Consider the following 56,282-nt stretch of genomic DNA (forward strand, 5'->3'; position numbering starts at 1 on the left):
AGCGCTACGGCGCCGGGGAATCGGCGCGGTCGATCAAGTCCGACCCGCGCTTTATCGAAACCCGCGAGCATGTGCTTGCCAAGGTGTTCTCCCAACGCAGCGCCACTCGACCCCAGGAGCGCGCATGAGCAGCTACGAAATTCCAGCCACGGTCCGTGACACGACGACCCAGCCCAAGGCCAGCGGTTTGAGACCCCACCTGAGTACGCGCTGGATCAGCGGCTTGACCCTGATCGCACTGCTGGCGGTCTGGTGGGCCGTCACCGCCAGCGGCCTGATCGAACCGCTGTTCCTGCCCTCGCCGTCTGCCGTGCTGCAAAAAGGTTGGCTGCTGGCGACCAGCGGCTACATGGACTCGACCCTCTGGCAGCACCTGGCCGCCAGCCTTGAACGCATCGGCCTGGGCCTGTTGTTCGCGGTGCTGACGGCAGTGCCGGTGGGCATTGCCATTGGCGCCAACCGCATCGCTCGCGGCGTGCTCGACCCGTTGATCGAGTTCTACCGGCCAATTCCGCCGTTGGCGTACTTGCCGTTGATCGTGATCTGGTGCGGCATCGGCGAGTTGTCGAAGGTCCTGCTGATCTACCTGGCGATCTTCGCCCCGATTGCCATCGCCACCGCCACCGGTGTGCGCACTGTCGACCGGGCCAAGCTACGCGCTGCGCAATCGTTGGGCGCCACCCGGGCCCAGTTGATTCGCCACGTGATCGTGCCCAGTGCCTTGCCGGACATCCTCACCGGCATTCGCATTGGCCTGGGCGTGGGTTGGTCGACGCTGGTGGCCGCCGAACTGATCGCCGCCACCAGCGGCCTGGGGTTCATGGTGCAGTCAGCGGCGCAGTTCCTGGTTACCGACGTGGTGGTGCTGGGAATCCTGGTGATCGCACTGATCGCTTTCGCCATGGAAATGGGCCTGCGCGCCCTGCAACGCAAACTGGTGCCGTGGCACGGCCAGGCCCATTGATACCCAATGACCACGCCGACCCTTCGGCGCCCAGACCGAGAACATTGCGATGAACCGCCCAACCATTACGCCATTGAGCACTGCCCTCGGCGCTCAGATCAGTGGGATCGATATCAGCCAGCCGCTGAGCCAGGAACATCGCACAACCATTGAGCAGGCCCTGCTCACGCATCAGGTGTTGTTCTTTCGCGACCAGCCGATCGACCCAACGCAACAAGCGCGTTTCGCCGCGTATTTTGGCGACCTGCACATTCACCCGATCTACCCCAACGTACCGGAGCAGCCCGAAGTATTGGTGCTCGACACTGCCGTCACCGATGTGCGCGACAACGCCGTGTGGCACACCGACGTGACCTTTCTCCCGACGCCGGCCATGGGCGCGGTGCTCAGCGCCAAACTGCTGCCGGCATTTGGCGGCGATACGTTATGGGCCAGTGGCATCGCGGCTTATGAAGCCTTGTCGGCGCCGTTGAAGCGCTTGCTGGAAGGCCTGACAGCGACCCATGATTTCACCCGGTCCTTTCCCTTGGAACGGTTTGGCAACACCGCCGAAGACCTGGCGCGCTGGGAAGAGGCACGGCGAAAAAACCCACCGCTGTCCCATCCGGTGATCCGCACTCATCCGGAGAGCGGGCGACGGTCGCTGTTCGTCAATGAAGGCTTCACGACACGGATCAACGAGCTGTCGGAAACCGAAAGCGAGGTGATCCTGAAACTGCTCTTCGCCCACTCCACCCGCCCGGAGTTCACCCTGCGCTGGCGCTGGCAGGTCAACGACGTGGCGTTCTGGGACAACCGCGTCACCCAGCACTTTGCCGTGGATGACTACCGCCCCGCCCGCCGAGTGATGCACCGGGCGACGGTGTTGGGGGATGTGCCGTTTTTTCGCTGAACGCACCACTTACCTGTGGCGAGGGAGCTTGCTCCCTCGCCACAGGGGGTTGTGTTATTCCGCCGACGAAGGCTTTTCCCAAAGATTGATTCCGCCTTCCTGGGCAAACCGATCGATCTCGGCCAGCTCTTCAGCACTAAAGGTCAGGTTCTTCAGCGCCCCGACGTTCTCGATGATCTGCTCCGGGCGGCTGGCGCCAATCAGGGCGGAGGTGACTCGTGGATCGCGCAGGGTCCAGGCCAGGGCCATTTGTGCCAGGCTTTGGCCACGTCGCTGGGCGATTTCATTGAGGGCGCGCACGTGGGCGATGTTCTCCTCCGATAAATGCGCAGCCTGCAACGAGCCACCACCCGGACGATTGACCCGTGCGTCCGCTGGAATGCCCTTCAGGTATTTGTCAGTCAGCAGCCCTTGGGCCAGCGGAGTGAAGGCGATCACACCAGTGCCCAGTTCCTCCGTGGCGTCCAGCAGGTCTTTCTCCACCCAGCGGTTGAGCAGGTTGTAGGCCGGCTGGTGGATCAGCAGCGGGACTTTCCACTCTTTGAGCAACGCTGCCATTTCCCGGGTCTTCACCCCGGAATACGAGGAAATGCCGATGTACAACGCCTTGCCCTGCTGTACGGCAGTGGCCAATGCGCTGGCGGTTTCCTCCAGTGGGGTGTCGGGGTCGAAACGGTGGGAATAGAAGATATCCACATAGTCGAGCCCCAGGCGTTGCAGGCTCTGGTCGAGGCTGGCGAGCACGTATTTGCGCGAGCCACCGCCCTGGCCGTAGGGGCCCGGCCACATGTCCCAACCGGCCTTGCTGGAGATGATCAACTCATCGCGGTACTGCTGGAAATCTTCGCGCAGCAACCGGCCGAAATTGATCTCGGCGCTGCCGTAGGGCGGGCCGTAGTTGTTGGCCAGGTCGAAGTGGTTGATGCCCAGGTCGAATGCCGTGCGCAACAAGGCACGCAGGGTGTCGATGGGCGTGCTGTCGCCAAAGTTGTGCCACAACCCCAGCGACAACGCCGGCAGCACCAGCCCGCTGCGACCGACGCGGCGGTAAGGAATGGACTCGTAGCGGTTTTGCGCAGCGGTGTAGGTCATCGAAAAGGCTCTCTGTTCGGACGGCGGGTGACAGACGCTAACATTTCACAGACGCCTCGGTCAGGCTGAAAGTTCGCGCAAGGCCGCCGCCGCCAGAAAACCCGAACGCGAGCTATAACGCTGGTCCCGTCGCACGGTTTGGTCGATGCGCTCAAGCAATTGCTCGGGCAGCGTGGCGTTGAACCGCACTGACTTTCCGAAATAGGGCGTGACATCAAACTCAACCACCCCCCATATCCCCCCGGCGTATTGCGGATCGTCGAGATGATCGTCGATTTCATGGATCTGCGGCAGCGGTTCGCCGTCGGCTATCAAGCCTTCATAGTGCAACGAGAGCGCCTCTTTCACATTTTCGAATGCCTGGCTCACAGTACTGCCTGCGGAGAAACAACCCGGTACATCCGGGACCGTCACTCCGTAGTCGGAATCGGCATCCTTGTGCAGAACGACCGGAAATTTCATGTGGACGAATCCTTCCTTCAGATCCAGCAACCGCAGCAACCGGTCTGATAACAATGCATCCCCATCGGGGATTTCGTAATCGGTCATGGGCTTCATTTCAGGCCCGCCTGTTTCAATATGCTATTGATCGTGCCTCTGGGCAGATCGGCGTCAGGGTGCTTGATCGTCACCCTTCCAGCCTTGATGGCATGCTTGTACGGATGATGGCTACCCTTGACTGCCACCAGATACCAACCGTCCTCTTCGATCTTCCTGATCATTTCCCGACTTCGCATCACCTTTGCCTTATTCACAACTCTGCCGGAAAACTCTAGCTGCGAAAAAGACCCAGATACACACAATACACACCCAGAAAAATATTAGTTCAACTCTCCAACCCATGCACCGCCCTCACCACTCGGTCATCGCGCCTGCGCAAACACCTCCGCCACCCAATCCACGAACACGCGGACCCGTGGCGACATGTGTCGGTTGTGGGGATAGAGCACCGACACCGGCATGGACGGTGGCGGGGTGGCGGTGAGGACTTCCTGGATCAGCCCTTGCCGGATCGGTTCTTCCATTCGGTAATGCGGACATTGGATCAAGCCCATGCCGGCGATGGCCGAGGCGGCGTAGATTTCGGCACCGGACACCGACAACGTCCCCCCGATCGCTACCTCCTTGAGTTCGCCATCGACCATGAACTCAAACGGATAGAGTTTGGCGGTGGTCCGCGAGACGTAATTCACCGCCCGGTGATGTTTCAGGTCATCGAGGCTCTTCGGCTCGCCGTACTGGCGCAGGTAACCGGGGCTGGCACAGGTGATCTGCCGGAGATTGGCGACACGTCGGCCGATCAATGACGAATCCGCCAGCGTACCGGAGCGCAGCACGCAATCGACGCCCTCGGCAATCAGGTCGACGAAACGATCCGCCTCGCTGATGAACAGTTCTATTTCAGGGTAGCGAGCCATGAACTGTGGTAACGCCGGAATCACGAAGTACCGGGCCTGGGTGCCATGCAAGTCCACCCTCAGCTTGCCTTTGGGCGCCACACCGCGAAACGCCAGTTCGGCCTCTTCAAGTTCAGCCAGCAATTGCACGCAGCGCGGGTAGTAGGCTTCGCCGTCGAGGGTCGGGCGCACCTTGCGGGTGCTGCGCTCCAACAAACGAACACCCAGCCAGGCTTCGAATTGATTGAGCGTATGGGTCAGCGTGGCCCGGGGCATATTCAAGTCTTCAGCGGCCAGGGTGAAGCTGCTGCGCTCGTATATGCGGACAAACACTCTCATCGCCTTGACCTGGTCCATCTGAATCCTGCCCGCCGATTGTTGGAAGATATTGAATAGTCAAGGCAACTCTCGTGCATTTATCGCCAAGAGTAAACATGTGAATCTGGCTCCAACGAATCACAACGCCTCAACAGCAAAGGAACCCTTCACATGACTGTTCAAAATTCGAAAGTTGCCATCGTGACCGGCGCCTCTCGCGGCATCGGAGCAGAGATTGCCAAGCAACTGGCCAGCGAAGGTTTCGCCGTCGCCATCAACTACGCCAACAGCGCCACCGAAGCCTCGAAACTGGTGGTGCAATTGCGTCAGGCTGGCCATCAGGCCATAGCGATCAAGGCGGACGTGTCGTCTGCCGCCGATGTCCGGCGGATGTTCGATGAAACCGAAGCGCAGCTGGGCAAGGTCGATGTGTTGATCAACAACGCCGGCATCCTCCAGGTCATGCCCCTGGCACAGCACAGCGACGAGCTGTTCGAGCAGACGTTCGCCATCAACACCCGTGGCACCTTCAACACCCTGCGCGAGGCCGCGACCCGTTTGAATGACGGTGGCCGGATCGTGAATTTTTCCAGCAGCACCGTGGGCCTGAACCTGCCCGGCTACTCGGTGTACATCGCCAGCAAGGCCGCAGTGGAATCCCTGACCCAGGTGTTCGCCAAGGAACTGCGCGGTCGGCAGATCACGGTCAATGCCGTGGCCCCCGGCCCCGTCGCCACCGAGCTGTTCATGCACGGCAAGAGCGAAGAACAGGTGCAGCACTACGCCAAGATGCCGCCCTTGGAGCGCCTCGGCCAGCCGCAGGACATCGCCCGCATCATCACCTTCCTGGTGGGTCCGGACGCCGGGTGGGTGAACGGGCAGATCCTGCGGGCCAACGGCGGGCTCGTCTGAGGCTCAGGCCGATCAGCGCACCAAATGCAGGAACTGCAGGTGCCGCTCGTACTGGTCGAGGATGTCGTTGATGACTTGCTCCTTGGTGTAGCCCACCAGGTCGTAATCCTGGCTGCCTTCGCTCAAGTGCACTTCGGCACGGTAGTAACGACGGTTGTTGAGCTCCTTCGACCCCATGCCGCCGCGGGCGAAGGACGGCGTGAAGTAGCCGCGCATCTGCACCTGGTAGATGAACGGATGCTGCTCGCCGTGGCCGATCTCCAGGCTGACGTTGTCATTGACCGGATCGGGCTGGGTCACCACCGTCAGGCCCTTTTCGACGAACACTGCGGTCACTTCTTCAATGGCCGGGCGCACCGTGGTGTCGAGGAAACGGTACACCTCATCACGGGACGGAAAATGCACCGCCTGGCTCAAGCGCTGGCGCCAGCCGCCCGTACCCCGGCGCGAGCCCGACACCGGCGCCAGGGAATGCAATTGCGCGATCTGCTTCTGGGACTCCAGGTAGAACGCCTTGTGCAGGCCCCACATCATCAGCAGCAGAATCAACGAGAACGGCAAGGACGTCAGCACCACCGCCGACTTCAAGGCGTCGATGCTGCCGGAGAACAGCAACGCGCTGGTCACCAGGGCAGTCATCGCGCCCCAGAACACCCGCAACCACTTCGGCCCGTCCTCGTCGGGGTTGCCGCCCTTGGCCGACAACGTCGACAGCACCACGGTGCCCGAGTCGGCGGACGTGACGAAGAACACGAAGCTGATGAACACCGTGACCGCGATGACGGTCTTGCTCCAGGGATAGGTTTCCAGCAGCAGGTAAAGGCTCATCGATGGGTTTTCCAGGGCGGACATGCCCAGGGCACTCATGCCATGGTTCAGCACCTGGTCGATGGCGCTGTTGCCGAAGATCGACATCCACGCCAGGGTGAAACCCAGGGGAATCAGCAGCACGCCAAACACGAATTCGCGGATGGTGCGGCCACGGGAAATCCGTGCGATGAACAGCCCCACGAACGGCGACCACGCGATCCACCAGGCCCAGTAGAACACCGTCCAGCCGCCCAGCCAGTCGCTGGGTTTGTCGTAGGCGTACAGATCGAAACTCTTCATCGGCAAGGCGCCGAGGTAATCGCCGATGTTCTGGATCAACGTATTGAGCAAATGCTGGGTGGGCCCGGCGAACAGCACGAACAACAACAAGGCGCAGGCCAGCAGCATGTTGATGTCGGACATGACCCGCACGCCTTTGTCGACACCGGCCACGGCGACGATGATCGCTGCGCCCATCATCAGCACGATCAGGCCGACCTGGATCCATTGGGTATGGGCGATGCCGAACAGGTAATCGAGCCCCGAATTGAGGTGCAACACACCAAAACCCATGTCCGCGCCGAGGCCGAACACCGTGGCGATAATGCCGAAGCCGTCCACGGCGTAGCCGATGGGGCCGTTGATGCGCTTGCCAATCAGCGGGTACAACGCCGAGCGCAGGGCCAGCGGCAAATTGTGCCGGTAGGCAAAATACGCCAGGGCCATGCCGACGAACGCGAAGACGCCCCAGCCGTGCAGGCCCCAGTGCAAGAACAGGATCTGCATGGCCTGGCGCGCCGCCTCGGCGGTACCAGCCTCGCCCTGGGGCGGCTGCACCATGTGGGTCAGCGGCTCGGACACGCAGAAGAAAAACAGTGTGATGCTGATGCCGGCGGCGAACAGCATGCCGGCCCAGGACAGATAACTGAATTCGGGCTCGTCGTGGTCGGCACCGAGCTTGATCTTGCCGTAGCCGGACAAGGCGGTGACCACCACGAAGACCAGATACAGCGTCATCGCGAGCATGTAGTACCAGCCGACCGTATTGGCCGCCCAGTTCTGCGCGGCCAGCAGCCAGGCGCCGGCCTGTGCGGGCATGGCAATCACCACCAGGCCGAACAGCAGGATGAAGGTCGCGGCGAAGTAAAAGACCGGCGGGTTCATGCGGACCAGGCCGCTGGGTGGCAGGGACGAAGCACTCATGGGCGAGGGCCCCCGGGCAGAGAAACAGCGAGGGTCGAAAACGGACTCGGCAAAAGCAAGCCTCCTTATTGTGAGCGGGCAGCAAACCGACGGTTTAACTTGAATGAACGTTCAAGTTAAACATGAATAGGCAGCTAAGGACTAATCGCAGGGCTCAACGGCGCGTTTCCTACGCAGGCCAGTGGGAGGATAGACGCTGCTTGGTGTGTATTCGTTCAGTGTTCAACAGACACCACACAAACCCTGTGGGAGCGAGCAGGCTCGCTCCCACAGGGTTTGGGGTGTTCATAAATCATGTGTCACTCCCTGTCCGTCGCCGGTTTACTTCCAAACAAATGATTGCCGGTTGCCCCTGAATATCCGCGTGCCTATAGTCCAGACATCTCCTACAACCAGTACGGACCCATGATCAAAGAACAGCTGTCTCGCTTTAACCGTCTCGACCTGCTCGGCCATCCGACACCGCTGGAAAAACTCGACCGCCTCTCCACCTGGCTCGGCCGGGACATCTATATCAAGCGTGACGACCTGACGCCCCTGGCCATGGGCGGCAACAAACTGCGCAAGCTCGAATACCTGGCCGCCGATGCCATCGCCCAAGGCGCCGATACCCTCATCACCGCCGGGGCGATCCAGTCCAACCATGTACGCCAGACCGCCGCCCTCGCCGCGAAACTGGGCCTGGGCTGCGTGGCCTTGCTGGAAAACCCCATCGGCACCGAAGACAGCAATTACCTGGGCAACGGCAACCGGCTGCTGTTGGAATTGTTCGACGCCAAGGTCGAGCTGGTGGACAACCTGGACAACGCCGATGAGCAGCTACAGGCCCTCGCCGGGCGCCTGCGCAGCAACGGGAAAAAGCCCTATCTGGTGCCGATTGGCGGTTCGAACGCCTTGGGCGCGCTGGGGTATGTGCGCGCCGGCCTGGAACTGGCCGAGCAGATCAAGGACACCGGGATTGAATTCGCCGCCGTGGTACTGGCCTCGGGCAGTGCCGGGACCCACAGCGGCCTGGCACTGGCGTTGAGCGAAAGCCTGCCGGCACTACCGGTCATTGGCGTCACCGTTTCCCGCAGCGAGGAGGATCAGTTTCCGAAGGTCCAGGGCCTGGCCGAGCGTACGGCAGCGTTGCTCGAAGTCGACCTTCCGGAAGCGTTCAAAGTGATCCTGTGGGACGAATATTTCGCCCCCCGCTACGGCGAACCCAACGCCGGGACACTGGCGGCGGTCAAGCTGCTGGCCAGCCAGGAAGGGCTGCTGCTCGATCCGGTCTACACCGGCAAGGCCATGGCCGGCCTGCTCGACGGCATGGGTCGCGACCGTTTCGACGAAGGCCCGATCATCTTCCTCCACACCGGCGGCGCACCGGCGTTGTTTGCCTATAACGCAGTCTTCTGAAGATAGAAAAGCCTTAATGTGGGAGCGAGCTTGCTCGCGATGAGGGTGTGTCAGTTGATTGGAATTGGGCTGATCCACTGCTATCGCGAGCAAGCTCGCTCCCACAGGGAAAAATTCAAAATAGGCATATAGAGTTGATTTAATATTATTTTCCAATCTATAAAAGCCATCCTATAGTCTCGCCGCAGGCGCATTTGCCGCGAGACGCCCAAACCGCTTTAAGGCAGGATGTGGCAATCTTTTCGGATCGCGGCTACGCCTTATCTCAGCCAAATAACCTCTTCATAAGAAAACACAGGGGCTTGTCATGAATTTTTCCACATTACGTCGCAACCTGTTGGTGGGTTCGCTGGGCCTGGCATTGAGCGCCGGGCTGCTGGGGCAAGCGGTTGCCGGTGAGCAGCTGCAGAAAATCAAGGATGCCGGCGAAATCAAGATCGGCCTGGAAGGCACTTATCCACCGTTCAGTTTCGTTGATGACAGCGGCAAACTGACCGGCTTCGAAGTGGAGTTCTCCGAAGCCCTGGCCAAGGAACTGGGTGTGAAGGTCAAGCTGCAGACGACCCCATGGGCCGGCATTCTCGCGGCCCTGGAATCCAAGCGTCTGGACGCAGTGGTCAACCAGGTGACCATCTCCGAGGAACGTAAGAAAAAATACGATTTCTCCGAGCCGTACACCGTTTCCGGGATTCAAGCGCTGGTACTGACCAAGAAAGCCGACGAGCTGAACATCAAGAAGGCCGCCGACCTGGACGGTAAAAAAGTCGGCGTGGGCCTGGGCACCAACTACGAACAGTGGGTCAAGGCAGAAGTACCGGGCGCCCAAGTCAAAACCTACGATGACGACCCCACCAAGTTCCAGGACCTGCGCGTCGGTCGTATCGACACCATCCTGATCGACCGCCTGGCCGCACTGGAATACGCCAAGAAAGCCAAGGACACCACCGTCACCAGCGAAGCCTTTTCTCGCCAGGAGTCCGGTATTGCCCTGCGCAAAGGCGAGCCTGAGCTGTTGGCAGCCGTGAACAAGGCCATCGAAAAACTTCGCGCCGACGGTACGTTGAAAAAACTTTCGGAAAAATACTTCAGCGCTGACGTTACCCAATAATGGAAGCAGCTCTTCAACTCGCACTGGACTCCGCGCCCTTCCTGCTCAAGGGCGCGTATTACACGGTCTTCCTCAGCCTGGGCGGTATGTTTTTCGGCTTGCTGCTGGGGTTCGGCCTGGCGCTGATGCGCCTGTCGCGCTTCAAGCTGGTGAACTGGATCGCCCGCATCTACGTGTCGTTCTTTCGCGGTACGCCGTTGCTGGTGCAGTTGTTCGTGATCTATTACGGGTTGCCGCAACTGGGCATCGAGCTGGATCCGCTGCCCGCGGCCCTGATCGGTTTCTCGCTGAACATGGCTGCCTATGCGTGTGAAATCCTGCGGGCCGCTATCAGTTCCATCGAGCGCGGCCAGTGGGAAGCGGCGGCGAGTATCGGCATGACACGCGCCCAAACCCTGCGCCGGGCCATCCTGCCGCAAGCCGCACGCACGGCGCTGCCACCGTTGGGCAACAGCTTCATTTCCCTGGTCAAGGACACCGCGCTGGCGGCGACCATCCAGGTGCCGGAGCTGTTCCGCCAGGCGCAGCTGATCACCGCGCGAACCTTCGAAATCTTCACCATGTACCTTGCCGCCGCGCTGATCTATTGGGTTCTTGCTACCGTGCTCTCGCACCTGCAGAACGTCCTGGAAGCACGGGTCAATCGGCATGACCAGGAGTCCTGACCCATGATTGTCGTGGAAAAACTGACAAAGCAGTTCAAGGGTCAGGTGGTGCTCAACGGCATCGACTTGAAGATCGAAGAAGGCGAAGTGGTTGCGATCATCGGCCCCAGCGGCTCGGGCAAGACCACCTTCCTGCGCTGCCTGAACTTCCTCGAAGAACCCAGCAGTGGCCGGATCAAGGTCGGCGACATCGAAATCGATGGCAGTCGCCCGCTGAACCAGCAACAGGGCCTGGTGCGCCGTTTGCGCCAGCAGGTGGGCTTCGTGTTCCAGAACTTCAACCTGTTTCCCCATCGCACCGCATTGGAAAATGTCACTGAAGGCCCGCAGGTGGTGAAGAAAATTCCTCGCACCGAAGCCGAAGCCCTGGGGCGCAAGCTGTTGGCCAAGGTCGGGCTGGCCGGCAAGGAGGACGCCTACCCACGGCGCCTTTCCGGCGGCCAGCAACAGCGCGTGGCGATTGCCCGGGCGTTGGCGATGGAGCCGGCGGTGATCCTGTTCGATGAGCCGACCTCGGCCCTGGATCCGGAACTGGTGGGCGAGGTGCTGGCAACCATTCGCGACTTGGCCGAAGAAAAACGCACCATGGTCATCGTGACCCACGAAATGGGCTTCGCCCGGGACGTGGCCAACCGCGTGGTGTTTTTCGACAAAGGCGTGATCGTCGAACAAGGCGAAGCCAAGGCCTTGTTTGCAGCCCCCAAGGAAGAACGCACGCGACAGTTCCTCAGCAAGTTCCTCTCCGCCGGTCACGGCGCTCAGTAAGTTATCGGCAGTGTCATCACTTCCAGGGATGGAAGTGAGGCAGTTGCAACACTCTTCAAGATACTAGCGCCATAACTTTGCCATAAAGAAACAACTTGCAACTTGCGCCCTACTCAACATCCTCGACCGTTTTATGCACGGCATGGATCTACCTCTCGTAACACTTACGCTCAGCCCAAGCACTCCTCCTTTTTAGTCTCAAAACGCTCTTTCGAGCATTTTCCAGAAACCTGCGAGCCTCGGAAAAGGGCTTGTGATGCCGCGCATTATTAACATGGGGGCGTAGGATATTTCTGAAGCCTTTCATAATGAATTATTAAGCAAGTGCCTCTATTGACACTGAAACTATGGAGCCTTTATCTAGTGACCAACAAGCGATGCACATTATTTATTTTCTGCACAGTGATTAGGCGCAGCCTGGCCTATATGGCTGCACACATAAAATATGTCGCGATTAGTCATCGCCGTTGATCTTCCCGAAACGGACTTAGTTTTCAAGCATCAAGGAGAACACCATGACATGTAAGTCGAAGAGTCCTGAACTGGCCGCCCCCACCCTGGCCAACGCCCACCCTACCGGCATCAATATCGCCAACGCCGCTCACCTGGAGGTTGCCATTGCGCCCTACCCTGGCATGGACGCAGGTGACCTGATCGAACTGTTCTGGGACAACTGCTACGTCGGCTCGCGCTTGCTGTCGCAGGCCGATGTGCAAGACAGCGTCACCCTGCGAGTCCCGGAGAGTTTCATCGTCAATGGCACCTCGCGCATTCACTATCGGGTGATGCAGGTCGGGCGTGGGCCGGCGCTATCTGCCAGGCAGCGGGTACACGCGAAACTCGATTGTCCCGGCGGGCAGCCGTCGGCCCTGAGCGGCGATGAAAACCAGAGCCTGGCGCCCGTGCGCATTCCCGGTACTATCCGACGCCAAGGGGTGAACCCCAACCAGATCAAGCGCGGCGTACCGCTGACCATCGAACCCTACCTGAACATGGCCGCCGGCGATGCCGTGACCCTGCGCTGGGGCGATGTGCGCATGGACCTGCCTGCCGTCACCGCCAGCGAGGTCGGCCAGCCAATCAATATCTGGGTCCCGCCGCAGATCATCCTGGAGGCAGGCGAAGACCTGCGCCTGGAAGTGACCTACTGCATCATCGATCGCGTAGGCAACAATTCCCTCTGGGCACCGCCGCGAACGCTGAAGATCGGTTGCGCCAATCCCTATCTGAAGAAGCCCTCGAAAGAGGCCCTCATGGCCGCGGAACCGCGACATCGAGCGCCTTGATACAGAGCGCTTTTGGTGGCGAGGGAGGTTGCTCCCGCTTGGGTGCGCAGCGCCCACCGGGAAAAGAAGGGTTGCTGCGCAACCCAGCGGGAGCAAGCTCCCTCGCCACAGAGGACTCCTTCCAATTGAATCCAACCTATACATATTCCTAAAAGTTAGTTCAAAAATAATTTATACACGCTTAGGGTATATATACCGGACCACCGGACATTCTTGATTTTGACTCGCCGCATTTATCGCGGCGTTTTCCGAAAAGATGTGAGGTGGGTATGGAACGGAACACAATCACCCCAGTGCAATATGCCAAGGCACTGCCTGCAGCCACGGAGTGGCTGTAATGTCGGATCTGGCGCAAGCAAAAGTCCAGAGCGACCTGGACATCGCACCACTGTTGTTGCCCGCACAGGTGTTACGCAACGATGCCGAGGCCATCAAAGCCGCCCATGAACTGGCGCAGGTCGCCCGTCAGCAGGCCGCGCGTCGTGATCAGCAACGCAAGCTGCCCTGGGCAGAAATCGAGCAATTCACCCGCAGCGGACTGGGCAGCATTGCCATTCCCCGGGCATACGGCGGTCCGCAGGTTTCGTTCGTCACCCTGGCCGACGTGTTCGCGATCATTTCCGCCGCTGACCCGGCCCTTGGGCAGATCCCGCAGAACCAGTTCGGCGTGCTCCAGCTGATTCTCGGCACCGGCACCGAACGGCAGAAAAAAATCCTCTTGCAGAGCGTGCTCGAAGGCTGGCGCATCGGCAACGCCGGGCCGGAACGCGGTACTCGCAATACCCTTGAGCTCAAGGCTCGGATCACCACTGACGGTGACGGGTTTGTCATCAATGGTCAGAAGTTCTATTCCACCGGCGCGCTGTTTGCCCATTGGGTCGCGGTCAAGGCGTTGAATGACGAGGGCCGCCAGGTGCTGGCATTCGTACGGCGCGGCACCCCGGGCCTGCGGATCGTCGACGACTGGTCGGGGTTCGGCCAGCGCACCACCGCCAGCGGCACCGTGCTGCTGAACAACGTGCGGGTGGATGCCGAGTTGGTCCTGGATAACTGGCGCATCAACGAAACACCCGGCGTGCAAGGTGCGATTTCCCAACTGATCCAGGCCGCCATCGATGCGGGTATCGCCCGTGGCGCCATCGATGATGCCATCGCTTTTGTGCGTGAACGGGCTCGTCCCTGGATCGACGCCCAGGTCGACCGAGCCAGTGACGACCTCTACGTGATCGCCGACATTGGCAAACTGAAAATCGAACTGCACGCCGCCGAAGCCTTGCTGCGCAAGGCCGGACAGGTGCTGGACCAGGTCAGTGCCGCCCCCATCACGGCGCAATCTGCCGCCCGCGCCTCGATTGCCGTGGCCGAGGCCAAAGTGCTCACCACCGAAATCGCCCTGCACGCCAGCGAAAAACTCTTCGAACTGGCCGGCAGCCGCGCCACCCTCGCCGAATTCAACCTCGATCGCCACTGGCGCAACGCACGGGTCCACACCCTGCACGACCCGGTGCGCTGGAAGTATCACGCGGTAGGCGCCTACCACCTGAACGGCACCTTGCCGGCCCGCCATTCCTGGATCTGACGACCCGACCTCTGGAGCAGTACATGACGCTTTCTCAACACGTCGCGGTGATCACCAGCGATGAACAAGCCCTGATCGTGGCCAGCGACCTGGCCGATGACTTCAAGCGCGACAGCGCCCTGCGCGACCGCGAGCGCCGTTTGCCGTACCCGGAACTGGAGGCCTTCTCCCGCTCGGGCCTGTGGGGTATCAGCGTGCCCACGGCCTATGGCGGTGCCGGTGTGTCCAACGTCACCCTGGCCAAAGTCATTGCGCTGATTTCCCAGGCCGACAGCTCGCTGGGGCAGATTCCACAAAATCATTTCTATGCCCTGGAAGTGCTACGGGTAAACGGCACTGAAGCGCAAAAACAACGCCTCTACGCCGAAGTGCTCGCCGGCCAGCGCTTTGGTAACGCGCTGGCCGAACTTGGCACCAAGACTGCCCATGATCGCATCACCCAACTGCGCCGCGACGGCGAGGGCTATCGCATCAACGGTCGCAAGTTCTACGCTACGGGCGCGATCTACGCCCAGCGCATCCCCACGTCAGTGGTGGACGAAAACGGTGTGCAACAACTGGCGTTCGTGCCTCGCAGCAGCCAAGGCCTGACGGTGATCGACGACTGGAGCGGTTTTGGCCAGCGCACCACGGGCAGTGGTTCGGTGGTGTTCGAAGACGTTTATGTCGCCGCCGCCGACATCGTGCCCTTCCAGAGCGCCTTCGAACGTCCCACACCGGTAGGGCCGCTGGCGCAGATCCTTCACGCCGCTATTGACACCGGCATCGCCCGCGCCGCCTATGAAGACGCCCTGCATTTTGTCCGCAATAAAACCCGCCCCTGGATCGACGCCACCAGCGACGTCGCCACCGAAGACCCGCACACCCTCAAGAGTTTCGGCCAACTGAGCATCCGCCTGCATGCCGCCGAAGCCCTGTTGGAACGCGCCGGTGAATTCCTCGACCGGGCCCAGGCCGACACCCGGGCCGACACGGTCGCCGCCGCCTCGATTGCCGTGGCCGAGGCCCGTGCCATCAGCACCGAAATATCCCTGGCCGCCAGCAGCACGCTGTTCGAATTGGCCGGCAGCCAGGCGACCCTGGCCGAACATGGCCTCGACCGTCACTGGCGCAACGCGCGAGTGCACACCCTGCATGACCCGGTGCGCTGGAAATACCACGCCGTGGGCAACTTCTACCTCAACGATGAAAAACCGCCGCTGCGGGGGACTATCTGATGGCTCCCGGCAAGAAAAAAATCCTGCTCAACGCGTTCAACATGAACTGCATCGGGCACATCAATCACGGCCTCTGGACCCATCCCCAGGACACGTCGACCCAGTTCAACACGATCGAATACTGGACCGCCCTGGCGCAATTGCTCGAACGCGGGTTGTTCGACGGGCTGTTCATCGCCGACATCGTCGGGGTCTATGACGTGTACCAACAGTCGGTGGACGTCACGCTCAAGGAGTCGATCCAACTGCCGGTCAACGACCCGTTGCTGCTGGTCTCGGCAATGGCCGCCGTCACGAAGAACCTCGGCTTCGGCCTCACCGCCAACCTCACCTACGAACCGCCCTACCTGTTCGCCCGCCGCATGAGCACCCTCGACCACCTGAGTCGCGGCCGGGTCGGCTGGAACATCGTCACCGGCTACCTGGACAGCGCCGCCAAGGCCATGGGCCTGACCGCGCAGGTCGAGCATGATCGCCGCTACGACCAGGCCGACGAGTACCTGCAAGTGCTCTACAAACTCTGGGAAGGCAGCTGGGAAAACGACGCGGTACTCAACGATCGCCAGCGGCGGATCTATGCGCAGCCGGAGAAAGTGCACAAGGTCCGGCATCAGGGCGAATTCTATCAGGTCGAGGGTTATCACCTGTGCGAACCGTCGCCCCAACGCACGCCGGTGTTGTTTCAAGCCGGCAGTTCCGAGCGCGGCCTGCTGTTCGCCGGACGGCATGCCGAGTGCGTGTTCATCAGCGGCCAGAACAAATCGGCGACCAAGGCCCAGGTGGACAAGGTCCGCGCCAGCGCCGTAGAGACGGGGCGCAACCCCGGGGACATCAAGGTGTTCATGGGCCTGAACGTGATCGTCGGCGAGACCGAAGCGGCTGCCTGGGCCAAGCATGCCGAGTACCTGAGCTATGCCAGCGCCGAGGCCGGCGTGGCGCATTTTTCCGCGTCAACGGGCATCGATTTTTCCCAGTACGAACTGGACGAACCGATCCAGTACGTCAAGAGCAACGCCATCCAGTCCGCCACCAAGACCTTGCAGAACAACGACTGGACCCGGCGCAAATTGCTCGAACAACACGCCTTGGGCGGTCGCTACATCACGGTGGTCGGCTCGCCCGAACAGGTGGCCGACGAGCTGGAATCCTGGATCGGCGAAACCGGCCTCGATGGTTTCAACCTGACCCGCATCGTCACGCCGCAAAGCTACGTGGACTTCATCGACCTGGTGATTCCCGAACTGCAACGGCGCGGCGCGTACAAGACCGAATACGACAACGGCACCCTGCGGGAAAAGCTGTTTCGCGCGGGGGCTCATCTACCTGGACTACACACCGGCTCAACCTACCGACACTGACCCTGGGACTACCGACACTGACCCTGTGGCGAGGGAGCTTGCTCCCGCTGGTGGGCGAAGCCCGCCCAAAAAGGCGTTGGGGCTACTTCGTAGCCCAGCGGGAGCAAGCTCCCTCGCCACAAAAGCCTGAGACTCATCCATTAATGACTGGAACAACTGACATGACCCAGCAACTCCTGACCCTGCCAGTCAAAGCACTGGCCCTGGCCCTCGGCCTGTTCAGCTCGGCACTGTTTGCCGCCGACGCACCGTTGAAAGTCGGCACCACCGCCGCGTTCGCCATTCCCCTGGAGGCCGCCGTGGAAGAGGCCAGCAAGCAAGGCCTGAAGGTCGAACTGGTGGAGTTCAGCGACTGGATAGCGCCCAACGTCAGCCTGGCCTCCGGCGACATCGACGTGAATTACTTCCAGCACATCCCGTTCCTGGAAAACGCCAAGGCCGCCGCCGGGTTCGATCTGGTGCCCTTTGCGCCGGGGATCATCAACAACGTCGGCCTCTATTCGAAAAAATACAGAAGCTTCGACGAACTCCCGGAAGGCGCCAGCGTCGCCATTGCCAACGACCCGATCAACAGCGGGCGCGGCCTGCAACTGTTGGCCAAGGCCGGGCTGATCAGCCTCAAGCCGGGCGTCGGCTACAAGGCCACCGAAGACGATATCGTCGCCAACCCGAAGAAACTCAAGATCCTGCAGGTCGAAGCCGTGCAACTGGTGCGCGCCTATGAAGACGCCGACCTGGTACAGGGCTACCCGGCCTACATCCGCCTGGCCAAGACCTTCGATGCCAACTCTGCCTTGCTGTTCGACGGCCTCGATCACAAGGAATACGTGATTCAGTTCGTGATCCAGCCCAAGAGCAAGAACGATCCACGGCTGATCAAGTTCGTCGACATCTACCAACATTCGCCAGCCGTGCGCGCCGCCCTGGACAAGGCCCACGGCAAGCTCTACCAACCCGGCTGGGAAAGCTGACATGAACGCCGTCAATGCTCGACTTCGACAAGAAGCCCCCCCGCCCAGAAGCGCCAAACACACCGAACTGCATCCAGAGCTCAACCGCGCCCACGTGCGCTTCATCGGCCTGGGCAAGACCTACAACGGCGCCCAGGGTCCGGTGGCCGCGCTGCAAGGCATCGACCTGGCGATCCAGCGCGGCGAAGTGTTCGGCATCATCGGCCGCAGCGGCGCTGGCAAATCGTCACTGATCCGCACCATCAACCGCCTCGAACAACCCACCAGTGGCCGGGTGTTGATCGATCAGATAGACATCGGCGAGTTCGATGAAGACAGCCTGGTGGAACTGCGCCGGCGCATCGGCATGATCTTCCAGCACTTCAACCTGATGTCGGCCAAGACCGTGTGGCAGAACGTCGAGCTGCCGCTGAAAGTCGCCGGCGTGCCCAAGGAGGAGCGCCAGCAGAAAGTTCGTGAGCTGTTGGAGCTGGTGGGTTTGCAGGGCAAGCACAAGGCCTACCCGGCGCAACTCTCGGGCGGACAGAAGCAGCGCGTCGGGATCGCCCGGGCGCTGGTCCATGATCCGCAGATCCTGCTCTGCGACGAGGCTACCTCGGCCCTGGACCCGGAAACCACTCAATCGATCCTCGGTTTGCTGCGTGAGATCAATCAGCGACTGGGCCTGACCATCGTGTTGATCACCCATGAAATGGCGGTGATTCGCGAGGTGTGTGACCGCGTGGTGGTCCTCGAGCAAGGTCGGATTGTCGAGCAGGGTCCGGTCTGGGAAGTGTTCGGTAACCCGCAACACGACGTCAGTCGAACACTGCTGGCCCCCCTGCAACACGCCATACCTGAAGAACTGCAAAGCCGCTTGCAGGCCCTGCCAGCATCGGCGGATGCCGCTACCGTGCTGCGCCTGCAATTCACCGGCATCGGGCGGGACGAACCGGACCTCGCGGCCTTGTTCAACGCCCTGGATGGTCGGGTTCGGCTACTGCACGGCGGCATCGAACGGATCCAAGGCCACGGGCTGGGACAATTACTGCTGGCGGTGAGTGGCTCGTCATGGAGCGCCGAAGAGCTGCGCCAACGTGCAGGCAATTGGGCGCAACAGGTGGAGGTGCTGGGCTATGTGGTTTGATCGGTTATTGCAGGGCTTCATCGACACCTTCCTGATGGTCGGCGTGTCGTCGTTGATCGCGTTGCTGGCGGGCATTCCGCTGGCGGTGATTCTGGTCACCAGTGACAAGGGTGGGATCTATGAAGCGCCCGCCCTGAACCGCGTCCTGGGCGCGTTCGTGAACCTGTTCCGCTCGATACCGTTCCTGATCCTGATGGTGGCGCTGATTCCGTTCACGCGGCTGATCGTCGGCACCACCTACGGCGTCTGGGCGGCGGTGGTTCCCCTGACCATCGCCGCCACCCCGTTCTTCGCCCGCATCGCCGAAGTCAGTTTGCGGGAGGTCGACCATGGCCTGATCGAAGCGGCCCAGGCCATGGGGTGCCGACGCTGGCACATTGTCTGGCATGTGCTGCTGCCCGAAGCACGGCCGGGCATCGTCGGCGGTTTTACCATCACACTGGTGACCATGATCAACTCCTCGGCGATGGCCGGGGCAATCGGCGCTGGCGGCCTGGGGGACATCGCCTACCGGTATGGTTACCAGCGTTTCGACAGCCAGATCATGCTCACGGTGATCGTGTTGCTGGTGGCATTGGTGGCGTTGATTCAACTCGGTGGGGATCGGTTGGCGCGGGGCTTGAACAAGCGCTGACCTGAGCGATCAATGATCTTGCGGTATAGTCGGCTCACGCTCCCCCACTCCAAGCCAGCGACCATGAAACACACCCCCGACGACCTGCAAACCATCACCGCCACGACCCTGGGCCATTACAACGCGGTCGCCGACAGCTTTCGCGAAGGCACCCGTGATCACGACGTCAGCCAGAATATCGACGCGTTGCTGCGGCATATTCAGGCCCAGGCACCGTTGCACATCCTGGACTTCGGCTGCGGCCCCGGACGAGACCTGCGCACGTTCACCGCCATGGGCCATGTGGCGGTGGGCCTCGATGGCTCAGCGGAATTTGCCCGGATGGCGCGCCAGGACAGCGGGTGCGAAGTGTGGCAACAGGACTTTTTGAAACTCGACCTGCCGGCTGAACGCTTCGACGGGATCTTTGCCAACGCCGTGCTGTTTCATATCCCGGTCCAGGAACTGCCTCGGGTGCTGAAACAACTGCATGCCACGCTCAAGCCCGGCGGCGTGCTGTTCAGCTCCAACCCACGGGGCGAAAACCAGGAGGGCTGGAACGGCCAGCGCTTCGGCGCTTATCACGACCTCGCGGCCTGGCGCACGCTGCTCGGCGACGCAGGCTTCGTGGAACTGGAGCATTACTACCGACCGGCTGGGCTGCCGCGCGAGCAACAGCCTTGGTTGGCAAGTGTCTGGCGCAAGTCTTGAGGACAGGCCTGTTTGGACAGGGTGAGCGGTAACCATGTCCCCCGGTCCAAACAAGAACCCAGTGGCGAGGGAGCTTGCTCCCGCTCGGCGGCGCAGCCGTCGTAAAACCGGCTGACACGGTCTGCCTGGAGTTTTGCGTTATCCCGATTGGGGCTGCTTCAGCCCAGCGGGAGCAAGCTCCCTCGCCACAAAGTGTCGCGTTGAATCCAAGCCTCAATTGTTTTCCGCTGGCTGTTTTTCCAACCACTTCTGCGACAACCGCTCCAGCCTTCCATCCTCCTTGATACGTGTCAGGGCGTTGTCCAGGCTGGCCTTGAACGCCGGGTTGCCCTTCTGGAACGGAATCACCAGGCTCGGCGCCGGGTCGCTCTTTTTTTCGGGCTGGAACGACTGCGCCATGACCAGCGGGCGTGGCGTCTGCTCCTTGCTCGCCAGCAATTGTGCATCCGGCTGACTGTAAACGGCGCTGGTGTCGAAACGTTCCACCAGTTCCGGGGTCATTGCTATGTGGTTGATGGCGACGTCGTACTTGCCGCTCTCCACCCCGCTCATCAGGTCCCCGGCATCAGTGACCACGAAGTCGGGGCGTACATCGAGCTCACTGGCAAGCATTTCGCCCAGCTCCACTTCGAAACCAGTGAGTTTGCCGTCTTCCTTGAAGTTGAAGGGCGCGGCGTTGGCCTCAAGGGCAATGCGCAGTTCGCCACGGTCATTGATGTCATCGATCAGTTCGGCATGAGCCAGGGGACTCAAAAGGGGTAGCAGGCAGATCAGGCCAGGCAGAAAGCGCATGGTCACTCCTTTGTATTTATACAAGCGACGCTCGTTTCAGGCTCGCTTTGCTATGGTTGTTGCAGGCTTCGACAACGATTGGTCATGAAGTTGTCATGGCCAGGCGGATTTCATGGAAAAATTGGAGAAAAAAATGAAAAGCTTTATGTCTCGTGCCGCGTTGGCCGGCCTGTTGCTGAGTACTTCGATGCTGGCGACTGCCGCAACCCCCGCTCCCAAAGGCGCAGAGGTATTCATCGTTTCCCCGCAAGACGGCGCCACCGTTGCCCAGGAATTCAAGGTCAAGTTCGGCGTCAAGGACATCGCCCTGGCTCCGGCGGGTGATGTGACCAAAAACACCGGGCATCATCATCTGCTGATCGATGTCGACAAACTGCCCGCCGAAGGCGCACCGATTCCGACCGACGCCAACCACATGCACTTCGGCAAAGCGCAGACCGAAGCCACCATCAAGCTGGCCCCGGGCAAACATACCTTGCAGCTGATATTGGGTGACAGCGGCCATATGCCGTTCCATCCGACGATCGTGTCCAAGAAGATCACCGTCACCGTGAAGTAACGCAGGCAAAAAAACGGGAGCCCCTTACGAAGCTCCCGTTCTTTATTGCAAGCCAAACCTCAACTTGCCGTCCAACCTTCTTAGAACAACACCCGGCAACGAATGGTGCCGTTGATGTGCTGCAGCTTCTCTTGCGCCAGGTCCGAGTATTCGGCGTCGACGTCGATCACGACGTAGCCGACTTTCTCGTTGGTCTGCAGGAACTGACCGGAAATGTTGATGCCGTTTTCGGCGAAGACCTTGTTGATCTCGCTCATCACACCCGGGATGTTCTCGTGGATGTGCAACAGGCGATGCTTGCCAGGGTGTGCCGGCAGAGCCACTTCCGGGAAGTTCACGGACGATACCGACGTACCGTTGTCGCTGTACTTGACCAGTTTTTCCGCCACTTCCAGACCGATGTTGGCCTGGGCTTCAGCGGTGGAACCGCCGATGTGCGGGGTCAGGATCACGTTGTCCAGGCCACGCAGCGGGCTTTCGAAGATGTCGTCGTTGGAGCGCGGCTCCACCGGGAACACGTCGATGGCGGCGCCGATCAGGTGCTTGTCCTTGATCGCGTCGGCCAGGGCATCGAGCTTGACCACGGTGCCACGCGCGGCGTTGATCAGGATCCCGCCCTTCTTGATGGCACGGATTTCCTTCTCGCCGATCATCCACTGGGTGGCAGCGGTTTCCGGCACGTGCAGGGTCACGATGTCGGACATGCCCAGCAACTCGTGCAGGTTGTTGACCTGGGTGGCGTTGCCCAAGGGCAGTTTGGTCACGGTGTCGTAGAAGAACACCTGCATGCCAAGGCCTTCAGCCAGTACCGACAACTGGGTGCCGATCGAGCCGTAACCGACGATACCCAGCTTCTTGCCGCGGATTTCGAAGGAGTTGGCCGCACTCTTGATCCAGCCGCCACGGTGGCAGGAAGCGTTCTTCTCAGGGATGCCGCGCAGCAGCAGGATCGCTTCGGCCAACACCAGTTCGGCAACGGAACGGGTGTTGGAGTACGGCGCGTTGAACACCGCGATGCCGCGCTCGCGCGCCGCATTGAGGTCAACCTGGTTGGTGCCGATGCAGAAGCAGCCGACCGCCACCAGTTTCTTGGCGTGGTCGAAGATCTCTTCGGTCAATTGAGTACGGGAGCGAATGCCGATGAAGTGAGCATCGGCGATCTTTTCCTTGAGCTGGGCTTCCGGCAGAGAACTGGTGATGTACTCGATGCTGGTGTAGCCCGCCGACTTGAGGACGTCGACAGCCGATTGGTGGACGCCTTCGAGAAGAAGGAACTTGATCTTGCTCTTATCGAGAGAAGTCTTGCTCATCTGCGTAAACCTGTGTCCCGGAGAAAAATGGCAGGGAATCGGACAGCGCATGCTGGCCCGACCGGCGTGACAGCCGTCGCCGCAGAACAGCCGTTGGGCACTACGCTGCGGGGTCGGTATGCTAGCATATGCACCCCGCTAAACACTCATTCCTGCGACGTGAAGCGTTCTCAGGATGACCATGAATTGTTCGAGAGTTCTGTCGATGACCAATCCTGCCCTGATAGATGAGCTGAAGACCCTGGTTGAGCCTGGCAAGGTCCTGACCGATGCCGACTCCCTGAACGCTTACGGCAAGGATTGGACCAAGCATTTCGCCCCGGCGCCCACGGCCATCGTCTTTCCCAAGACCACCGAGCAGGTCCAGGCCATCGTGCGCTGGGCCAATGAACACAAGGTCGCGCTGGTGCCGTCGGGCGGGCGTACCGGGCTTTCCGCCGCCGCCGTGGCGGCCAACGGCGAAGTGGTCGTGTCATTCGACTACATGAACCAGGTGCTCGACGTGAACCTCACCGACCGCACCGCGGTCTGCCAGCCTGGCGTGGTCACCGAACAACTGCAGAACAAGGCCGAAGAACATGGCCTGTACTATCCGGTAGACTTCGCTTCCGCCGGTTCCAGCCAGATTGGCGGCAACATCGGAACCAATGCCGGCGGGATCAAGGTCATTCGCTACGGCATGACCCGCAACTGGGTGGCGGGCATGAAGGTCGTCACCGGCAAGGGTGACCTGCTGGAGCTGAACAAGGACCTGATCAAGAACGCCACCGGCTATGACTTGCGGCAGCTGTTCATCGGCGCCGAAGGCACCCTGGGCTTCGTGGTCGAGGCCACCATGCGCCTGGACCGTGCGCCGAAAAACCTCACCGCCATGGTGCTCGGCACGCCGGACTTCGATTCGATCATGCCGGTGCTGCACGCCTTCCAGGGCAAGCTGGACCTGACCGCCTTCGAATTTTTCTCCGACAAGGCCCTGGCCAAGGTCCTCGCTCGCGGCGACGTGCCAGCACCGTTCGAAACCGAGTGCCCGTTCTACGCCCTGCTGGAATTCGAAGCCACCACTGAAGAAGTCGCCAATCACGCCCTGGAAACCTTCGAGCATTGCGTGGAGCAAGGCTGGGTGCTGGACGGCGTGATGAGCCAGAGCGAAACCCAACTGCAGAACCTGTGGAAGCTGCGCGAATACATTTCCGAAACCATCTCCCACTGGACGCCGTACAAGAACGACATCTCGGTGACCGTCTCCAAGGTTCCGGGTTTCTTGCGGGAAATCGACGCGATCGTCGGCGAACACTACCCGGACTTCGAAATCGTCTGGTTTGGCCACATCGGCGACGGCAACCTGCACCTGAACATCCTCAAGCCGGAAAACCTGAGCAAGGATGAGTTCTTCGCCAAGTGCGCGACCGTGAACAAATGGGTCTTTGAGACCGTCGAGAAGTACAACGGCTCGATTTCCGCCGAACACGGCGTGGGCATGACCAAGCGCGACTACCTGACCTATAGTCGTTCACCTGTGGAAATCGAGTACATGAAAGCGGTGAAGGCGGTATTCGACCCGAACGGCATCATGAACCCGGGCAAGATTTTCGCGATTTGACGCCTAAAAACACCTGATGAATCCCAGAAGCAGGAGCCGGTAATGAGCTATCAGCACCAGTATGTCGACGGTACACGTATTCATTTTCCGGTAGGGAAAGTGGTGTGCATTGGCCGCAACTACGCCGAACATGCAAAGGAACTGGATAACCCGGTACCCACCGAACCCTTGCTGTTCATCAAGCCGGGCAGTTGCGTGGTGCCGCTGGAAGGTGGTTTCAGCATTCCTGCCGACCGTGGCTCGGTGCACTACGAGGCGGAAATCGCCGTGCTGATCGGCAAGCCGCTGTCCACCAAGCCCAGCGCTGAAGAAGTACTGGACGCGATCTCCGGCTTCGCCCCGGCCCTGGACCTGACCCTGCGGGACAAGCAGGCCGAGCTCAAGGCCAAGGGCCTGCCGTGGGAAGTGGCCAAGTCCTTCGACGGCGCGGCGGTGCTCGCACCGTTCGTGTCGAACGGCACCTTTGCCGACCTGACCGACATCCCCGTTCGCCTGACCATCAACGGTGAAGTGCGCCAGGACGGTAATAGCAGCCTGATGCTCAATCCCATTGTGCCGATGATCCAATACATGGCCGGCTGCTTCTCGTTGCAGGCCGGCGACGTGATCCTCACCGGCACCCCGGCAGGCGTCGGGCCGCTGAATGCAGGCGATGAACTGGTACTGGAGTTGCCGGGAGCGAGCCGCTTCGAAAGCAGCGTTCGCTAACTCGGTTTTGTGACCGCTAGAGATCATGTGGGAGCTGGCTTGCTCGCGAAGGCGGTATAACGGTCGGCATAAAGATGTTGCACCTGATGGCCCCTTCGCGAGCAAGCCCGCTCCCACAGGCATCCAGCTTTCCCGAGCCCAAGGTTTTACCGTTTTTTCACATGCCATCCGGATAATTCCGGGGAATGCGGCATCTGAGCCAGCCACTCCCCTAGCCGAATTTTCTGGAACGCATTCCCCGATGGCCAAAACCCAAGCACTGTTTGCCGCCAAACCCGCCCGCCGCTCCCGCTTCGCCCTGCCCTGGTATGCCTGGTCGCTGCTGGCAGTGGCCGCAGCCTATGGCCTGGCGTTTGCGATGCATTGGGACGACCGCGGCCTGCTTTGGCTATCGGAACACTTCCAGAGCCCAGCCGAGCGCCAGGCGAGCATCTGGTTGCCGGACTACCATGCCGTGATCGACGCCAAGCCGCTACCCGGCTTGGAGAAGGACGAGGCGTCCGATGTGACCTACAACCCGCAGACCAAGACACTGTTCGCCGTCATGGGCAAGAACCCGTTCCTGGTGGAGCTGACCCTGCAAGGCGATGTGCTGCGCAAGATGCCGTTGGTGGGCTGGAGCAACCCCGAGGGCGTGACTTATATGGAAGACGGCCTGCTGGCTATCACCGACGAACGAAGTCACACGTTGACCATCGTCCACGTTGGTGCCGACACCCGCGAATTGAACAACGCCGATTTCCCCCACTACGATCTCGGCCCATCCAAGAACAAGAACAAAGGGTTCGAAGCGATCGCCTGGGACCCGCGCAACCAGCAACTGGTACTCGGGGAGGAACGCCCGCCGGCGCTGTTCACCTGGAAAAGCGATGGTAGCCAATTGCTCAAGGGCAACAAGCAAATCCATGTCAGCAATGAACTGGACCTGCGCAACCTCTCGGCTCTGGCGATCGATCCGCGCACCGGTCACATGCTGGTGCTTTCGGCCGACTCCCATCTGCTGCTGGAACTGGACGAAAAAGGCGAGCAGGTCAGCTTCATGACCTTGCTGGGCGGCTTCAACGGCCTGAAAGACACAATCCCTCGTGCCGAAGGCATCACCGTCGATGAGGCCGGCAATCTGTACATGGTCAGCGAACCGAATCTGTTCTATCGCTTCGAAAAACAGCGCTGACAGCACTAACTCTGTAGGATAAATCCTCCTTTGTTGTAGGGTGTGGCACACAGCCATTAAGCTTCAGTTCAGGCAACCGTGGTATTTCCAGGCACCTGTTCTTATCCGAGCCCACCCCAACATGCGTCGACTCGCCCGCCCCAAACCCTTGATCCTGATACTGCTGACGCTGGCGCTGATCTTCCTGATCGCCGCCGGCCAGCATCTGCGCCTGTTCGAACGCGCCTGGTTCAACCTCAACACCCTCTGGCGAACCCCCAGCGAACAGGCCATCGCCCTGGACCAATACCGAGTCACGCTCGAGGCGCAGGCGATCGACGGCCTGGACGATGACGTTTCAGCGCTGACGTTCGATCCGATCCGCAAGAGCCTGTTCACCGTCACCAATAAAAATGCCGAGCTGGTCGAGTTATCGCTGGACGGCAAGATTTTGCGGCGCATCGCCCTGATCGGCTTTGGCGATCCGGAGGCGGTGGAGTTCATCAGCGAAGACATCTACGTCATCACCGACGAGCGTCAGCAGCGCCTGATCAAGATTCACCTGGAAGAGGACACCCAATTCATCGACGCCGCCGAAGCCGAACAGATAACCCTGGGCGTGCACATGAGCGGCAACAAGGGGTTCGAAGGGCTGGCCTACGATTCGGTAGGCAAACGCCTGTTCGTGGCGAAGGAACGCGACCCGATGCTGATTTATGAAGTGCATGGGTTTCCCCATCACAATCCGGAAAAATCCTATGCCGTCCATGTGATCAACAACCCCAAGCGCGATGCCGGGCTGTTCGTACGCGACCTCTCAAGCCTGCAATACGACGAACGCAGCGGCCACTTACTGGCGCTGTCCGAGGAGTCGCGGCTGATTATCGAATTGGATATTGACGGCCGGCCGCTGAGCACGCTGTCGTTGAGCAAGGGCCGCCACGGCTTGCAAAAAACCGTGCCCCAGGCCGAGGGCCTCGCCATGGACGACGATGGCAACCTGTATCTGGTGAGCGAGCCGAATCTGTTCTACGTATTCAAGAAGCCGCAGCCTGATTGAACAGATAGGAAAAGATCCCGCGGCAAGGCCACCCGATCACTCAAGACCGACCTGAATCATTGTGGCGAGGGAGCTTGCTCCCGCTTGAGTGCGAAGCGCTCACCGCTTTTTTGGGGCCGCTTCGCGCCCCAGCGGGAGCAAGCTCCCTCGCCACAAAAGCATCCCGGTCGACCAACCGATTTGCGCTTGAAACTGACACTGATTCGAGGCATTCCCTTGACCCGCGCCGTGCCCAATTCCCGTGGCGAGGGAGCTTGCTCCCGCTGGGCCGCGCAGCGGCCCTAAAACCCGGCAACGCTGTGGATCAGGTTGATTGGGTGGGCTTGAGAGGGGGCTGCTACGCAACCCAGCGGGAGCAAGCTCCCTCGCCACAGTCACAACAGCGGATCAAGCCTTGAGGGTCTTCACCCCTTCAGGGGTCCCCAGCAGCAGCACATCAGCAGGACGCGCAGCGAACAAACCGTTGGTGACCACGCCCACGATGGCGTTGATCTGGCTTTCCAGTTCCACCGGGTTAGTGATCTGCAGGTTGTGTACGTCGAGGATGATGTTGCCGTTATCGGTCAGCACGCCTTCGCGATACACCGGGTCACCACCCAGTTTCACCAGTTCGCGGGCCACATGACTGCGGGCCATCGGGATGACTTCCACGGGCAACGGGAACGCGCCCAGCACCGGCACCAGCTTGCTGGCGTCGGCAATGCAGATGAAGGTCTTGGCCACGGCCGCGACGATCTTCTCGCGAGTCAGGGCCGCGCCGCCGCCCTTGATCAGGTTCAGGTGCGCGTCGCTTTCATCGGCGCCGTCGATATAGAACTCCAGGTCGCTCACGGTGTTGAGCTCGTACACCGGAATCCCGTGGCCCTTGAGGCGCGCGGCGGTGGCTTCGGAGCTGGCGACCGCGCCGTCGAACGCACCCTTGTGTTGCGCCAGCGCGTCGATGAAGCAATTGGCCGTAGAGCCGGTGCCAACCCCGACAATGCTCTTGTCATCCAGCTTCGGGAGGATGAGGTCGACGGCGGCCTGGGCCACGGCCTGTTTGAGTTGATCCTGGGTCATGCGGGCTCCGAAAGCGGGCAGGAAGTAAAGAGGGGCGCGAGTATAACCCAACAAAACCTTGGGATTCGTGTGGTCGCCCAGCTAAAAGCCGGGTTAGACTCCTTGGCCCTGCCCAACCCGCTCAGTGATGCTTTCCGATGCTTGAACAGTACGTCAAAAAGATCCTCACCTCGCGCGTTTACGACGTTGCCGTAGAAACCCCGCTGCAGTCCGCTCGCCAGCTCTCCGAGCGGCTGGGCAACAGCATCTTGCTCAAGCGCGAAGACTTGCAGCCGGTGTTCTCGTTCAAGATTCGCGGGGCCTACAACAAGCTGACCCAGCTCAGCGACGAAGAGCGCGCACGCGGCGTGGTCACCGCTTCGGCAGGCAACCATGCCCAGGGCCTGGCCCTGGCGGCCAAGGTACTGGGGGTCAAGGCCACCATCGTGATGCCCAAGACCACCCCGGAAATCAAGGTCGAAGGCGTGCGCTCACGTGGCGGCAAGGTGGTGCTGCACGGTGACTCGTTCCCCGAAGCCCTGGCCTACTCGCTGAAACTGGTCGACGAAAAAGGCTACGTCTACATCCACCCGTATGACGATCCCCACACCATTGCCGGGCAGGGCACCGTGGCGATGGAAATCCTGCGCCAGCACCCGGGGCGCCTGGATGCGATCTTCGTCCCGGTGGGCGGTGGCGGGCTGATTGCCGGGATCGCGGCCTACGTGAAATACCTGCGCCCGGACATCAAGATCATCGGCGTCGAGCCGGACGACTCCAATTGCCTGCAAGCGGCCATGGCCGCTGGCGAGCGCGTGGTCCTGCCGACCGTGGGGCTGTTCGCCGACGGCGTCGCCGTGGCACAGATCGGCCAGCACACCTTCGACATCTGCAAGCATTACGTGGACGAAGTGATCACCGTCAGCACCGACGAGATCTGCGCTGCGATCAAGGATATCTACGACGATACCCGCTCGATCACCGAACCTGCCGGCGCGTTGGGTGTGGCCGGGATCAAGAAGTACGTCGAGTCGCGCGGCATCAGCGGCCAGACCCTGGTGGCCATCGACTCCGGCGCCAACGTCAACTTCGACCGCTTGCGCCACGTTGCCGAACGCGCCGAACTGGGCGAGGGCCGCGAAGCGATCATCGCCGTGACCATCCCCGAGCAGCCGGGCAGCTTCAAGGCGTTCTGTGAAGCCGTCGGCAAGCGCCAGATCACCGAATTCAACTATCGCTACAACACCGGCAGTGAGGCGCACATCTTCGTTGGCGTGCAGACCCACCCGGAAAACGACCCGCGCAGCGCGCTGATCGCCAGCCTGACCGAACAAGGCTTCCCGGTGCTGGACCTGACCGACAATGAACTGGCCAAGCTGCACATTCGCCACATGGTCGGCGGGCATGCGGCCCATGTCATCGACGAAGTGGTGCTGCGCTTCGAATTCCCGGAACGCCCGGGTGCGCTGTTCAACTTCCTCAACAAGCTGGGCGGACGCTGGAACATCTCGATGTTCCACTACCGCAACCATGGCGCGGCGGATGGCCGTGTGGTCGCCGGGCTACAGGTGCCGCACGACGAGCGCCACCTGGTGCCGGCCGCCCTGGAAGAAATCGGCTACCCGTACTGGGATGAAAGCGATAATCCGGCGTATCAGCTGTTCTTGGGGTGAACCTTGTGGCGAGGGAGCTTGCTCCCGCTTGAGTGCGAAGCGCTCACTGCTTTTTTTGGGGCCGCTTCGCGACCCAGCGGGAGCAAGCTCCCTCGCCACAGGGGGGTCTAAGCTGTGCTGGACAAGTCATAAGGAAATCGAACCATGGAAACGTTGACCCTCCTGAAAATCGCCCACGTCGTGGCCACGGTTCTGCTGTTGGCGGGCGCCCTCGGGCTGGCCCTCTGGGTCTGGCGCACGCGCCGCAACGGCGATGCCACGGCGGCGGCACGCACGCTGCAACGTCCGCGACTGTTCGTCTGGCTGGTGATGATCCTGGCATTGGCAAGCCTGCCGTTCACGGGCTGGTGGATGGTGCATCAGGTTGGCTGGTCGCTGGGGCAGACCTGGTTGCTGGCTTCCAGCGTGCTCTACACCGTGGCGGCGCTGGCGGGGTTCTGGTTGGTGGTGCGACTGAACAAATTGCGCAAGACGCCGGGAGGTAGCGGGAAGTTTACCTTTGCCTTGGCGCTGTTCAGTGTTGCCTGCTTTATTGCCATTGCGGGGTTGATGGGCGCCAAGCCGGTTTGAGGCGTTAGACCGCGCCGGCTTGCTCGCGATAGCTGTTTCAGCCACGCAGACTGATCACCGGCCAACCCCGCTTGTGGGCCTCCGCCCGAAGATTCGGATCCGGATCCACCGCCACCGGATGCGTCACCACCTCCAGCAGCGCCAGGTCGTTCATCGAATCGCTGTAGAAATAGCTGCCGTCGAGCGAATGCCCGGTCTCTTCCAGCCAACGGTTCAGCCGGGTCACCTTGCCCTCGCGAAAGCACGGGACATCCGTGCTGCGCCCGCTGTAGCGCCCGTCGATCATCTCGCACTCGGTGGCGATCAGGGTTTCGACGCCCAGGCGCTCGGCAATCGGCCCGGTGACAAAGCGGTTGGTGGCGGTGATGATCACCAGCTTGTCGCCAGCGTCACGGTGTTTTTCCAGCAATTCGATGGCCTGGGGCAACACGATCGGCTCGATGCAGTCGCGCATGTAGTCCAGGTGCCATTGGGCCAGCACGTCCATTTCGGTACGACCGAGGATTTCCAGGCAAAAATTCAGGTACTCGGCGTTGTCGAGCTTGCCGGCCAGGTAATCCTGGTAGAACGCGTCGTTGCGTGCCTTGTATGTGACAGCGTCCAGGAAACCGCGCTCGCACAGGTAATCGCCCCACGCGTGGTCGCTGTCGCCGCCCAGCAATGTGTTATCCAAGTCGAATAAAGCCAGCCGCATTGCAGTTACTCGCTGAAAAATCTGAAGAAAGGCGTCCAGAATACGGACTTTTCACAAGAGTGCACATAAGCTAGGCGGGCTCGTTGCTGCTTTCACAACCTTTGTGGAACAATGCGGCGACATGCGTTTGCGAGGTTGTTGCCGTGATCGACCCCGATGGTTTCCGCCCCAATGTGGGGATCATTCTTACGAATGATGCAGGGCAGGTGCTATGGGCTCGCCGTATCAATCAAGACGCCTGGCAGTTTCCTCAGGGCGGGATCAACCCCCAGGAGACGCCGGAAGAGGCCTTGTACCGCGAGTTGAACGAAGAAGTGGGGCTTGAGCGAGAAGATGTCGAAATACTCGCCTGCACCCGCGGCTGGTTGCGCTATCGTTTGCCGCAACGCCTGGTCAGGACGCACAGCCAACCGCTGTGCATCGGCCAGAAGCAGAAATGGTTTCTCCTGCGCCTGATCTCCAACGAGCAGCGGGTGCGGATGGATTTGACCGGTAAACCGGAGTTCGATGGCTGGCGCTGGGTCAGCTATTGGTATCCGTTGGGCCAGGTGGTGACATTCAAGCGCGAAGTGTACCGACGCGCTCTCAAAGAGCTTGCCCCGCGCCTGCTGACGCGCGACTGACGACGGAGTTCGACCCCGAGCCATGCTCAATACGCTGCGCAAGATCGTCCAGGAAGTTAACTCCGCCAAGGATCTCAAGGCGGCGTTGGGGATTATTGTATTGCGTGTCAAAGAGGCCATGGGCAGCCAGGTCTGCTCGGTCTACCTGCTGGATCCCGAGACCAATCGTTTCGTGTTGATGGCCACCGAGGGCTTGAACAAGCGCTCCATCGGCAAAGTCAGCATGGCCCCCAATGAAGGCCTGGTCGGTCTGGTCGGCACACGCGAAGAACCCCTGAACCTCGAAAACGCCGCGGATCACCCGCGCTACCGCTACTTCGCCGAAACCGGCGAAGAACGCTACGCCTCGTTCCTCGGGGCACCGATCATCCACCACCGCCGCGTTGTCGGCGTGTTGGTCATCCAGCAAAAAGAACGCCGCCAGTTCGATGAGGGTGAAGAAGCCTTCCTCGTGACCATGAGCGCGCAACTGGCCGGCGTTATCGCCCACGCCGAGGCCACCGGCTCGATCAGCGGCCTGGGGCGCCAGGGCAAGGGCATCCAGGAAGCCAAGTTCGTCGGCGTGCCGGGTTCACCGGGCGCGGCGGTGGGTACGGCGGTGGTCATGTTGCCACCCGCCGACCTGGACGTGGTGCCGGACAAGGCCATCACCGATATCGACGCCGAGCTGGGCTTGTTCAAGACCGCCATCGAAGGCGTACGCGCCGACATGCGCGCCCTGTCGGCCAAGCTGGCAACGCAGCTGCGCCCTGAAGAGCGCGCGCTGTTCGACGTTTACCTGATGATGCTCGACGATGCCTCCCTGGGCAGCGAAGTGACCACCGTCATCAAGACCGGCCAGTGGGCCCAGGGCGCACTGCGCCAGGTGGTGACCGACCACGTCAACCGCTTCGAACTGATGGACGACGCCTACCTGCGCGAGCGGGCCTCGGACGTCAAGGACCTTGGCCGCCGGTTGCTGGCCTACTTGCAGCAAGAGCGCCAGCAGACCCTGGTCTACCCCGACAACACCATCCTGGTCAGTGAAGAACTCACGCCGGCCATGCTCGGCGAAGTGCCCGAAGGCAAACTGGCGGGACTGGTCTCGGTACTGGGTTCGGGCAACTCCCACGTAGCGATCCTGGCCCGGGCCATGGGCATCCCGACGGTGATGGGCCTGGTGGACCTGCCGTACTCCAAGGTCGACGGCATCCAGATGATCGTCGATGGCTACCACGGCGAGGTCTACACCAACCCCAGCGACGTGCTGCGCAAGCAGTTTGCCGATGTGGTGGAGGAAGAAAAGCAACTGTCCCTGGGACTGGATGCGCTGCGGGACCTGCCGTGCGTGACGCTCGACGGCCACCGCATGCCACTGTGGGTAAACACCGGCCTGCTGGCCGACGTGGCCCGGGCGCAGAAACGTGGCGCCGAGGGCGTGGGCCTGTACCGCACTGAAGTGCCGTTCATGATCAACCAGCGCTTCCCCAGCGAAAAGGAACAGCTGGCGATCTACCGCGAACAACTGGCCGCGTTCCACCCGCAACCGGTGACCATGCGCAGCCTGGACATTGGCGGCGACAAGTCCCTGTCCTACTTCCCGATCAAGGAAGACAACCCGTTCCTCGGCTGGCGCGGGATTCGCGTGACCCTCGACCACCCGGAAATCTTCCTGGTCCAGGCCCGTGCCATGCTCAAGGCCAGCGAAGGCCTGAACAACCTGCGCATCCTGTTGCCGATGATCTCCGGCACCCATGAACTGGAAGAAGCCCTGCACCTGATCCACCGGGCCTGGGGCGAAGTGCGCGACGAAGGCACCGACGTGCCGATGCCGCCGATTGGCGTGATGATCGAGATTCCGGCAGCGGTGTACCAGACCAAGGAATTGGCGCGACAGGTGGACTTCCTGTCGGTGGGCTCCAACGACCTGACCCAGTACCTGCTGGCCGTGGACCGCAACAACCCACGGGTCGCGGATCTGTACGACTACCTTCACCCGGCGGTGCTGCAAGCCTTGCAGAACGTGGTACGTGACGCCCATGCCGAAGGCAAGCCAGTGAGCATCTGCGGCGAAATGGCCGGCGACCCGGCCGCCGCAGTGCTGCTGATGGCGATGGGCTTCGACAGCTTGTCGATGAACGCCACCAACCTGCCGAAAGTGAAGTGGATGCTGCGCCAGATCAACCTCAGCAAGGCCCAGGAATTGCTCGCGGAGGTGATGACCATCGACAACCCGCAAGTGATCCACAGCTCCTTGCAACTGGCGCTGAAGAACCTTGGGTTGGCGCGGATGATCAATCCGGCTTCGAACAAGACGCTCTGACGAGCATTGGAGTGTGTGGCGAGGGAGCTTGCTCCCGCTGGAGTGCGAAGCACTCCCGATTGCGGTGATAGCGATAAGGGCAGTGTCTGCCAACTTGCGACTGCTTCGCAGCCGAGCGGGAGCAAGCTCCCTCGCCACGGGTTATCGCAGGCATTCAAATGTGCAGCTCCACCTCCCCCAAATGCCCCCCGTGGGGCCCGAAACTGCGCTCGACCATCTGCCGCGTCCCATCGGCATGGACAATCAGTGCCGTACTCGCCCGCGTCCCGTAGGCCGGGCTGGCGATGAACACACTCGATAGCAGCATCTCGGTCGCCACTCCCACCCCGGTATCAGGCAGCTCAGCCACCGGAGCAGGCCGCGGGTCGTTCAGCAGCGTAAGCAGTGCCTCGGGCTGCGGATCGTCCAGCACCTCGCCCAGCGCCGCGCGGGCCTTGAGCAGCTTGGGCCATGGCGTGTTCAACCCCGCGTTCGACAAGCCATAGAGCCCCTCGCCCAGCCGCTGCGGCTGGGCATCGCGGGCGTTGTGGTGCCACAGCTCGACGCCATCGCCGAGCAGCAGGTTGAACCCACCATACTCGCTGGCGCGGGGCACGATTTCGCTCAAATACTCGGTAATCGAAAGATTTCCGGTCAGGAACCGCGCCACCAATTCACCGCGCGACTTGAATGCCGGCAACTGGCCCGGGTCACGGATGTTGGTCAGCGCCGCAAAGCGCCCTTCGGCGCCAATGCCAAGCCAGGTGCCGCCGGCCTCCAGGTCGCGACCAGCATGCACATGGGGCGCATCAGGCCACTGGGCAAGGGGCAAGGTCGGCCGGGCGTAGAATTCGTCGCGGTTGGCCGCCACGATCAGCGGTTGGGCATGGCCGGGTCGCCAGGCAAATACGATCAGGCACATCAGGTCGTCCTGTTTAAAATACCCATCCATTGAAGATAGAGCCGAACACAGCCTCTGTGGCGAGGGAGCTTGCTCCCGCTGGGCTACGAAGTAGCCCCAAAATCCAGAGGCCAGTTTTTCAGACCAGTCAGCGGGATTTTATTGGGAGGGCTTCGCCCTCCAGCGGGAGCAAGCTCCCTCGCCACAACAGCAGTTCGCCACCCAATATCTCCAGGGCTCTCAGCCCACTCTACCCAGACATGGCCCCCACATCCATCACCTTCAGTGGAGCCAGGGACCCTGGATCCGTTACCATGCCGCTCTTATTTCGGGGATGGGCGGGGAGAGTCTGGTGGAATTTGTGCTCTATCTGCTGCTCGGCGCCTGCGCCGGCGTGTTGGCCGGGTTGTTCGGCGTGGGGGGCGGGATCATCATCGTCCCGGTGCTGGTGTTCAGTTTCACCCTGCAGGGCTTCGACCCGCAGGTGCTGACGCACCTGGCCGTCGGCACCTCGCTGGCATCGATCATCTTCACCTCGGTCAATGCCGTACGCGAGCATCAACGCAAAGGCGCGGTGCGCTGGCCGGTGTTCGCCTGGATGACCGTCGGCATCCTGATCGGTGCCGGATTCGGCGCGATCACCGCCGAAGCGATTTCCGGCCCGCACCTGCAAAAGATCATCGGCGTGTTCGCCCTGATCGTTGCTCTGCAATTGGCCCTGGACTTCAAGCCCAACGCCAGTCGCAGCGTACCGGGCAAGGCCGGACTGACCCTGGCCGGCACGGTGATCGGCTGGGCCTCGGCGATTTTCGGCATCGGCGGCGGTTCGCTGACCGTACCGTTCCTGACCTGGCGCAGCGTGCCGATGCAGCAAGCAGTCGCGACCTCATCGGCCTGCGGACTGCCCATCGCCGTGGTCAGTGCACTAAGTTTCATGATTCTGGGCTGGCACGATCCGCTGCTGCCGGCCCATAGTCTCGGTTTTGTGTATTTGCCGGCGTTGCTGGGCATCGCCCTGACCAGCATGGTCTTCGCCCGCTTCGGTGCGCGACTGGCCCATCGCCTGTCGCCGCGCTTGCTCAAGCGGCTGTTCGCCGCCTTGCTATTCTGCGTGGGCTTGAGTTTTCTGTTCTGACGCAATCCTGGCTTAATCCCGAGGTGGCAGCGTCGCCCGGGTATTTTTGACGTTTACGAGGAATATCAATGCTGCCTTACCCGCAGATCGATCCGGTGGCCCTGGCCATCGGCCCGCTGAAAATCCACTGGTACGGCCTGATGTACCTGATCGGCATCGGCGGCGCCTGGTTGCTGGCGTCGCGTCGGCTCAACCGTTTCGACCCGACCTGGAACAAGGAAAAGCTCTCGGACCTGGTGTTCTGGCTGTCCATGGGCGTGATCGTCGGCGGGCGCCTGGGCTACGTGCTGTTCTACGACCTGAGTGCGTACCTGGCCAACCCGACGCTGATCCTCGAAGTCTGGAAGGGTGGCATGTCGTTCCACGGCGGGTTCATCGGCGTAATGCTGGCGGCGTTGTGGTTCGGCAAGCGCAACAACAAATCGTTTTTCGAGCTGATGGACTTCGTCGCGCCGATGGTGCCGATCGGCCTGGGCGCCGGGCGCATCGGCAACTTCATCAATGCCGAATTGTGGGGCAAGCCGACCGACGTGCCGTGGGCGATGATCTTCCCCCCGTTCAGCGACCCGGCGCAGTTGCCGCGCCACCCGTCGCAGCTTTACCAGTTTGCCCTCGAAGGCGTGGCATTGTTCCTGATCCTCTGGCTGTTCTCGCGCAAGCCGCGGCCAACCATGGCGGTGTCGGGCATGTTCGCGCTGTTCTACGGGATCTTCCGTTTCATCGTTGAATTCGTCCGCGTACCGGACGCCCAGCTCGGCTACCTGGCGTGGAACTGGCTGACCATGGGCCAGGTGCTCTGCCTGCCGATGATCGTCGGCGGCCTGGCACTGATCTGGCTGGCTTATCATCGAGCGCCGGCTGCCGCGGCCAAGGTTTAAAATTCGAACCCCGGGGCGCTGGCCCCGGGTTCAAGGACACAAGGTAACCCATGAAGCAATATCTCGATCTGGTGGCCCATGTCATCAAGAACGGCACCAAGCAGGCCAACCGCACTGGCGTGAACACCATCAGCTTCCCCGGCGCCATGCTGCGCTATGACTTGCAGGACGGTTTCCCGGCCATCACCACCCGTAAAATGGCGTTCAAATCGGCCATTGGCGAGATGTGCGGTTTTCTCCGTGGGGTTAACAACGCCGCCGAGTTCCGTGCCCTGGGCTGCAAGGTCTGGGACCAGAACGCCAACGAAAATGCCCAGTGGCTGGCCAACCCGTTCCGCCAGGGCGAAGACGACCTGGGCGAGATCTACGGCGTGCAATGGCGCAAATGGCCGGCCTACAAACAGATCCCCTTGAGCAACCCGGCGGCCATCGAGCAGACCCTGGCCCAGGGTTACCGGCAGATCGCCGAAGGTGAAGAAAACGGCCAGGCCTACGTGGTGCTGTACAAGGCCATCGACCAGGTTCGCCAGTGCGTCGACACCATCATCAAGGACCCGGGCAGCCGGCGCATCCTGTTCCACGGCTGGAACTGCGCCCAGCTCGATGAAATGGCCCTGCCGCCGTGCCATCTGCTCTACCAGTTCCACCCGAATGTCGAGACCAAGGAAATTTCCCTGACCCTCTACATCCGCTCCAACGACCTGGGCCTGGGCACGCCGTTCAACCTCACCGAAGGCGCCGCACTGCTGAGCCTGATCGGTCGCCTGACCGGCTACACGCCGCGCTGGTTCACCTATTTCATCGGCGATGCCCACGTCTACGAAAACCACTTGGACATGCTCAACGAACAGCTCAAGCGCGAGCCGTTCCCGATGCCGAAACTGGTGATTTCCGAGCGCGTGCCGGCGTTTGCCCAGACTGGTGTGTACCAGCCTGAGTGGCTGGAGTTGGTGGAACCGGGCGACTTCTCCCTCGAAGGCTACCAGCACCACGCGCCGATGACCGCGCCGATGGCGGTCTGAGCCACACCACCTCTCTTGATCGCTCCCACGCTCTGCGTCACAGGGACGCGGAGCGTCCCGGGCTGCATTCGCGCGCGGAGCGTGGGAGCGATCAATGGGCTTTCAATGCCCGTGACTGCGCCCCACATGCGAATGCTCCACCTCCGGCGCCACCGCACCACTGACCTCCAGCCGCTGCAAAATCCCGCATTGATCCAGGTCCGGCCCTTCACCACAGCGATGGCGCAGGTCGATCAGTTGCGTCTGCAAGGCCAGCAGGCCGTCGATGCGGGCCTTGACGTGTTGGATGTGCTCGTCGATCAGCGCGTTGACGCTTTCGCACTGGTCCTGGGGGCTGTCGCGCAGGGCCAGGAGGCTGCGGATTTCTTCCAGGGTCATGTCCAGGGTGCGGCAATTGCGGATGAACGTCAGCCGCTCGGCATGGGCCTGGGTGTAGACGCGGTAATTGCCGTCGCTACGGGCCGGTTCCGGCAGCAAGCCTTCGCGCTCGTAGTAGCGGATGGTTTCGACCTGGCAGTCGGTGATTTTCGCCAGTTCTCCGATCTTCATGATGCGGCCTCCCAAATAGGTGCTTGACCCTATAGTGGCTACAGGGTCTTTACTGCGCAACAGGCACTTTTCACGGACGTCACCCGATGAGCGATTCCCTTCACACCCACAAACCCGACCACGGCCATGACCACGGGCATTCCTGCTGCGCCTCGAAAGCGGCGCCAGCGGTGGTCATCCTCGGCAAAACGCCGACGGACGGTGCGCGGCTGAGCAGTTTCCGCATCGAAGCCATGGACTGCCCCACCGAACAGACGCTGATCCAGAACAAGCTCGGCAAGCTTGAAGGCGTGCAGCGACTGGACTTCAACCTGATCAACCGTGTGCTGGGCGTAACCCACGATTTGCCCAGCGACGCGCCGATCATCAAGGCTATCGAATCCTTAGGGATGCAGGCCGAGCCGATGACTCCGGGCAAAGAGAAAGCCTCCCCTGACTTGCCCGCCCCGGCCAAGCCCTGGTGGCCGCTGGCTCTGTCCGGCGTGACAGCCCTGGGCGCCGAGTTGATCCATTTCACCAACGCCGCGCCAAACTGGGTGGTCGCGCTGGTGGCGTTGGTGTCGATCCTCAGTGGCGGCCTGGGTACCTACAAGAAGGGTTGGATCGCCCTGAAGAACCGCAACTTGAACATCAACGCGCTGATGAGCATCGCCGTGACCGGCGCCGTGCTGATCGGCCAATGGCCGGAAGCGGCGATGGTGATGTTCTTGTTCACCGTGGCCGAGCTGATCGAAGCCAAATCCCTCGACCGCGCGCGCAACGCCATCAGCGGCTTGATGCAGATGGCCCCGCAACAGGCCACCGTGCAACAGGCCGATGGCAGCTGGCAGGTGCAGGACGTAAAAGTCATCGCCCTCGGTGCGCGGATACGGGTTCGCCCGGGCGAAAGGGTTGGCCTGGACGGCGACGTGGTCGCCGGTCGTTCGACCATTGACCAGGCACCGATCACGGGCGAGAGCCTGCCGGTGGAAAAAACCATCGGCGACAAGGTGTTCGCCGGCACCATCAACCAGGCCGGCGAGCTGGAATACACCGTCACCGCGGCGGCCGATCACTCCACCCTGGCGCGGATCATCCACGCCGTGGAACAGGCCCAGGGCTCCCGTGCGCCGACCCAGCGCTTCGTCGACCAGTTCTCGAAAATCTACACCCCAGCGGTGTTTGTCCTGGCCCTGGCTGTAGCCATCATCCCACCGCTGTTCATGGGCGCGGCGTGGTTCGACTGGATCTACCGGGCGCTGGTGCTGCTGGTGGTCGCTTGCCCGTGCGCCCTGGTGATATCCACCCCCGTGACCATCGTCAGCGGCCTCGCTGCCGCTGCGCGCAAAGGCATCCTGGTCAAGGGCGGCGTGTACCTGGAAGGTGGCTACAAGCTCGACTACCTGGCCCTGGACAAGACTGGCACGCTCACCCACGGCAAGCCGGTGCAAACCGACTATGTGGCGCTGGACCCGAGCGTGGAAACCACCGCTCCAGTCCTGGCCGCCAGCCTCGCCGCCCGCTCCGACCACCCGGTTTCCCGGGCGATTGCCAACGCGGCTGTGGATAAGCAGTTGGCACAGCAGGTTGTGGATAACTTCGAGGCGCTTGCCGGGCGCGGCGTGCGCGGCGACATCGGCGGGCAGACTTATCACTTGGGCAATCACCGCCTCGTGGAAGACCTCGGCCTGTGCTCCCCCGAACTGGAAGAGAAACTCTTCGCCCTGGAAAAACAAGGCAAGTCCGTCGTGCTGCTGCTCGACGCTACAGGCCCCTTGGCGCTGTTTGCCGTGGCCGACACCGTGAAGGACTCCAGCCGCGAAGCCATCCGGCAACTGCATGACCTGGGCATCAAGACCTTGATGCTCACCGGCGACAACGCCCACACCGCCGACGCGATTGCCGCGCAGGTGGGCATGGACCAGGCTCGGGGCGACCTGTTGCCCGAAGACAAACTGCAAGCCATTGAAGCGTTGTACGCCCAGGGTCACCGCGTCGGCATGGTCGGCGACGGCATCAACGATGCCCCGGCCCTGGCCCGTTCGGAAATCGGTTTCGCCATGGCGGCGGCCGGCACCGATACGGCCATCGAAACCGCCGATGTCGCCTTGATGGACGATGATCTGCGCAAGATCCCGGCTTTCATTCGTCTGTCGCGGCAGACTTCCAGCATCCTGAAACAGAACATTGCCTTGGCGTTGGTGATCAAGGCGATCTTTCTCGGATTCACCTTCGCCGGGTTCGCCACCATGTGGATGGCGGTGTTCGCCGACATGGGGGTGAGTTTGTTGGTGGTGTTCAATGGGTTGCGGTTGTTGCGCAAGTAAAAGGCCTGGGTGACTGGGCTGGCCTCATCGCGAGCAAGCTCGCTCCCGCAGGATTTCGCTGAAGATCAAGCCCCGCAGAAACCCGTGGCGAGGGAGCTTGCTCCCGCTTGAGTGCGAAGCGCTCATCGCTTATAGGGCTGCTTCGCAGCCCAGCGGGAGCAAGCTCCCTCGCCACAGAAGTAGTGCAAAGCCAGCTCCCGTCGATCAATCGCGCTTCGGCTCGCGGATCTTGTACCAGGCCACATACAGCGCCGGCAGGAACAGCAGCGTCAGTAGGGTGGCGATGATGATCCCTCCGATCATCGCGTAGGCCATCGGCCCCCAGAACACTTCCCGGGCAATCGGGATCATCCCCAGGCTCGCCGCGGCGGCCGTGAGCAGGATCGGCCGGCGCCGGTGTTCGGTGGCCTCCACCACCGCATCCCAGGGCTCGTAGCCGTCACGTTCGTATTCATCGATCTGGGTCACCAGGATCACCGAGTTACGGATGATGATGCCAATCAACGCGAGGATCCCGAGGATCGCCACAAAGCCCATGGGCGTGCCCGTCGGCACCAGCGCCAGCACCACGCCGATCAATCCGAGGGGCGCGACGCTCGCCACCAGGAACAGCTTCTGCACGCTGTGCAACTGAATCATCAGGAAAGTCGCCATCAAGAACAGCATCAACGGCACGACACTGGCGATCGGCCCTTGGGCCTTGCTGCTCTCTTCCACCGTACCGCCCGTGGCGACCTTGTAGCCCACAGGCAGGCCGGCGGCGAACTTGTCGATGGCCGGTTGCAGTTGCTTGACCAGGTCGGTGGGTTGGATCTCGTCGCGCACGGCAGCCTTGATGGTGATGGTGGGCTTGCGGTCACGACGCCACACCAAGGGCTGTTCCAGTTCATAGCGCACCGTGGCGAACGCCAGCAACGGAATCGAGGTGCCGCCCGGGGTGACGATTTGCAGGTTCTGCAGGGTTTCCGGCGAACCGCGCTCGGCATCTTCAGCGCGACCCACCACATCGATCAGGTAGATATCGTCGTTGACCTGGGTCACCGGCGAGCCACTGACGATACTGTTCATCAGCCTGGCCACATCTTCGGAAGACAAGCCCAACTGCCGCGCCTTGTCCTGGGCGATGTCGATGCGCAGCACCTTGCCCGGTTCGTTCCAGTCGTAAATGATTTCGCCAATATGCGAGTTCTTGTCCAGCTCGGTGGCCAGCTCGATCGCATGCTTGCGCACCTGGTCGATGTCCTTGCCGCTGACCCGGTACTGAATCGGCCGGCCCACTGGCGGGCCCATTTCCAGGGCTTGCACGTAGCTGCCAATCCCGACGAAATCCTCACGCAGACGCTTTTGCAGGCGCTCGGTGAGGGCCGTGCGCGACTCCAGGCCTTTGCTGACAATCACCAGTTGCGCGTAGTACGGGTTCTGCAGTTGCTGATCCAGCGGCAGGTAAAAGCGAATCGCGCCTTCGCCGATGTAGGTGCTCCAGCGCTCGATATCCGGGTCGCCCTTGAGGGTCGCTTCCAGGCGATCGACCGCCCGGCGGGTCTCGTCCATCGAGGCGTTTTGCGGCAGGTTGAGGTCCACCAGGATTTCCGGCCGGTCCGAGGACGGGAAGAACTGGTTCTGCACGAAACGCATGCAAAACACCGACAGCACGAACAGCAACACGGTGATGCCGATGGCCCACCAGCGATTGCGCATCGCCCACAACAGGCCACCGTTGAACGCCCGTCCGATCCGCCCCGGCTCGGCGCTGTGGGGTTTTACGTTGGTGCTGAGGATGTGCACGCCGATCACCGGGGCAAATAACACCGCGACGATCCATGACACCAGCATCGCCACCGCGATGACCGCGAACAGGGTGAAGGTGTACTCACCCGCAGAACTGGCGTTCAGGCCGATGGGCACGAAACCGGCCACGGTCACCAGGGTCCCGGTGAGCATCGGGAATGCCGTCGAGGTATAGGCGAACGTCGCGGCCTGGTCCTTGCTGTCGCCTTTTTCCAGGCGCGTGACCATCATTTCCACGGTGATCATCGCGTCGTCCACCAGCAGGCCGAGGGCGATGATCAACGCACCGAGGGAAATCCGCTGCATGGTGATGCCGCTGTATTCCATGAACAGGAAGACCATCGCCAGTACCAGCGGAATCGAGCAGGCCACCACCAGTCCGGCCCTGACGCCGAGGCTGACGAAGCTGACGACCAGGACGATAATCACCGCCTCGAACAAGGCACTGGTGAAGCCGCCGACCGCCTCTTCCACCACTTCGGCCTGGTCCGACACGGTATGCACGCCAACGCCCACCGGCAGGTCAGCGGTCAGCTCGCTCATGCGCGCATGCAGCGCCTTGCCGAAATCCTGGATGTTGCCGCCCTTCTTCATTGCGATGGCGAGGCCGATGGCCGGTGTACCGTTGAAACGGAACATCGGCGTGGCAGGGTCAACGTAACCGCGGCTGATGTCGGCGATGTCGGCCAGCCGATAGAAGCGGTCATTGAGCCGCAGGTTGACGTTGGCCAGGTCTTTTTCGGATTGGAACTGCCCGGACGTGCGCACGGAAATCCGCTCGGGCCCGGCATCGATCACCCCGGCCGGGGTCACGGCGTTCTGGGTTTGCAGGCTCTGCACGACCTCGCGCTGGTCGATCCCCAGCGCGGCAAGTTTGCGCGTGGAGAAGTTCAGGTAGAGCACTTCGTCCTGCTCGCCCACCATCTCGACCTTGCCCAGGCCCGGGACGTCACGGATCTCGGCGCGCACCTGTTCCACGTAGTCGCGCAACTGGCGCATCGACAGGCCGTCGCCAGTGAAGGCGTACACCGAACCGTAGACATCGCCGAACTCGTCGTTGAACCCGGGTCCTTGCAGGCCGTCAGGAAAATCGCCGCGAATGTCGTTGATCTTCTTGCGCACCTGGTACCAGATCTCGGGAATTTCCTTGGCTGCGGTGGTGTCGAGCAGGTACACGAACACCGTCGATTCTCCCGGTCGGGTGTAGCTTTTGACGTAGTCGAGGGAATCAAGCTCTTCGAGCTTCTTCTCGATGCGGTCGGTGACCTGCCTGAGGGTTTCTTCCTGGGTCGCGCCAGGCCAACGGGTCTGGATGACCATGGTCTTGATCGTGAACGAGGGGTCTTCTTCGCGCCCCAGGTTCATGTACGAAAACACGCCCATCAACAACGCCACGAACATCAGGTACCAGACGAACGACTGATGCCGCAGGGCCCATTCGGACAGATTGAAAGGCCCTTTCATCGTGCATCCTCGTCGAGTTTCACTTTCTGCCCCGGCTGGAGACTATTCACCCCGGCGCTGACCACGCGATCGCCGGCCTTGATGCCGTTGGCCACCAGCACCGAACTGGCCGAACGTTCGAGAATCCGCACGTCACGGGGTGAGACGGTCTGGCTGTGGGGGTCGACCAGCCAGATCCGCGCCTTGCCGTCGATCTCTTGCAACGCGCTTAGTGGCAGCTCGATGCGCGGTTCGATCGTCGAGCTCAGGGTCACGCTGATGGCCGTGCCCAGGCGAAAACCTGGTGGTGTATCGGCCAATGTCAGGCGCGCGCGGCGGGTACGGGTGGCGCTCTGGGCCTGGGGTTCGATCTCGCGCACGGTGGCGGTGGTGTGGATGCTCGGGTCCATTTGCGCGGTGACTTCGAACACCACGTCCGCGGGCAGCCGGTCGACGAGATCGGCCGGCAGGTCGATCACTGCCTCCTTGATGTCCGGGCGGGCCAGGGTCACCACTTGCTGGCCGGCGGTGACCACCTGCCCGGCTTCGGCATTCCAGGCCGTGACGACGGCGTCGTGGTCGGTGTGCAGTTCGCTGTAGTTGAGCTGGTCGCGGGCCTGCTCCACCGAAGCCCGGGCCTGTTCAAGGGACGCGCCGGTAGTTTTCAAGTCGGTCTGGGCGATGTCCAGTTGCGCCTGGGCACCGACGCCACGGTCGAACAATTGCTGCTGGCGGCGGGCATTGGCCTGGGCATTGATGTACTGCGCCTCGATCCGCGCCAGATCGCCCTGGGCGGCGCGCAATTGGTTCTGCTGGTCGGTAGGGTCGAGCGTGGCAAGCAGGTCGCCCTTCTTCACTTCAGCGCCGACGTCGACATTGCGGCTGGCGATCCGTCCTGGCACGCGGAAACCCACGTTGCTCTCGTAGCGGGCCTGGATATTCCCGGCGAACCGCCCAAGCGCCTGCTGGTCGAGAGCCCTGACTTCAATTGACAACACTGGGCGCACCGGTTCGGGTGGCGCTTCTTCCTGGGAGCAGGCGGCCAGCAAGAGGCCGACCGAGACCATCCATAAACCCTTCATGGCTGGACTCCCGACGTGGTTTTTCCAGAGGTGTTTTCAGCGATCTCGACGCGTACGCCGGGGTGTAGCAATTGCCCGCCCGCGATGATGATTTTCTCACCGCCCTTGAGGCCATCGCTGACGATGACTTTGCCGGTCAGGTAGCGGCCGACGGTCACCGTTTGCAACTGCGCCTTGCCCTCGCTGTCCACCAGCCACACGGCCGGCTCACTGAGGTTCTTGGTCAAGGCCGACCAGGGCAGCTCGAAGGCGGTCTTGCCGGCGGCTTTAGCCGTGGCACTGACCACCGAGCCCAGGCGCATGCCTTCGGGCAGATCATCGAGGGTGACCTTGACCTGCACGGTGCCGGTCTGGGCAGACACCGCCGGGGTGATCTCGCGCACCGTGCCGGTGGTCTTGATGGCGGGGTTATCCAGCAGACTGATGGTGATGGCAGGGTCCGATGGCGGTTCGCTCAACAGCGACTCGTAGATGTTGAACACTGCGTCGCGTTCGCCATCCCGGGCCAGGCTGAAGATCGGCTCCGTCGCCTGCACCACCTGGCCGACTTCCGCCTGGCGCGCGGTGATGATGCCCGGGGCCTCGGCAATCAGTGCGGTGTAGCTCAGTTGTTCGCGGGCGTTGGCCAGCTGGGCCTGGGCGGCGGTCAGCGCACTCTGGCTGCTGCGCAGTTGAGCCTGGGCGGCGTCGTATTCGCTCTGGCTGGTGTAGCCCTTGGGCAAGAGTTTCTGCTGGCGCACGAAGGCCGCCGCACTCTGCTTGACCCGCGCCTGCTCGGCGGCCACCTGGGCCGCTGCGGAGTCGACGTTGGTCTGCAGGTCCCGAGGATCGAGCCGGGCCAGCACTTGCCGGGCCGAAACCCGGGCGCCGACATCGACCTTGCGCTCGATGATCTTGCCACCCACGCGAAACGACAGATCAGCCTGCACCCGCGCCTGGACATCGCCGGTCAAGGTCACCGAAGCGGCGTATTCGCTGGGCATGGCTTGCTGCACGAAAACCCGCGGCAGGGCTTTTTCCACAGGCTTTTCATCGCCGCATCCGGCCAGCAGCACACAGAGGCCCAAGCCGACTACCAGTTTGATTCGGGGACCAGCCATGCAGACTCCTTTGCGCTGTACGGACGTACCAGTGACGATACGACTGTGAGCTTAGAACAGGGTTCAACGAATACAATGGACGCAACAAATCGGGCAAACTGATCACTTCCCTATGGACCCCCAGCAGCTGGAGTCTGCTCATGCTCAAGACCCTGGCGGTGGCCAATTACCGATCCATCAACAAGCTGGTAATCCCCCTGGGCCGGCTGAACCTGATCACCGGTCCCAACGGCAGCGGCAAGTCCAATCTGTACCGCGCCCTACGCCTGTTGGCAGAGACAGCCCAGGGCGGGGTGGTCAACGCCCTGGCCCGCGAAGGCGGACTGGACTCGACCTTCTGGGCCGGGCCGGAAGAAATCAGCCGGCGCATGCGTAACGGCGAGGTGCCGGTCCAGGCGATTGTGCGCCAGGGCACCAAGCGCCTGCGCCTGGGCTTCGCTGGGGAGGACTTCAGCTATTCGATCGCCCTGGGCTTGCCAGAGCCCAGTCGTTCAGCGTTTTCACTGGACCCTGAAATCAAGCGCGAATGCATCTGGGCCGGCCCGGTGTTTCGGCCGGCCAGCCTGCTGGTGGACCGCAACGGGCCCATGATCCGTGCCCGCGAAGGCCGCTCCTGGGATGTGCTGGCCCAGCACACGCCGACCTTCGACAGCCTGTTCGACCAGGTCGGCAGCCTGCGCACTTCGCCAGAGGTCTTGCAGATGCGCGAGTTCATTCGGCGCTGGCGCTTCTACGATCATTTTCGCAGCGATGCCGACGCCCCGGTGCGCCAACCGCAACTGGGCACCCGCACGCCGGTGCTGCACCACGACGGGCGCGACCTCGCCGCCGCGCTGCAGACGATCCTGGAAATCGGTGACATCGAGGCCTTGCATGCCGCCATCGGCGACGCGTTCCCCGGTGCCCAACTGCACATCGAGAAACTGCAAGGCGGACGTTTCGCTATCGCGTTTCAACAGCATGGCCTGCTGCGCCCGCTGTCCGCTGCCGAACTGTCGGACGGGACCCTGCGCTATCTGCTACTGGTGGCCGCCCTGCTCACACCACGACCACCCTCGCTGATGGTGCTCAACGAACCGGAAACCAGCCTGCACCCCGATCTGTTGCCGGCCTTGGCGCGGCTGATCATCCGGGCTTCAGTCAATTGCCAGGTCTGGGTGGTGTCCCACGCCACGCGCCTGATCGCCGCCCTGGAGCAGGATGAAGACTGCAATTGCATCGTGCTGGAAAAGGAGCTTGGGCAGACCGGGATTGTCGGGCAACGGATGTTGGATGAGCCGGCGTGGCATTGGCCGGATTGACTGGCGCCCGATCAACCGGATCGTGAGCAAGCTCGCACAATTAAAACGCGAGCACAAAAAACGCCGACGCTGTATCAGCCGTCGGCGTTTGAAACCGTGACAAGGTTCAGCCCGCGAATCAGAACGCCGGCAGTACCGCGCCGCTGTATTTCTTCTCGATGAACGCCTTCACTTCAGGGCTGGTCAGGGCCTTGGCCAGCTTCTGGATGGCCGGGCTGTCCTTGTTGTCCGGACGGGCCACCAGGAAGTTGACGTAAGGCGAATCCGCGCCTTCGATTACCAGTGCGTCCTTGGCTGGGTTAAGACCCGCTTCCAGGGCATAGTTGGTGTTGATCAGGTCCAGGTCGACCTGGTCCAGCACGCGCGGCAGCATGGCCGACTCCAGTTCCTTGAACTTGAAGTTGTGCGGGTTCTTGGCGATATCTTTCGGGGTCGCCAGAGCGTTTTTCGGGTCTTTCAACTCGATCAGCCCAGCCTTCTGCAGCAGGATCAGGGCACGGCCGCTGTTGCTGCCTTCGTTTGGCAATGCGATGGTCGCGCCATTCGGCAGATCAGCCAGCTTTTTGTACTTCTTCGAGTAGCCGCCGAACGGTTCGACGTGAACGCCGATCACGGTCACCAGATGGGTGCCTTTGCCTTCGTTGAAGTTCGTCAGGTACGGCAGGGTCTGGAAGTAGTTGGCGTCCAGGCGCTTCTGATCAACCTGTACGTTGGGTTGGACGTAGTCGGTGAAGACCTTGATTTCCAGGTCCACACCTTCTTTGGCCAGGGCCGGCTTGATCAGCTCGAGGATTTCAGCGTGGGGTACCGGGGTGGCGGCCACGACCAGTTTTTCCGCGGCCTGGGCCAGGCCAGAGGCCAGGGCTGCCGCCAATGCGGTGAACAACAGAACCTTTTTCATGCAGTGTCCTTATCGAAAATCACTGTCGTCATGGACGACGGCCAAATGTGGAGTGCCAGTGAAGTGCTATCGCTGGCGTGGTGCGGACAATACCGACATTTTTTATTCCTTAACAATATCTTTTGTTCAAGTTCATATTCATTTTCCTCATATAGCTAACACCGCTTTTGTGGCGAGGGAGCTTGCTCCCGCTCGGTTGCGCAGCAACCGCAAGATCTTGGGGGCCGCTACGCAGCCCAGCGGGAGCAAGCTCCCTCGCCACAAGAGTGGGTCAGCCACACTTACAGCGTCGAGCCCAATCGACTGAGCAGCACCTTGAGTGCGGCACGCTCACCTTCCGATCCCCCTGCGATGACCTGCGCCACTTGCTGCTCGATCAGTTCAGACACTGAAGGCTGGGGCGGCAAATTCAGGTGCTCGGGTAAAATCTCGTCACCGGTGCTCACCAGCAACGCGAAGTGAATGACATTTTCCAGCTCGCGGGTGTTGCCCGGCCAACTGTGCCGCTCGAGGGCGGACTGCGCCGCTTCACTGATCAGTGGCACGCTGAGGCCGAGTCGCTGGCTGTAGATGCCCAGGAAATATTCGGCCAGGGACAGGATATCGCCCACCCGCTCACGCAGGGCCGGCAGTTCCAGTTGGCCTTCGCCAAGGTAATGGTAGAGCCGCTCGTGGAATTTCCCGGCCGCCACCGCTTGCGCCAGGTCGATGCTGGTCGCTGCCACTAGGCGGACATCTACCGGGCTGGGCTGATGCGCCCCCACACGAGTGACTTCATGGTTTTCCAGGGCCGCCAGCAATTTGATCTGGATCGGCAGCGGCAAATCACCGATTTCATCCAGGTAAAGGGTGCCGCCGTTGGCCGAACCAAACCAACCGGCCCGGCTGCTGGCCGAACCGCTGTAACTGCCGGCGGCATAGCCGAACAATTCGGCGTCGGCGTAGGTCGGGCTGATGGCGCCGCAGTTGACCGACACAAACAACCCACCGCGATCACTTTCGCGATGGATATGTCGAGCCAGCAGTTCCTTGCCGCTACCGGTTTCACCCCGTATCAGCACCGAGACCGCACGTGGCGCCAGTTGCTCCAACGCCTGGCGCAACTGCCGCGAACGTGGGTCGACGAACACCAGCGCCTTGGCGCGAATGCTCAGGGGGCTTTTTTCCGCATCGGGAAAGGTCAGCAAGGGCTGACCGAAGGTTTCATGCAAACTCATGGCAGGCTCCCGCCCCAGACCGCCGGGAGACGGGGGGCGCTAAAATTCAGGCGCGACGCAGGGCGTGATGCTCCATGCGGTTTTGCAGGCGATAGAGGTAAGCGAAACCCTGCTCCCAACGCTGGTGACCGGACTTCACGTTGATATGCCCCGCCCCGGACAGAATCCCGGCCTCGGCGCCCCAGTTGCGGGCCAGTTCCAGGGCGCGCGGAGCGCTCACGGCGGCGTCGTTGTCGGAGCTGACCACTTGGCTTGGGAACGGCAACAGATCAGTGGGAATCGGCGCGAAGTTGCGCAGCGCCGGAACGCAAGCCGGTCGCTCGACATCCGCCGGCGCCACCAACAATGCCCCGCGTACTTGGCGCAGGAACTGCACCGGCGCGGTGGCGGCCCAATGGGCCACCGTGATGCAACCCAGGCTATGGGCAATCAGGATCACTGGCGTGCTGTCGGCGGCCACGGCCTCGGCCAACGCCGCGACCCAGTCTTCACGCCGGGGCGTCAACCAGTCGGCCTGCTCGACCCGCGCGCTGTTGGGCAGGCTGTTCTGCCAGTGGGTTTGCCAATGATTTTCCGGCGATCCTTGCCAGCCCGGCACAATCAGGTAGCGAATCGATTCGTTGCGCATGGGTGCTCTCCTGCGTGTCTGTTCCCGGACGAGTATAGGGAGGAGAGCTATATTATTTAAGGAATAAGAAGCTATTTGTTAAGACCGTAAAAGAATATTGACTCAAACCTGTGAGTGCGAGCTTGCTCACGATAGTGTCAGGTCCGTTACATCAATGTTGACTGACAGTCCGCCATCGCGAGCAAGCCCGCTCCCATAGGAATTGCGTCGGTCTCACTCACTACGGCCCTTGCGCAACAACACATCCAACTGGTCTATCACCTCCGCCCAGTCCGCATCCTCGAGGATCTCGTCGCGCAGCATTTGCCGCTGGCCCTCGCTCCAGAAAAACGCATCGGCCAGGTGCAACCCAGGCTTGAGGGGTGAATGGCTGGTGATAAATTTATCAATGCCCTCGGCGTCATCGGGCAAGCCCAGTTGCTTGAATAATGAGGAAAGAGGGTGAATTGGGGTTTCCATACGGGCCTCCTGAACATAATGGAGATGGCGGGGTGTTTCTCCGCAGTCTAGCCCCTCGACGACCGCCAGACTGATCAAAATTCAATCAACCCTCGACTCGACTAGACTTTGAATAACATCCCGACGAATACACGTTGCGGAGGGTCCTGTGAACACTCACTGGTTGACGGTTGCGCTGCTGGCGATCAGCGGGCCTGCGTTCGGCGCCGATGGCCTCGTGCTGCCAAGCACCGACTCCCTGGGTTTCTGGCTGGTTGCCGTTGGCGTGGCCTTGCTGGTCTTCGAGGCGGCCCTGCCCAATTACGGTATCGCAGGGCTGGGTGGCATTGTCCTGTGCGTGATTGGCGCGGTCATCCTGACCAACGCCGATATACCGGCTCCGCTGATGCTCGGCCTGGGCCTGGCCAGCGCCTTGCTGCTGATCGTGCTGTTGGTCCGTGCGTTGAAAACACGACCGCGCCAGCCTGTCAGCGGCGATGCGGCGCTGTTGGGCAGCGTCACGATGGTGACCGCGTTGCAGGCCGGCAATCATCATCATGGCTGGGTCCAGTTGGAAGGCGAACGCTGGCAGGTGGCAAGCGCAACGCCGCTGCGGCCTGGGCAAGCGGTGCGAGTCATCACTCGCAAGGGTTTGCTGCTGGAAGTGGCCCCCGCGGATTCACAAGGAGTCTGAGATGGGCATGCAAATCGGTTTTGTGCTGCTGTTGTTACTGTTGATTGCACTGGCGGGTGCGACGTTCCGGATCCTGCGCGAATACGAACGAGCGGTGGTGTTCCAGCTCGGTCGGTTCTGGCAGGTCAAGGGGCCAGGATTGATCCTGCTGATTCCGGTGGTGCAGCAGATGATCCGCGTCGACCTGCGCACCATTGTCCTCGACGTGCCGCCCCAGGACGTGATCACCCGCGACAACGTCTCGGTGAAGGTCAACGCGGTGCTGTATTTCCGCGTGCTCGATCCGCAGAAAGCCATCATTCAGGTCGAAAACTTCCTCATGGCCACCAGCCAACTGGCCCAGACCACCTTGCGCGCGGTCCTCGGCAAGCATGACCTGGACCAACTGCTGGCCGAGCGCGAGCAATTGAACGGCGACATCCAGCAGGTGCTCGACGCCCAGACCGATGCCTGGGGCATCAAAGTGGCAAATGTCGAGATCAAGCACGTGGACCTCAACGAATCGATGATCCGCGCCATCGCCCGCCAAGCCGAAGCCGAGCGCGAACGCCGGGCCAAGGTGATCCACGCCGAAGGCGAGTTGCAGGCCTCGGAAAAGCTCATGCAGGCCGCCGAAATGCTCGGCCGCCAGCCAGGGGCCATGCAGCTGCGCTACATGCAGACGCTGGGCTCGATTGCCGGGGATAAAAGCTCCACCATCGTCTTCCCCTTGCCGATCGAGTTGCTCAAGGGAATGGCGGAGTTGTCGCCCAACAAGCCGTGATGGATTAGGCAAGGCACAAGCGAGCCCCTGTGGCGAGGGAGCTTGCTCCCGCTGGGCTGCGTAGCGGCCCCAAGATCTTGCGGTTGCTGCGCAACCGAGCGGGAGCAAGCTCCCTCGCCACAGGACACTCCTGAATTCAAGACCTTCTCAAACACTCGAGCGCTTCGTAAGGCCCCTGCGCCCAACACATCACCCGCTCGCGCAACAACACCGAAGCCTCGCGGCGCTTGTCCTCGCTATCGCCAACAAACACCTGCGCCGGCTGCTTGGCATGCTGCCCCACTGCGGCGAACACTTGCCTGCCTTGCTCCTCATCAAGCCGGAAAAACGCCGCCAGCTTGCCCGTCATCACCTCGGGCAGTTCGGTGTAGTTGACCGCCATTGCACCCAATACCTGACAGTGGTCCAAACCCGTCGCCAACAACCGCCCCACCCGGCGCGAGATGAAATCTTCCGGGCTACTGAACGGCAACCCATCGTCCAGCACACTCGTCCCGATCATCCCCGGCACCATGTGCAGGCCAGGACGACGCAGATGGGAGACGGCGATTTCCAAAGGGTCGCGGTACAGGAACAGCCTGGGGGTGTCGGGAAAACATTCTCGCAACAGCGCCAACTCACCGATGTTCCAGGCGTCGAGCTTGACCACCAGCCGTTGCTCCACGCCTCGGCGGCGCTGCCCATAAGCCGACATCAAGCCCTTGAGCGCCACGCACCGCTCGGGCGACGGCAAATCACTGCGCAGCAACGTATCCAGGGGCGGTGGTTCCGAGATGACGATATGGTCGTCCAACTGGGCAAGCATCTGGCTGATCAATGTCGAGCCGCAACGGGAGGCATGGAAAATGAATGCGCTGGGCTCCAGTCCCGGGGTTTGTCGTTGCCACTGACCGAGGGCGTCCAAGGGAGTCCGGCGGCGGAACGCCTGGTTGAAGGGCAGGCGCAGGGCGTCTTCCACCGCATCGCCAAAGAATGGCTGTGACAGTCGCGCATCGCCGAACCAGCACCAATCGACCCACCACTGCCCAGCCTCTTGCCACACGCGGATCGGCAGCCAGCCGTCCAGGTTCAGGCTTTCCACTGGTCTCTCCACTGTCGGCGACCGTTGCGCATGGCCGCCCGGAGTTCTTGCGCAGTGAAGTGCAGGCCTTGTCCGGCACCCAGCGCAATTGCGCACTCAATGAAAGCGTCTACGTCATGCACGCTCTGCAAGGTTCGGGCGAATTGGATATCAGTTTCTACGTGCTGCTGAAAACGGGCGAAGTCGCTATGCCCGCCGCCAGCTGCCGGTGTAGTGGGCAACCCAGCGGCAATCTGCTGCTCCAACCAGGGCCCCGGGCGGCAATCGAGCACCAGATGAACTCTGGGCTCGGCACTGCGGTTATCGACGCGATGAGGTCGCGACAAGTCGAGAAACCAGCACTCGCCCGCCGTCATAGGCACACGCTGGTCATCCAGCCAGAAGTCCACTTGCGGCGGGCTGAGCAGCGGAATGTGCAGGCGCAGGTCGGCGTCCGGCCCGCCCAGGTCATAGTCGCGATGCTCGTGAATGCACCCACCCGGCCCGAGCCGCAATAGCCGGGCCGAGACGATCTCCAGGGAGCAATCACGCAACGCTTCGCGCCAACGACGATCCTCTGACCAAGGCGCGCGCGTCACAGGCAGACCGCGCCCGGGAGACAACTCGGTCAAGGCATCGACCGCCGAAATCAGCGCCACGCCGCTCCAGTCGCCACTGTAAAAGGCACTGTTGAAATGCCCCTGCCAGCGCTCGTCTTCAATGGCGGCCAATGCCTGCAACAGCAACGGCAGGTTCACCGCCACCGGCAGCCGGGAAAACGCCGGGCGCGTCATGCCAACGCCCGGTTACTGAGTCACCGCGGCCGTCGTCGGCACCGTGATGTCGCCCTGGGCCCAGGCCGCTTCACGATTAGCCAGTGCCGTGGCGATCGACTGGACTGCGGTCGATTGCACTTCGTTTGGCAGTGGGTCGAGACCGGCACTGGCAAAGATCTGACCGTAGGCGTTACGCAGGTCGGCATAGGCCAGGTCCCGGCGCAGATCAGCCTGCAGGGTGTTCAGCTCGCCCTGGATCAGGTCCAGCTCGCCAATGCCGGCAGCCTGGTGCCGATTGCGCAATTGACCGACAATCTGCCCGTCAATGTCCGACAGTTGCTGGCTGGTCTTGAACTGGCGCAGCGCTTCGCGATAGTTGGCGTTGGCGACGTACAGCTGCGCCAGCACGGCAATCGACATCGCCTGGCGCCGCGCCGAGGCCACTTCTTCACCGGCCTTGGCCACGTCGATGGCCGCCGGGGCGGAGATCACGTTGAACAGGTTCCAGGTGACTTTCACACCGTAGTCAGCCCAGCCCTGTTCCACCAGGAACGAGTTGCTGTCGTAATGCCCGCCGGCGGAAAACTCCAGCCCCGGCAGCAGGCGCAGCATGGCCTTGCGGGTTTCGGCGGCGGTGATGCGGGTCTGGTAATCCTGCTCGCGCAGTTCCGGGCGGCTGGCCAGGGCTTCCTGTTCGAGACGAGCCAGGTCGACCTTGAGTTCCGGGATGACGTATTCATCCTGGGTGGCCAGGGTCAGCTCGGTACCCAGGGGCAGGTTGATCAGGGTCGCCAGTTCGGTCTTGGCCAGGGACAGCGCCCGACGCTGCTCTTCCAGTTGACGGGTCGCCTGGATCAGCGAGCGCTGGTAACCCAGGGCCTGCACCGGGTCACCAATGCGCTGTTCGCTCATGCTCTGGCTGTTGTCGCGCGCAGCCTCGACCCGGGCCATCAGGCTGTCGATCTGCTTGAGCAAACGTTCGGCGGCCATGGCGCGCCAGTAGGCCGAACGCACGTCCTGGACGATGGTGTTGATCACCTTGCGCCGGCGCTCCTGCACGATCAGGCGCTGGTCCCCGGCCTGCTTGGCGCTGATGTAGCTGACGCCGAAATCGAGCACGTTCCAGACCATGGTCAGGTCCGCCACCTCGCGGTCGCGGTCCTGGGAGGTCGACGGTTCCAGGGACTGGGTGCCGGTTTCCACGCTCTGGCTGCTGGAGGCATTGACGTTGTTGCGGCCCACATAACCGGCGTCCAGGGCCATGCGCGGCAGCATGTCGAAACTGGCCAGGTCCAACTGACGCTTGGCCAGGGCTTCCTCCATGATCTTCAAGCGGCCTTCGAGGTTGTACTTCACTGCCCGGGCCATGGCCTGGTGCAGGGTCAGCGGGCCACTGAGCGGCTCCTGATCCTTGTACATATTCTGCAGGTCGGTTCGAGCGCGCTGCTCGCTGACGCTACGCTCGATCGGATCGCTGGTGACCGCACATCCACTCACCACCAGCGCCAGCAAACTCATACCGAATAACTTCTGACTTCTATTCATTCCCTGGATTGCCCCTGGCTGCCCCAATATTTTTTAGAATTCAGGCCTGCGCCTGGCTGATGCCGACCTGTCGTAACGCCGTTGCCAAGCTGTCGACCTGACGCTGTTCAGTATCCTTGAGCTGTTGCAGCTGCTGGCCCAAGGTCGGTGCGCCGAACATCCCGCGCAGCCCTTGGGACACATCGCCGCCCTGCATCGACTGACTGCCGAAGGCACCCATCGATTCGCTCTCGGAAGCGGAGTCCTGGGTGAACAGGGTCGAAAGCGTGCTGCTGCCGAATACCCCACCATCGCCCCCACCAAAGCCCA

Annotated in this window: 54 protein-coding genes (2 of these 54 cut by a window edge); 32 read left to right on the forward strand and 22 right to left on the reverse strand. The window is 61.7% G+C overall.

Translation table 11 applies throughout. From position 1 onward, the window contains the following. The 3 genes in view from tauB to tauD are tightly spaced (at most 49 nt apart) and all read left to right on the forward strand, a layout consistent with a single transcriptional unit that may run on beyond the window. Positions 1 to 128 carry the final stretch of a taurine ABC transporter ATP-binding subunit gene (gene tauB, locus BM300_RS12975; RefSeq protein ID WP_072342693.1) on the forward strand. 667 nt of this gene lie to the left of the window's left edge, so the window shows 128 of its 795 coding nt (coding positions 668–795); the start codon falls outside the window, past its left edge; its stop codon occupies positions 126 to 128. Then, positions 125 to 964 carry a taurine ABC transporter permease TauC gene (gene tauC / locus BM300_RS12980; protein ID WP_072342690.1) on the forward strand — a complete coding sequence of 280 codons (840 nt, stop codon included), beginning with the start codon at positions 125 to 127 and terminating at the stop codon, positions 962 to 964. The genes tauB and tauC overlap by 4 nt, the downstream gene beginning before the upstream one ends. A gap of 49 nt (positions 965 to 1,013) precedes the next feature. Further along, positions 1,014 to 1,856, forward strand: a complete 843-nt coding sequence (gene tauD, locus BM300_RS12985) for a taurine dioxygenase (protein WP_092146563.1) — start codon at positions 1,014 to 1,016, stop codon at positions 1,854 to 1,856. Positions 1,857 to 1,910: 54 nt separating this feature from the next. Here the strand turns inward: tauD and mgrA are convergent, their stop codons facing one another. The 4 genes from mgrA to BM300_RS13005 form a co-directional block, all read right to left on the reverse strand. Next, positions 1,911 to 2,948, reverse strand: coding sequence for an L-glyceraldehyde 3-phosphate reductase (gene mgrA / locus BM300_RS12990; RefSeq protein WP_092463067.1), 1,038 nt, complete (start codon positions 2,946 to 2,948; stop codon positions 1,911 to 1,913). Positions 2,949 to 3,008: 60 nt separating this feature from the next. Next, entirely contained in the window at positions 3,009 to 3,410 is a 402-nt protein-coding gene (locus tag BM300_RS12995) for a type II toxin-antitoxin system HicB family antitoxin (RefSeq protein WP_063325186.1), read from the reverse strand. 92 nt (positions 3,411 to 3,502) lie between these two features. Further along, positions 3,503 to 3,685, reverse strand: a complete 183-nt coding sequence (locus BM300_RS13000; protein WP_092463069.1) for a type II toxin-antitoxin system HicA family toxin — start codon at positions 3,683 to 3,685, stop codon at positions 3,503 to 3,505. Between the two features lie 126 nt (positions 3,686 to 3,811). After that, positions 3,812 to 4,702 carry a LysR family transcriptional regulator gene (locus tag BM300_RS13005; protein ID WP_072342675.1) on the reverse strand — a complete coding sequence of 297 codons (891 nt, stop codon included), beginning with the start codon at positions 4,700 to 4,702 and terminating at the stop codon, positions 3,812 to 3,814. A 132-nt stretch (positions 4,703 to 4,834) separates the two neighbouring features. Between BM300_RS13005 and BM300_RS13010 the strand changes: the two genes are divergently transcribed. After that, the gene (locus BM300_RS13010) at positions 4,835 to 5,575 is read left to right on the forward strand and encodes an SDR family oxidoreductase (RefSeq protein WP_092146568.1); all 741 of its coding nucleotides are present in this window, start codon (positions 4,835 to 4,837) and stop codon (positions 5,573 to 5,575) included. Positions 5,576 to 5,587: 12 nt separating this feature from the next. Here the strand turns inward: BM300_RS13010 and betT are convergent, their stop codons facing one another. Next, complete coding sequence (gene betT / locus BM300_RS13015; RefSeq protein ID WP_170862053.1) at positions 5,588 to 7,549, reverse strand: choline transporter BetT; 1,962 nt, start codon at positions 7,547 to 7,549, stop codon at positions 5,588 to 5,590. A 444-nt stretch (positions 7,550 to 7,993) separates the two neighbouring features. Between betT and BM300_RS13020 the strand changes: the two genes are divergently transcribed. From BM300_RS13020 to BM300_RS13075, 12 genes are all read left to right on the forward strand, one after another. Continuing rightward, positions 7,994 to 8,986, forward strand: a complete 993-nt coding sequence (locus BM300_RS13020) for a D-cysteine desulfhydrase (RefSeq protein WP_092345397.1) — start codon at positions 7,994 to 7,996, stop codon at positions 8,984 to 8,986. A gap of 307 nt (positions 8,987 to 9,293) precedes the next feature. After that, a complete protein-coding gene (tcyJ, locus tag BM300_RS13025) occupies positions 9,294 to 10,094 on the forward strand; it encodes a cystine ABC transporter substrate-binding protein (RefSeq protein WP_092146574.1) in 801 nt (266 codons plus the stop codon). Then, on the forward strand, positions 10,094 to 10,759 hold the full coding sequence (gene tcyL / locus BM300_RS13030) for a cystine ABC transporter permease (RefSeq protein WP_063323430.1): 666 nt from the start codon (positions 10,094 to 10,096) through the stop codon (positions 10,757 to 10,759). Before tcyJ ends, tcyL begins: the two co-directional genes overlap by 1 nt. A 3-nt stretch (positions 10,760 to 10,762) precedes the next feature. After that, positions 10,763 to 11,524, forward strand: a complete 762-nt coding sequence (gene tcyN / locus BM300_RS13035) for an L-cystine ABC transporter ATP-binding protein TcyN (protein WP_063323431.1) — start codon at positions 10,763 to 10,765, stop codon at positions 11,522 to 11,524. 515 nt (positions 11,525 to 12,039) lie between these two features. After that, positions 12,040 to 12,810 (forward strand): hypothetical protein, encoded by a 771-nt coding sequence (locus BM300_RS13040; RefSeq protein ID WP_092463071.1) that lies wholly within the window; start codon positions 12,040 to 12,042, stop codon positions 12,808 to 12,810. A 337-nt stretch (positions 12,811 to 13,147) separates the two neighbouring features. Then, complete coding sequence (locus tag BM300_RS13045) at positions 13,148 to 14,389, forward strand: SfnB family sulfur acquisition oxidoreductase (protein WP_092222226.1); 1,242 nt, start codon at positions 13,148 to 13,150, stop codon at positions 14,387 to 14,389. A 23-nt stretch (positions 14,390 to 14,412) separates the two neighbouring features. Further along, on the forward strand, positions 14,413 to 15,606 hold the full coding sequence (locus BM300_RS13050; protein WP_092463073.1) for an SfnB family sulfur acquisition oxidoreductase: 1,194 nt from the start codon (positions 14,413 to 14,415) through the stop codon (positions 15,604 to 15,606). After that, complete coding sequence (locus tag BM300_RS13055; protein ID WP_092463075.1) at positions 15,606 to 16,964, forward strand: LLM class flavin-dependent oxidoreductase; 1,359 nt, start codon at positions 15,606 to 15,608, stop codon at positions 16,962 to 16,964. Before BM300_RS13050 ends, BM300_RS13055 begins: the two co-directional genes overlap by 1 nt. Positions 16,965 to 17,125: 161 nt before the next feature. Beyond that, on the forward strand, positions 17,126 to 17,935 hold the full coding sequence (locus BM300_RS13060; protein WP_092463077.1) for a MetQ/NlpA family ABC transporter substrate-binding protein: 810 nt from the start codon (positions 17,126 to 17,128) through the stop codon (positions 17,933 to 17,935). 1 nt (position 17,936) lies between these two features. Continuing rightward, a complete protein-coding gene (locus BM300_RS13065) occupies positions 17,937 to 19,061 on the forward strand; it encodes a methionine ABC transporter ATP-binding protein (protein ID WP_092463079.1) in 1,125 nt (374 codons plus the stop codon). Further along, entirely contained in the window at positions 19,051 to 19,695 is a 645-nt protein-coding gene (locus BM300_RS13070; protein WP_092146587.1) for a methionine ABC transporter permease, read from the forward strand. The genes BM300_RS13065 and BM300_RS13070 overlap by 11 nt, the downstream gene beginning before the upstream one ends. Positions 19,696 to 19,758: 63 nt before the next feature. Then, a complete protein-coding gene (locus tag BM300_RS13075) occupies positions 19,759 to 20,385 on the forward strand; it encodes a class I SAM-dependent methyltransferase (protein ID WP_063323438.1) in 627 nt (208 codons plus the stop codon). A 213-nt stretch (positions 20,386 to 20,598) separates the two neighbouring features. Here BM300_RS13075 and BM300_RS13080 read toward each other — a convergent pair whose 3' ends face one another. Continuing rightward, positions 20,599 to 21,177, reverse strand: a complete 579-nt coding sequence (locus BM300_RS13080) for a transporter substrate-binding domain-containing protein (RefSeq protein ID WP_092146591.1) — start codon at positions 21,175 to 21,177, stop codon at positions 20,599 to 20,601. Between the two features lie 133 nt (positions 21,178 to 21,310). On the opposite strand from BM300_RS13080, the gene BM300_RS13085 reads away from it, so the two are divergent. Then, positions 21,311 to 21,736 carry a DUF4399 domain-containing protein gene (locus BM300_RS13085; protein WP_092146644.1) on the forward strand — a complete coding sequence of 142 codons (426 nt, stop codon included), beginning with the start codon at positions 21,311 to 21,313 and terminating at the stop codon, positions 21,734 to 21,736. A gap of 80 nt (positions 21,737 to 21,816) precedes the next feature. On the opposite strand, the gene serA is transcribed toward BM300_RS13085, so the two are convergent. Then, positions 21,817 to 23,046: a phosphoglycerate dehydrogenase gene (gene serA / locus BM300_RS13090; protein WP_003186856.1), complete on the reverse strand. Its 1,230-nt coding sequence runs from the start codon at positions 23,044 to 23,046 to the stop codon at positions 21,817 to 21,819. Between the two features lie 205 nt (positions 23,047 to 23,251). On the opposite strand from serA, the gene BM300_RS13100 reads away from it, so the two are divergent. From BM300_RS13100 to BM300_RS13115, 4 genes are all read left to right on the forward strand, one after another. Beyond that, positions 23,252 to 24,646: an FAD-binding oxidoreductase gene (locus tag BM300_RS13100; protein ID WP_063323440.1), complete on the forward strand. Its 1,395-nt coding sequence runs from the start codon at positions 23,252 to 23,254 to the stop codon at positions 24,644 to 24,646. Positions 24,647 to 24,688: 42 nt separating this feature from the next. Further along, a complete protein-coding gene (locus BM300_RS13105; RefSeq protein ID WP_063323441.1) occupies positions 24,689 to 25,354 on the forward strand; it encodes a fumarylacetoacetate hydrolase family protein in 666 nt (221 codons plus the stop codon). 241 nt (positions 25,355 to 25,595) lie between these two features. Continuing rightward, complete coding sequence (locus BM300_RS13110) at positions 25,596 to 26,528, forward strand: SdiA-regulated domain-containing protein (protein ID WP_092146593.1); 933 nt, start codon at positions 25,596 to 25,598, stop codon at positions 26,526 to 26,528. 121 nt (positions 26,529 to 26,649) lie between these two features. Beyond that, a complete protein-coding gene (locus BM300_RS13115; protein WP_092146595.1) occupies positions 26,650 to 27,567 on the forward strand; it encodes an SdiA-regulated domain-containing protein in 918 nt (305 codons plus the stop codon). 387 nt (positions 27,568 to 27,954) lie between these two features. Here BM300_RS13115 and rpiA read toward each other — a convergent pair whose 3' ends face one another. Beyond that, positions 27,955 to 28,626, reverse strand: coding sequence for a ribose-5-phosphate isomerase RpiA (gene rpiA, locus BM300_RS13120; protein WP_063323444.1), 672 nt, complete (start codon positions 28,624 to 28,626; stop codon positions 27,955 to 27,957). 137 nt (positions 28,627 to 28,763) lie between these two features. Between rpiA and ilvA the strand changes: the two genes are divergently transcribed. Then, positions 28,764 to 30,278, forward strand: coding sequence for a threonine ammonia-lyase, biosynthetic (ilvA, locus tag BM300_RS13125; RefSeq protein ID WP_063323445.1), 1,515 nt, complete (start codon positions 28,764 to 28,766; stop codon positions 30,276 to 30,278). A gap of 144 nt (positions 30,279 to 30,422) precedes the next feature. After that, positions 30,423 to 30,848, forward strand: coding sequence for a DUF2269 family protein (locus BM300_RS13130; protein ID WP_092146597.1), 426 nt, complete (start codon positions 30,423 to 30,425; stop codon positions 30,846 to 30,848). A gap of 37 nt (positions 30,849 to 30,885) precedes the next feature. On the opposite strand, the gene BM300_RS13135 is transcribed toward BM300_RS13130, so the two are convergent. After that, a complete protein-coding gene (locus BM300_RS13135) occupies positions 30,886 to 31,542 on the reverse strand; it encodes a histidinol-phosphatase (protein ID WP_063323447.1) in 657 nt (218 codons plus the stop codon). A gap of 143 nt (positions 31,543 to 31,685) precedes the next feature. Here BM300_RS13135 and BM300_RS13140 point away from each other — a divergent pair, with 143 nt between their 5' ends. Further along, complete coding sequence (locus tag BM300_RS13140; RefSeq protein ID WP_003186867.1) at positions 31,686 to 32,165, forward strand: RNA pyrophosphohydrolase; 480 nt, start codon at positions 31,686 to 31,688, stop codon at positions 32,163 to 32,165. Between the two features lie 22 nt (positions 32,166 to 32,187). Beyond that, complete coding sequence (gene ptsP / locus BM300_RS13145) at positions 32,188 to 34,467, forward strand: phosphoenolpyruvate--protein phosphotransferase (protein ID WP_063323448.1); 2,280 nt, start codon at positions 32,188 to 32,190, stop codon at positions 34,465 to 34,467. Between the two features lie 154 nt (positions 34,468 to 34,621). Here the strand turns inward: ptsP and BM300_RS13150 are convergent, their stop codons facing one another. Further along, positions 34,622 to 35,368 carry an NRDE family protein gene (locus BM300_RS13150; protein WP_092345377.1) on the reverse strand — a complete coding sequence of 249 codons (747 nt, stop codon included), beginning with the start codon at positions 35,366 to 35,368 and terminating at the stop codon, positions 34,622 to 34,624. Between the two features lie 331 nt (positions 35,369 to 35,699). Here BM300_RS13150 and BM300_RS13155 point away from each other — a divergent pair, with 331 nt between their 5' ends. The 3 genes from BM300_RS13155 to BM300_RS13165 all read left to right on the forward strand — a co-directional run bounded on the left by BM300_RS13155 (position 35,700) and on the right by BM300_RS13165 (position 38,382). Next, on the forward strand, positions 35,700 to 36,482 hold the full coding sequence (locus BM300_RS13155; protein ID WP_057450605.1) for a sulfite exporter TauE/SafE family protein: 783 nt from the start codon (positions 35,700 to 35,702) through the stop codon (positions 36,480 to 36,482). 68 nt (positions 36,483 to 36,550) lie between these two features. Then, entirely contained in the window at positions 36,551 to 37,360 is an 810-nt protein-coding gene (lgt, locus tag BM300_RS13160; protein WP_092146601.1) for a prolipoprotein diacylglyceryl transferase, read from the forward strand. Between the two features lie 50 nt (positions 37,361 to 37,410). Next, positions 37,411 to 38,382, forward strand: a complete 972-nt coding sequence (locus BM300_RS13165; protein ID WP_092146603.1) for a thymidylate synthase — start codon at positions 37,411 to 37,413, stop codon at positions 38,380 to 38,382. A gap of 102 nt (positions 38,383 to 38,484) precedes the next feature. Here the strand turns inward: BM300_RS13165 and cadR are convergent, their stop codons facing one another. Next, the gene (cadR, locus tag BM300_RS13170) at positions 38,485 to 38,931 is read right to left on the reverse strand and encodes a Cd(II)/Pb(II)-responsive transcriptional regulator (RefSeq protein ID WP_003196623.1); all 447 of its coding nucleotides are present in this window, start codon (positions 38,929 to 38,931) and stop codon (positions 38,485 to 38,487) included. Between the two features lie 86 nt (positions 38,932 to 39,017). On the opposite strand from cadR, the gene BM300_RS13175 reads away from it, so the two are divergent. Continuing rightward, positions 39,018 to 41,237 carry a heavy metal translocating P-type ATPase gene (locus BM300_RS13175; protein ID WP_092413261.1) on the forward strand — a complete coding sequence of 740 codons (2,220 nt, stop codon included), beginning with the start codon at positions 39,018 to 39,020 and terminating at the stop codon, positions 41,235 to 41,237. A 204-nt stretch (positions 41,238 to 41,441) separates the two neighbouring features. On the opposite strand, the gene BM300_RS13185 is transcribed toward BM300_RS13175, so the two are convergent. The 3 genes from BM300_RS13185 to BM300_RS13195 are packed head-to-tail and all read right to left on the reverse strand — an operon-like array spanning position 41,442 to position 46,650. Further along, on the reverse strand, positions 41,442 to 44,489 hold the full coding sequence (locus BM300_RS13185) for an efflux RND transporter permease subunit (RefSeq protein WP_092222208.1): 3,048 nt from the start codon (positions 44,487 to 44,489) through the stop codon (positions 41,442 to 41,444). After that, the gene (locus BM300_RS13190; RefSeq protein WP_092222206.1) at positions 44,486 to 45,550 is read right to left on the reverse strand and encodes an efflux RND transporter periplasmic adaptor subunit; all 1,065 of its coding nucleotides are present in this window, start codon (positions 45,548 to 45,550) and stop codon (positions 44,486 to 44,488) included. Before BM300_RS13190 ends, BM300_RS13185 begins: the two co-directional genes overlap by 4 nt. After that, positions 45,547 to 46,650 carry an efflux RND transporter periplasmic adaptor subunit gene (locus tag BM300_RS13195; RefSeq protein ID WP_092413258.1) on the reverse strand — a complete coding sequence of 368 codons (1,104 nt, stop codon included), beginning with the start codon at positions 46,648 to 46,650 and terminating at the stop codon, positions 45,547 to 45,549. Before BM300_RS13195 ends, BM300_RS13190 begins: the two co-directional genes overlap by 4 nt. 140 nt (positions 46,651 to 46,790) lie before the next feature. On the opposite strand from BM300_RS13195, the gene BM300_RS13200 reads away from it, so the two are divergent. Continuing rightward, complete coding sequence (locus tag BM300_RS13200; protein WP_092222202.1) at positions 46,791 to 47,951, forward strand: AAA family ATPase; 1,161 nt, start codon at positions 46,791 to 46,793, stop codon at positions 47,949 to 47,951. A gap of 118 nt (positions 47,952 to 48,069) precedes the next feature. Here BM300_RS13200 and BM300_RS13205 read toward each other — a convergent pair whose 3' ends face one another. From BM300_RS13205 to BM300_RS13220, 4 genes are all read right to left on the reverse strand, one after another. Further along, positions 48,070 to 48,852 carry a MetQ/NlpA family ABC transporter substrate-binding protein gene (locus BM300_RS13205; RefSeq protein ID WP_003196610.1) on the reverse strand — a complete coding sequence of 261 codons (783 nt, stop codon included), beginning with the start codon at positions 48,850 to 48,852 and terminating at the stop codon, positions 48,070 to 48,072. Positions 48,853 to 49,133: 281 nt separating this feature from the next. Further along, positions 49,134 to 50,069: a sigma 54-interacting transcriptional regulator gene (locus BM300_RS13210; protein ID WP_092463081.1), complete on the reverse strand. Its 936-nt coding sequence runs from the start codon at positions 50,067 to 50,069 to the stop codon at positions 49,134 to 49,136. 46 nt (positions 50,070 to 50,115) lie between these two features. Further along, positions 50,116 to 50,697 carry an alpha/beta hydrolase gene (locus BM300_RS13215; RefSeq protein WP_092146617.1) on the reverse strand — a complete coding sequence of 194 codons (582 nt, stop codon included), beginning with the start codon at positions 50,695 to 50,697 and terminating at the stop codon, positions 50,116 to 50,118. Between the two features lie 213 nt (positions 50,698 to 50,910). Next, positions 50,911 to 51,156: a DUF2789 domain-containing protein gene (locus BM300_RS13220; RefSeq protein WP_063323458.1), complete on the reverse strand. Its 246-nt coding sequence runs from the start codon at positions 51,154 to 51,156 to the stop codon at positions 50,911 to 50,913. A 148-nt stretch (positions 51,157 to 51,304) separates the two neighbouring features. On the opposite strand from BM300_RS13220, the gene BM300_RS13225 reads away from it, so the two are divergent. Together BM300_RS13225 and BM300_RS13230 are read left to right on the forward strand one after the other, a co-directional pair. After that, positions 51,305 to 51,829: an NfeD family protein gene (locus BM300_RS13225; protein WP_092463083.1), complete on the forward strand. Its 525-nt coding sequence runs from the start codon at positions 51,305 to 51,307 to the stop codon at positions 51,827 to 51,829. Position 51,830: 1 nt separating this feature from the next. Beyond that, complete coding sequence (locus tag BM300_RS13230) at positions 51,831 to 52,592, forward strand: slipin family protein (RefSeq protein WP_063323460.1); 762 nt, start codon at positions 51,831 to 51,833, stop codon at positions 52,590 to 52,592. 136 nt (positions 52,593 to 52,728) lie between these two features. On the opposite strand, the gene BM300_RS13235 is transcribed toward BM300_RS13230, so the two are convergent. The 4 genes in view from BM300_RS13235 to BM300_RS13250 are tightly spaced (at most 40 nt apart) and all read right to left on the reverse strand, a layout consistent with a single transcriptional unit that may run on beyond the window. Continuing rightward, a complete protein-coding gene (locus BM300_RS13235) occupies positions 52,729 to 53,673 on the reverse strand; it encodes a sulfotransferase family protein (protein ID WP_092463085.1) in 945 nt (314 codons plus the stop codon). Further along, complete coding sequence (locus BM300_RS13240; RefSeq protein WP_092463087.1) at positions 53,661 to 54,446, reverse strand: aspartyl/asparaginyl beta-hydroxylase domain-containing protein; 786 nt, start codon at positions 54,444 to 54,446, stop codon at positions 53,661 to 53,663. Before BM300_RS13240 ends, BM300_RS13235 begins: the two co-directional genes overlap by 13 nt. Positions 54,447 to 54,458: 12 nt before the next feature. Next, positions 54,459 to 55,973, reverse strand: a complete 1,515-nt coding sequence (locus BM300_RS13245; protein ID WP_092146624.1) for a TolC family protein — start codon at positions 55,971 to 55,973, stop codon at positions 54,459 to 54,461. Between the two features lie 40 nt (positions 55,974 to 56,013). Further along, on the reverse strand, positions 56,014 to 56,282 hold the final stretch of the coding sequence (locus tag BM300_RS13250; RefSeq protein ID WP_092463089.1) for an Ig-like domain-containing protein. It continues 6,967 nt past the right edge of the window; 269 of the gene's 7,236 nt are visible here — the last part of the coding sequence; the start codon falls outside the window, past its right edge; the stop codon is at positions 56,014 to 56,016.

Origin of the sequence: Pseudomonas sp. NFACC46-3, assembly GCF_900114515.1 — a bacterium.
Classification (GTDB): domain Bacteria; phylum Pseudomonadota; class Gammaproteobacteria; order Pseudomonadales; family Pseudomonadaceae; genus Aquipseudomonas; species Aquipseudomonas fluorescens_Q.

Excerpts from the sequence above, each read along its gene's own strand:
- BM300_RS13080 (WP_092146591.1), bottom strand. The coding sequence starts at position 21,177 with ATGCGCTTTCTGCCTGGCCTGATCTGCCTGCTACCCCTTTTGAGTCCC.
- serA (WP_003186856.1), bottom strand. The coding sequence starts at position 23,046 with ATGAGCAAGACTTCTCTCGATAAGAGCAAGATCAAGTTCCTTCTTCTC.
- BM300_RS13175 (WP_092413261.1), top strand. The coding sequence starts at position 39,018 with ATGAGCGATTCCCTTCACACCCACAAACCCGACCACGGCCATGACCAC.
- lgt (WP_092146601.1), top strand. The coding sequence starts at position 36,551 with ATGCTGCCTTACCCGCAGATCGATCCGGTGGCCCTGGCCATCGGCCCG.
- BM300_RS13075 (WP_063323438.1), top strand. The coding sequence starts at position 19,759 with ATGAAACACACCCCCGACGACCTGCAAACCATCACCGCCACGACCCTG.
- BM300_RS13130 (WP_092146597.1), top strand. The coding sequence starts at position 30,423 with ATGGAAACGTTGACCCTCCTGAAAATCGCCCACGTCGTGGCCACGGTT.
- cadR (WP_003196623.1), bottom strand. The coding sequence starts at position 38,931 with ATGAAGATCGGAGAACTGGCGAAAATCACCGACTGCCAGGTCGAAACC.
- BM300_RS13010 (WP_092146568.1), top strand. The coding sequence starts at position 4,835 with ATGACTGTTCAAAATTCGAAAGTTGCCATCGTGACCGGCGCCTCTCGC.
- BM300_RS13115 (WP_092146595.1), top strand. The coding sequence starts at position 26,650 with ATGCGTCGACTCGCCCGCCCCAAACCCTTGATCCTGATACTGCTGACG.
- BM300_RS13060 (WP_092463077.1), top strand. The coding sequence starts at position 17,126 with ATGACCCAGCAACTCCTGACCCTGCCAGTCAAAGCACTGGCCCTGGCC.
- BM300_RS13190 (WP_092222206.1), bottom strand. The coding sequence starts at position 45,550 with ATGAAGGGTTTATGGATGGTCTCGGTCGGCCTCTTGCTGGCCGCCTGC.
- BM300_RS13245 (WP_092146624.1), bottom strand. The coding sequence starts at position 55,973 with ATGAATAGAAGTCAGAAGTTATTCGGTATGAGTTTGCTGGCGCTGGTG.
- tauC (WP_072342690.1), top strand. The coding sequence starts at position 125 with ATGAGCAGCTACGAAATTCCAGCCACGGTCCGTGACACGACGACCCAG.
- BM300_RS13085 (WP_092146644.1), top strand. The coding sequence starts at position 21,311 with ATGAAAAGCTTTATGTCTCGTGCCGCGTTGGCCGGCCTGTTGCTGAGT.
- BM300_RS13200 (WP_092222202.1), top strand. The coding sequence starts at position 46,791 with ATGCTCAAGACCCTGGCGGTGGCCAATTACCGATCCATCAACAAGCTG.
- BM300_RS13050 (WP_092463073.1), top strand. The coding sequence starts at position 14,413 with ATGACGCTTTCTCAACACGTCGCGGTGATCACCAGCGATGAACAAGCC.
- ilvA (WP_063323445.1), top strand. The coding sequence starts at position 28,764 with ATGCTTGAACAGTACGTCAAAAAGATCCTCACCTCGCGCGTTTACGAC.
- BM300_RS13040 (WP_092463071.1), top strand. The coding sequence starts at position 12,040 with ATGACATGTAAGTCGAAGAGTCCTGAACTGGCCGCCCCCACCCTGGCC.
- tcyN (WP_063323431.1), top strand. The coding sequence starts at position 10,763 with ATGATTGTCGTGGAAAAACTGACAAAGCAGTTCAAGGGTCAGGTGGTG.
- tauD (WP_092146563.1), top strand. The coding sequence starts at position 1,014 with ATGAACCGCCCAACCATTACGCCATTGAGCACTGCCCTCGGCGCTCAG.
- BM300_RS13220 (WP_063323458.1), bottom strand. The coding sequence starts at position 51,156 with ATGGAAACCCCAATTCACCCTCTTTCCTCATTATTCAAGCAACTGGGC.
- betT (WP_170862053.1), bottom strand. The coding sequence starts at position 7,549 with ATGAACCCGCCGGTCTTTTACTTCGCCGCGACCTTCATCCTGCTGTTC.
- BM300_RS13150 (WP_092345377.1), bottom strand. The coding sequence starts at position 35,368 with ATGTGCCTGATCGTATTTGCCTGGCGACCCGGCCATGCCCAACCGCTG.
- BM300_RS13205 (WP_003196610.1), bottom strand. The coding sequence starts at position 48,852 with ATGAAAAAGGTTCTGTTGTTCACCGCATTGGCGGCAGCCCTGGCCTCT.
- BM300_RS13105 (WP_063323441.1), top strand. The coding sequence starts at position 24,689 with ATGAGCTATCAGCACCAGTATGTCGACGGTACACGTATTCATTTTCCG.
- rpiA (WP_063323444.1), bottom strand. The coding sequence starts at position 28,626 with ATGACCCAGGATCAACTCAAACAGGCCGTGGCCCAGGCCGCCGTCGAC.
- BM300_RS13065 (WP_092463079.1), top strand. The coding sequence starts at position 17,937 with ATGAACGCCGTCAATGCTCGACTTCGACAAGAAGCCCCCCCGCCCAGA.
- tcyL (WP_063323430.1), top strand. The coding sequence starts at position 10,094 with ATGGAAGCAGCTCTTCAACTCGCACTGGACTCCGCGCCCTTCCTGCTC.
- BM300_RS13195 (WP_092413258.1), bottom strand. The coding sequence starts at position 46,650 with ATGGCTGGTCCCCGAATCAAACTGGTAGTCGGCTTGGGCCTCTGTGTG.
- BM300_RS13100 (WP_063323440.1), top strand. The coding sequence starts at position 23,252 with ATGACCAATCCTGCCCTGATAGATGAGCTGAAGACCCTGGTTGAGCCT.
- BM300_RS13215 (WP_092146617.1), bottom strand. The coding sequence starts at position 50,697 with ATGCGCAACGAATCGATTCGCTACCTGATTGTGCCGGGCTGGCAAGGA.
- BM300_RS13240 (WP_092463087.1), bottom strand. The coding sequence starts at position 54,446 with ATGACGCGCCCGGCGTTTTCCCGGCTGCCGGTGGCGGTGAACCTGCCG.
- BM300_RS13135 (WP_063323447.1), bottom strand. The coding sequence starts at position 31,542 with ATGCGGCTGGCTTTATTCGACTTGGATAACACATTGCTGGGCGGCGAC.
- BM300_RS13110 (WP_092146593.1), top strand. The coding sequence starts at position 25,596 with ATGGCCAAAACCCAAGCACTGTTTGCCGCCAAACCCGCCCGCCGCTCC.
- tcyJ (WP_092146574.1), top strand. The coding sequence starts at position 9,294 with ATGAATTTTTCCACATTACGTCGCAACCTGTTGGTGGGTTCGCTGGGC.
- BM300_RS13185 (WP_092222208.1), bottom strand. The coding sequence starts at position 44,489 with ATGAAAGGGCCTTTCAATCTGTCCGAATGGGCCCTGCGGCATCAGTCG.
- BM300_RS13045 (WP_092222226.1), top strand. The coding sequence starts at position 13,148 with ATGTCGGATCTGGCGCAAGCAAAAGTCCAGAGCGACCTGGACATCGCA.
- BM300_RS13070 (WP_092146587.1), top strand. The coding sequence starts at position 19,051 with ATGTGGTTTGATCGGTTATTGCAGGGCTTCATCGACACCTTCCTGATG.
- BM300_RS13210 (WP_092463081.1), bottom strand. The coding sequence starts at position 50,069 with ATGAGTTTGCATGAAACCTTCGGTCAGCCCTTGCTGACCTTTCCCGAT.
- BM300_RS12995 (WP_063325186.1), bottom strand. The coding sequence starts at position 3,410 with ATGAAATTTCCGGTCGTTCTGCACAAGGATGCCGATTCCGACTACGGA.
- BM300_RS13000 (WP_092463069.1), bottom strand. The coding sequence starts at position 3,685 with ATGCGAAGTCGGGAAATGATCAGGAAGATCGAAGAGGACGGTTGGTAT.
- mgrA (WP_092463067.1), bottom strand. The coding sequence starts at position 2,948 with ATGACCTACACCGCTGCGCAAAACCGCTACGAGTCCATTCCTTACCGC.
- BM300_RS13020 (WP_092345397.1), top strand. The coding sequence starts at position 7,994 with ATGATCAAAGAACAGCTGTCTCGCTTTAACCGTCTCGACCTGCTCGGC.
- BM300_RS13055 (WP_092463075.1), top strand. The coding sequence starts at position 15,606 with ATGGCTCCCGGCAAGAAAAAAATCCTGCTCAACGCGTTCAACATGAAC.
- BM300_RS13165 (WP_092146603.1), top strand. The coding sequence starts at position 37,411 with ATGAAGCAATATCTCGATCTGGTGGCCCATGTCATCAAGAACGGCACC.
- BM300_RS13230 (WP_063323460.1), top strand. The coding sequence starts at position 51,831 with ATGGGCATGCAAATCGGTTTTGTGCTGCTGTTGTTACTGTTGATTGCA.
- BM300_RS13005 (WP_072342675.1), bottom strand. The coding sequence starts at position 4,702 with ATGGACCAGGTCAAGGCGATGAGAGTGTTTGTCCGCATATACGAGCGC.
- ptsP (WP_063323448.1), top strand. The coding sequence starts at position 32,188 with ATGCTCAATACGCTGCGCAAGATCGTCCAGGAAGTTAACTCCGCCAAG.